Below are 57,671 nucleotides of genomic sequence, written 5' to 3'. Positions count from 1 at the left end.
GTCAGAAGCTAAGAATGAAGAAGTATTTGGCCCCTGTGCCAACAAAAACTGGCACGGCCATAATTTTGAATTAATCGTTACAATAAAAGGTATTCCTGATCCTGAAACAGGATTTGTTTTTGATTTAAAGGAATTAGGCAAACTGATTAAAAAGGAAATTATAGATAAGGTTGATCACAAAAACCTCAATATGGATGTAGATTTCATGACAGGTAAATTAGCCAGTTGTGAAAACTTAGTGATGGAATTTTGGAAAATTTTAGACCCAAAAATTAAATCCGCTTCTTCTAGTGCCCAATTACATAAAATCCATTTGGTAGAAACCAATAAAAACTCGGTTGAATATTACGGAGAAATATAAATGAAGTATTTTATACTAGCAGGTGAAAAATCGGGCGATTTACATGGTTCCAAACTCATTAAGGAGCTATTATTGCTTGATCCTACTGCTAGCATACAAGCTTGGGGAGGTGATGATATGCAGGATGCCGGAGCAGAAGTTCTCATACATCATAAAGAGCTTGCTATCATGGGGTTATTGGGTGTATTACAGAACATTCAACGACTTAAAGGCTTATTCCAAAAATTTAAATATCAAATTCAAGCATTTCAACCCGACACTGTCATCTTCATTGATTACGGTGGATTTAACTTAAAGGCAGCTAGAATTGCCAAATTACAAGGATTTCATACCCAATTTTACATTGCTCCCAAAGTATGGGCTTGGAATAAAGGCCGCGTAGATGTAATCAAAAAATGGATCGATCAATTGTATGTGATTTTCCCCTTTGAAAAAACGCTATTTGAAGAACATGGAATTTCTACTCATTATGTGGGTAACCCTTTGAAAGATTCCATTGATGAATTTCAGCCAAATCCCCAATTTGTCGAACACAACTCCATCCAACAACCTTGTATTTCGCTGTTAGCAGGTAGTCGAAAGCAAGAAATATATGCAGCTTTGCCAGTTTTTCAAGACTTAAAGCTTCAATTCCCCAATTTACACTTTTATGTCGCTGGACTTAAAGAATGGAAATCGATTTATGAGGCCTATGATTTGGATATCATTTATGACGATACCTACAATTTGCTTCATGTATCACAAGTTGCCATTGTTACCTCTGGAACGGCGACATTAGAAACTGCTTTATTCAAAATACCACAAATTGTCGTGTATAAGACAGACTGGCTATTTTATTCATTAGCCAAACTATTGATTAAAATAAAATTCATATCCTTAGTCAATATCATTTTAGGAAAAGAAGCTGTTCCTGAAATGATACAATCAAAATTCACAGCATCTCATATTTCGCTTAAGCTCAAGCAATTAATGGATTCAAATTCAGCCAGCAAGCAAAAACAATTGAAAGCTTATGATGAATTATTTCACATCATTGGACCTGCAGGAGCATCAAAAAAAACGGCTAAGATGATATATGATTATACTCTAGCCTTTCAAGCTAAATAATTCTTTATCCAAGATTTTTTTGTCCCTGGGATAGAAGCATAATAACTCGCAATGACTTTCTTATCCACTTCAAAATCTCCACTGGGATAAAATGGCTCATTGATGTGAACCCACTTATTCACATAATCAAATCCAACCATGATGATGGGGATGTTTGCCTGAACAGCAATATGATAAAATCCTGTTTTTAATTCTTGCACATCTTTACGTGTGCCTTCTGGTGCCAGAGCAGCATGAAAATGTTTATTTGCTTGATAAATATCGACAATGGCACTAACCAAATTTTGATTCTTTGATCGGTCAACTGGGTAACCTCCCAACCAACGAAACAACCATCCAAAAACACCTTTAAAAAGTTCTTGTTTACCCCAAAAATAGATTTTCAAATCGAGTAAAGAACGTACACCTAATCCAATAGGGAAATCAACCCAAGTGGCGTGAGGACACACTATCACTATACTTTTAGGAATATCTCGTGGAATTTTTCCTTTCATTTCCCAACCCATTCCTTTAAAGAATAGGTCGAACAATGCAGATTTTATGAGCATAATTGCAATAAATAGGAGTCAATTTGATTTAAAGAACACGAAGGATCAATGAGCACTCCATTAATGCCTACTCGTTTTGCTGATTCAATATTATGAAAATTATCATCAAAAAAAACAATATTTTCCGGTTTTAACGATAAATCTTGAATTACATGATAATAAATATTCACATCTGGCTTAATCAATCCTAGATTAAAGGAAAAATATGTTTTCTGAAACAAGGCAAATAGACTCTCCCCTTGCGGCCCTAATGGCACTTGTGTGAATTTTTTGGCATGAATGGCGCTGGTATTACTTAACAAATAGATGGAGAATTGTTTGGATAAATTTTCAAGCCATTCATATACTCCCGGATGAAAATCCAATAAAAGAGCTAAAAATGCCTGATCAAATTGTTCATCAGTACAATTCAAAGCTAAATTTGCTCGAAGAAATTCTCTAAACTCTTCATCACTTTGTAATCCACTTTCATATGCTGACCAAAGCGAATGAATATGCGTTAACTCTTTTACTTCTTGACTAGAATATTGATCGGATAAATTAGAAAAAGCTTGATACGTTTTATCTAAATCGATGGGTAATAAAACATTACCTAAATCAAAAAGAAGTGAAGGTTTAGACGTAGACATAGCCTTTACTCAACGACAACACCCATTTTACCGTACTTATCTATACGTGCGTCAATTCGAGCACGACTATCCATAGCACAAAGCTTTTTCAATTCTTCTTTGATAACGGATTTCATTTTAGCGGCAGCAGCATCTGGATCTAAATGCGCACCTCCTAATGGCTCAGGAATAATCCCATCAATTAAGCCATTTTGCTCCATATCATTTGCTGTCAATTTCAATGCTTCCGCAGCTTGCTCCTTATAATTCCAAGATCTCCATAAAATAGAAGAACAAGATTCAGGAGAAATTACCGAATACCAGGTATTTTCCATCATTAAGACGCGATCTCCAACCGCAATACCTAATGCACCACCTGATGCTCCTTCACCGATAATAATGCAAATAACAGGTACTTTCAACATGAACATATCACGAATATTCCTTGCTATGGCCTCACCTTGTCCCCTTTCTTCTGCTTCTAAGCCTGGAAATGCACCTGGAGTATCAATTAAACAAACAACGGGCTTATTGAATTTCTCCGCCATTTTCATCAAACGCAAAGCCTTCCGATAACCTTCAGGATTAGGCATTCCAAAATTCCGATATTGTCTTTGCTTGGTATTACGGCCTTTTTGTTGGCCAATGAACATGACAGAAAATTCGCCATCTATATTCCCAAATCCACCCACCATGGCTTTATCATCTGCTACCGAACGATCACCATGAATCTCGATGAACTCTTCACATATTTTTTCAATATAATCAAACGTATAAGGACGATCGGGATGTCGAGATAACTGAACCCTTTGCCAGCGAGTTAAATTAAAAAATGTCTCTTTTTTCAATTCTAGAATTTTTTCTGTCAATGATTGTACAGTAGCTGTAACATCGACATTATTTTCAATTGCTAATTTGCGCATTTCTATCAACTTATCCTCTAATTCAGCAATTGGCTTTTCAAATTCTAATAATGTTCTCATAGTAGATGTTAATTTCAATTGTAAAATTATCAATTAAAGAATGAAAGTTTGATTCTTTTCGGGCAAAATAACATCTTGATATCCCAAATTTGTTAACTCTTCTTTGAATTCTACCATACTTTCTTCTTCCCCGTGTGATAGAAACACTTTTTTAAGCGTCGTTGGACTTTGAACTTTCATAAAATCCAATAAACCTATTTTATCGGCATGCCCTGAAAACACATCAATTTTACGTATTTGGGCGTGAACTTTATATTCTCGATCTCGTACTTGTATATGGTCCGTTCCGGCTAATAATTGTCTGCCCAAGGTGCCTTCCGCTGCGTAACCAATCAATAAAATAGTACAATAAGTATTAGAAATATTATCAGCAATATGAGTTTCTACTCTACCACCTGAAATCATTCCTGAAGAAGAAATAATGATACAGGGTTCATGGTAATTTTTTATTGCTCTGCTTTCTTTCTCCGTTTGTAAAAACTTCAAGTTATCAAAGTCGAATAATTCATCATATTCAGCTTGAAATTCCCTTGCTTCTTGATTTAAATAAGAGGAATATTTGGTATAAATTCGAGTAGAACTTTTTCCCATAGGACTATCCGTGAACACACGTATAGCAGGGAAATGATCTTCTTCAATCAAGCGATTCAAGGTATACAAAACGGCTTGGGTTCTACCTACTGAAAAAGCGGGGATAATCAATCTACCCGGTTTATCGATGCAAGTAGCCTTAATGATATCTCCTAAAGCTTTCTTAGTACTTTCTTTGTCTTCATGGATACGATTACCATAAGTAGATTCACAAACCAAATAATCGCATGCTGGCATGGTTTGAGGATCAATGTGCAATGGGTAATTTTTCCTACCCACATCTCCACTAAAACCTAAGGTTTTCTTAACTCCGTTTTCGGTAATGCTTAAATGAACATGAGCAGCACCCAATAAGTGACCAGCTGGAATAAAAGTAATTTCTAAATTTTCTGTAGCCCTGAATTTTTTACTAAAAGGAATGGTTATAAAATGATTGACAGAATGTTCTACATCCTTTTGTAAATACAAATCCCCTTTACGTAAAAGACGATCCATTTGTTTATGTTTTTTTCGACTTTCACCTTGAGCGGCTTTTAATTTTCTCAAATGCAAATTAGCGGAGTCCATTAAGAGTAATTCTGCTAATTCTGCTGTAGGAGGTGTACAAAGTACTTGACCTTCATATCCTTCACGATACAGCATGGGAATATTACCCGAATGATCAATATGTGCATGGGTAAGAATGACTAAATTAATCAAGGAGGCATCAAATGGGAAAAATGCTTTACTCTCATAAGGCTCATCAAAATCGATCTCACGCTCCATATCCGTACCACAATCAATCAAAATCTTAAAGCCATCTTCCAATTCTAGCAAGTACATACTTCCTGTCACTTGTTTGGCCGCACCTAAAAATTGTAGCTTCATATAATCAAATAAATAGGGGCTCAAAGAGCCCCTGATACACCACAAAAATACAGCTTTTTCGTGAAATAGAAATGCCTATTTCACTTGCTTAGCAAAATCAGCTTGCATTTTATCCAAAACATCTTTACTTAATTGTTTATCAGCAATCACCGTTCTATATCTAAACGTTACAGATTCACCCTTTTTCAAAGTTAAATTACGTTCATCCTTACCATTACTGAATACTTTTGCTCCTAATGGATTTACGGCAAATAAACCATATCCTCTCGCATGCCAGTAACTTGGATAGCTAACGTTAGCTGGGTGATCTAAAATAGCAATGTTGATTGGATGATTATCCAATACACCTTTCAAGTTCATCCATTTAGCACGGGTACTCCAAACTTTCTCACCTGTAATTCCTTCACTGCTTTCATAATCGCCACTTACTCCCGTATTATCCAAAACAGGAACTTTTGTCTCCACTCCATGAGCGTCTGTAAAAATATCCGGTTTATTCGAAGGGATTTCTAATTGACGAGCCAAACGAATCGCAAACATCCCATCTTTTACATCTTTAAAAAGAACTGTTTCAGCTAAAGCTGTCAAGGTTGTAATTCGATCAATTACCCGAACATCCGTGGTTCCCGAAAAAGCATAGCTTGTCTTTTCAGCTAATACCTTCGCTCCTTTCCCATCACGATCAATCCAGGTAGCAGAAACAGTTAATTCTCCTTTTTCTTTACCTCCCTTCATGTTCAAAACTTGTTCATGAACAATGGTACCAAATTTATGGCTCTTCATTCCATCAGAAATGTTATTGGAATTATTCCAATAATCAAAGCCATTTACATCCTCATAGTTTAACCACATCCCCACATGATGAGGGTGGTCGGTACGTTCTCCAGGACGAATAGCTACTGGATAGCCACGTGTAATGGTGCTCCCTTGAGCACTCAAAATAGGGTAAAGAACTGCCTTTTTTAAGATGGCTTCACCTGGAAAATAATATGAAGTAAAATATTTGCCTCCAACTAAGACATCTATTTTCTTTTCGGCATCATTTTTCTTAAAGCTAACCGATTGATTTTGAGCACTTACCTGTAAGGCAATACAAGTTGATAAGATTAAAAATAATTTTTTCATAAAAATAAGTTTAAAGTAAAATTCCGAGAATGACTCCTCGGAATTTCACAAAATAACAAAATCAAATTGACATTAATAGCCTCCGTTTTGAGGGAATCCGGTAGAAGTACCATCTGCCCGATCAATTTGTAGCTGAGGAATTGGTCTTAATACATGGTGAGCTTTGATAAATGGAGCCGCTTGAGGATTAAACTTCTTCACACGGTCAATCAAATTCCCCCAACGAGCTAAATCTAACCAGCGAGATTGTTCTCCTAATAATTCACGCTCACGTTCTTCCATGACAAAATCAAGGGTTAAATCGTCTGCCTTAACCATCATTTCGTTTTCTTTACCTGGCCAAGCAGCACGACGACGAATCATATTGTAATTTGCAGCAGCATCAGCTTTAAGTCCAGAAAAATACTGAGCTTCTGCTAACATTAAATAGGTATCTGCTAATCTAAAAGCAATAAAGTCACGTCCTCCTTCAAATTGAGTACGGTCTACACGACCTCCGTCAAAATGCTTGTTGATGGCAGGGAAAATACGCTCATCATAACGAGATGGAACTAAAACTTGATATTTCTTTTTTGCTCTTTCAGCTTCAGACATTTCATAACCGGGTAAGAAAATAGCTGTATCACCTAAAGCAAATGTGACCGACTTCTTAGTTAAGTCAAAACTAGTATTGTAGGTACCTGGCTTATTCGATAAATAAGTATCCTTAAACGTTTTCTTGTAACGACTGTCATTTTCGCGATTATTGAAAACCACATCTAAGGTATAATTAGTAGGCTTATAACGTTTAAATGGACGACCATTTTCCGTATCCCGCTGCATACCCGGTAATACGTCATATTCCATACCAAAAAATACGTGAGCATTATTACCACCGGCATTCGTTAATGGATCACGCGTATATTGAATTGACCAAATAACTTCATTGTTCATTTCATTACCTTGCTTGTGCACATCAGCGAAATTAGGCAATAAAGTAAGTCCATAGTTCGCAATCACATTTTTGAAATTTACAATGGCTTTGGCATAGTCATCACTTGCTTTGGCTGTGGAAGTAGCTTTTGTTAAATAAACTCTTCCCAATAAATGTTCTGCTGCTGCGCGAGTAGCTCTGCCATATTCTGCAGATCTTGATTTATTTTCCAAATCAGGAATTGCCTCATTCAAATCCTTAATAATTTGAGCATATTGCTCAGCTACCGTGCTACGTTTTACGACTTTGGTTGGAGCTAAGGTTTCTGTTAAACGAAGATCTACACCACCAAACAATTGAGTAAAAATGAAATAATGATGAGCACGAATAAACTTAGCTTCAGCTATACGTTGTTTTTTAACAGACTCTGTTAAACCAGTCACAGCAACCGAACGTTCAATAATAGCATTACACGTATTTATCCCTTGGTAAAAATCACCCCATACTTCTGCCAATAAACCATTTCTAGTATCGAAATCCGTTGTATAGGTATTCATGAATTTCCAGCTACCATCTGCCCCATTGGTGTAGGTATCTGTACCAAAAATAGTCAAATTCATACCGCGCTCTGTTCCATACCATGAGCGCATGGTAGAATAAGCAGCACTCGTAGCATCGTTCAATCCTTTTGCTGTATTGATATAATCATTACCAATACGTGAAACGACATTTTCTGTTAGCAAATCATTGCAAGATTGTAAACCTAAACCTAAAGTTCCAATCAATCCTAAATTTGCTAAAAAACTTATTTTTTTAAATAATTTAAAGCTTTTCATATCTATCAATATTTGAAATAATAGTTAAAATTTAAGATTTACGCCAAAAGTAAGGATACTCGTTGCAGGTGAAATGTTCGTGTTTACTTCACCACCTCCAACACCTTGCTCTCCATCTACGTAAGTTTCAGGGTCAATTCCTTTGTATTTCTGACGATACTCTGCCAAAATCAAAGGCTGTTGAATACTCGCATACACACGGATGCCTTCCATCTTCCATTTTTTAGCCACTGCGTCAGGAATATTGTAACCAATATTGATGTTTCTAATCTTAAAGAATGAACCTTCAAAATAAGTTAAAGAGCTTCCATTTTTAGGAAATTCTTGCGTTACAACGGGTTGAGGAAACTCATTGGTTGGATTATTTGGAGTCCAATAGTTCAAAGATAAGTTGTTATAACGACCAGCTAATTGATTCACGTTATCATGAAAACGACTGCGAATCATTTGTCCTACACGAGCAAAAACAAAGAATGATAAATCAAAACCCTTGTATGAAAATCTATTGGTTAAACCAGCTGTAAAGGAAGGTACTGCCGATCCTAAAATTTGACGGTCATCTGCATTTATTTTTCCATCATTATTATAGTCTTGAACCTTAATTTGACCTACCTTATCACCATATTTAGCTGCTTCATCTTTTTCGGATGTTTGCCAAATACCTATTTTCTTATAATCAAAGAAAACACTTAAAGGCTGTCCTATAAATCTACCAGCTCCAATATCATCTACTTTTCCATTTGCTAATTCAATAATAGATTCTCTATTTCTGTTGAAAATCAAATCCGTTGTCCAATTAAAGCCTCCTTTATCAACATTGACAGAAGATAAGGTCAATTCAAGACCCGAATTTTGAGTCTCGCCAATGTTCGTGGTAAAACCTCCAAATCCAATGGAAGTTGGTAATGGTTGAGGTGCTAATAAATTCGTAGTATTAGTTACATAATATTCAGCCGTACCTGAAATTCTTCCACGTAAGAAACTAAAATCTAAACCAATGTTTTTAGTTGTGGAAGTTTCCCAACGTAAATCTGGGTTACCAATGGTATTGGGACGGTAACCATAGGCTGCAGCATTATCCCAAGCATAGGCTGTTCTTCCAAGTAAAGCTTGTGTTTGGTAAGGATTAATGGCTTGGTTACCAATCGCACCCCAACTAGCACGTAATTTTAACTGATCGATAGCTGTAATGTCTTTAATAAATGGTTCCTCTGACATATTCCAACCAATGGCTACAGATGGGAATAAACCAAACTTGGTATTAGCTCCAAATCGAGAAGATCCATCCGCTCTCAAAGTAGCTGTTATTAAATATTTCTCTTTATAGTCGTAATTCAAACGCCCCATGTAAGAAAGTAAAGTCCATTCAATTAAATCTGTATTGGCGCCTGTTATCTGGCTAGCATCACCTAAACGATGATAGGATTCAGATTCAGCAGGGATACCGTTAACAGAAATAGACGTTCTTTCATCACGATCACGCTGAATAGACTGCAAACCTGTAAAATTGACGTTATGTACATCTTTAAATTTACGGTTATAAGTAATAACGTTTTCTAATGTCCAATTGAACAAAAATTGCTCACTGATAGCACCATTGGCATTCCCTCCACGGTTGTTGTTTGTGAATGCTCCAATAAATCGACCAGTGCGACCAATCGTTAAATCTGGTCCAAAATTCACACGATATTTTAAACCTTTAGCAATATTCCATTCTCCATATAAGCTATTAAATGTTCTAAAACGCTTATTTTCATCAATGTTTGCACCTGGAACAATTTCGGCAAATGGATTTGTTCTTAATCCATCATTCGTTGGAAGAAACACTAAATTTCCATTTGCATCATAAGGTTCTCCCAATGGATTCTCTTGCATAGCTCCACCTAAAACATTTAGGTTTTCACCGTTGCGCATGCTGTTAACCACTAAAGTTGATAATCCAACTTTGATCTTATTGTTTATTTGATGATCCAAGTTTACACGGAAAGTGTAACGAGTAAAATCTTGCATCTTAACTACACCAATATCGTTAAAGTAATTAGCAGAAATATTGAAAGTAGTCTTATCGGAACCTCCAGATACTGAAACTTGATGGCTTTGAATAGCACCTGCACGCAACATCCCGCCTACATAATCCGTGCTTCTACCAGTAGCTATACTTGTTAATTCTCTTGGCTCAAATATTTTTGCATCATCAGCAGCTGTAGCCGCACCAAGAGGATATTGTCCTACTGCACGTCGAGACTCTCTTTTGTATTCAGCAAACTCAGCACCATTCATTACTTGGATTGTACCTAATTGCTGATTAACTCCATAATAAGAATCCACTGATACCACAGTTTTTCCTACTTTACCTCTTTTGGTACTAATAATAACCACACCATTAGCTCCTCTAGAACCATAAATGGCTGTAGCTGATGCATCTTTCAATACTTCCATGGAGGTAATATCAGATGGGTTGATATCATCGATACCTCCAGATAATGGAATGCCATCCACTACATATAATGGATCGTTTGAAGCATTGAAGGATCTTCTACCACGAATACGAATTTGTGGACCTGCTCCCGGCTTAGAACCTGGCTGAACTACGTCAACACCCGCAGCTCTACCTTGTAAGGCTTGACGCGCATTGGTTACAGGTAATTCAGAAATCTCTTTTGCTCCTACCGAGGAAATAGCACCTGTCATTTGACTCTTTTTCTGAGTACCATAACCAACTACTACCACTTCACTTAAACTAGTATTGTCTGCTAATAATTTGACATCAATCTGACTTTTTGACCCAACAGTAATTTCTTGGGGCAAATATCCAACTGAAGTAATCAATAATACAGACGAATTAGAAGCTGAAATTTTAAAATTTCCATTTACATCTGATGATGTACCTGTCTTGGTTCCTTTTAACAAAACCGAAACCCCAGGAATCCCCGATCCATCTTCAGCAGAAATAATTTTTCCACTGATGGAACGCTCCTGAGCAAATAATTGAATTCCTAAAAAAACAAATATCATGCTTAATAGGAACTTTGAAAGTAATTTTTTTCTCATTTGTTCTAAAATAATAAGTTAATAAGAATGCAAAGTATTTTGTATTCTACTCCATAATGCCTTGCTCTCATCAGGAGTTAGCTGGACCTTAGGGTTTATCAATTTTCTAGGTTGGTTCCAGGTATTACTAGAAAATCTTACTAAAAATTTACTAATGCGATCACGCATGAAGCGTTTTAAGTTTCTTTGTTCCTTTCCATTTTTATGTATCATTTAAAGTTTTTTTTGTACAATTACTATGTAAAGCAATACGCACAAACTTTTTACTCATTTTCCATCAAAATGCTACATTTTCAAAGACCATCAGATCTTTCATCTGACGTAAAGCTCCAAAAATCAAATTATAGACCGATTGAGGATTGATTTTCATGGATTGACTAATCTGATCCGTATCCATATTGTGGTAAAATTTCAAAGAAATGGCCTCTCTTTGTCTCTTACTTAATTTTAACAAACATTGCGACAATTGTTTATTGGTAGATAATTCATCTTCCATTCGGATCATCATAAATTCTTGGCTGTAATCACGATCTGCCGACTCTAAATAATAATTAGCATGATGCTGTGCATTTTTTAATTGACCATCTAAATGACGTACCAATTTGCGTTTAATGGAAGCCATCAAATAAAATTTGACACTGGTGGTTGGACCTAGATTCGCATGATTACGCCATAGTTCCACAAACAAATCATGCAAACAATCTTTGATTAATTCCTTATCACTAGTAATCCCCATGGAATAGGAATATAATGGCTGTACAAAATGCTGATAAAGGCAAGTAAAAGCCTGATGGTTTCCATTTCTGAATTGGTCCCAAACTTCCACTTCATTGATGCTTTGTTTCATTGGTATTCTGATTAATAGGACTTTTGTAAGTAGTTCGATTATTTTACTCCATATTTACTATCGAGTGAAACCAATATAGATATACCAATTATAATAATTCAATGAAAATCTTTAATTTTTTTCCGTAAACGTTTACGTAAACGTTTACAATTTTTGAGTCATCGAGAAAAATGAAAATTGAGTCAAAAAATAGTCTAATTAATATTTCTCCGAAAAAAAATACCATAAACTAAAAATTGACTATTTTTAAGTTTTCCAACAAAAATGAATCAACAAATTAAAAAATTAAACACCTTGGATGCCTCTATGCTGGTCATGGGATCCATGATCGGATCAGGTATTTTCTTGGTAAGTTCTGAAGTAGCTAGACAAATATCTAGTCCTTATATGTGGCTGGCAACCTGGATACTTACGAGTTTTTTAACGATTACAGGAGCCTATGCCTATGGTAAGCTCTCCACCCTATTTCCTCAAACAGGTGGCCAATATATTTACTTAAAGGAAGCCTATTCACCCATGACGGGGTTCTTATTTGGCTGGACTACTTTTCTGGTTATTCAAACGGGTACCATCGCTGCGGTAGCAGTGGCATTCGCTAAGTATACTGGATTTTTATTCCCGACTTGGATCAATGAAGATGCTATTTTATTTAATTACATCAATAGCCAACAACTTTTAGCCGCTGCATTAATTGCACTACTAACCTATTTTAATTTAAAAGGAATATCCTTTGCCTCATTCATTCAAAACCTGTTCACTTTTACCAAAATTGGAGCCATCATTGTATTAATCCTGATTGGATTCTATGTTGGTTTTCAAAATGATTGGTTACATTTTAATGACTTTTTCAGAGAAGTAAAAACCTATGATACTCCCACTCAACAGTTAATTCCTATAGATACCTTCACATTAGCTAGTTTATTTGGTGTAGCGATGATTGGACCTCTATTTTCCTCCTCAGCTTGGAATAATGTCACATTTGCAAGTCAAGATTTTGAAGATCCGAAAAAAACCATTGCTAAAGGTTTAGTCTATGGTTCAGCCTTGGTATGTTTATTGTATATCTTAACTAATATTGCCTATTTAGGTATATTGCCCTTAGATGGTAATCCAGAGGGCTCTACTGCCTACGAACGCGGTATCATGTTTGCCAGTCAAGATAGACTAGGATCGGCTGCATTGCAAAGTGTATTTGGTACCATTGGTGCCACCTTAATGGCTGTTTTTATCATGATTTCCACGTTTGGTTGCAATAATGGAATCATTCTTGCTGGTGGTCGACTTTTTGAAGCAATGGCTCAAGACAAATTATTCTTTTCCAAAGCAGCTTATCTGAACAAAAATGGCGCACCAGCATATTCCCTAATCATACAAGGTATTTGGGCCATCCTTTTATGTTTCTCTGGAGGGTACGGAACTTTATTGGATTTTACTGTTTTTGCCATCTTACTTTTCTACTTCCTTACGGTCATGTCCTTATATAAGGAAAAGATATCCAAAGGATTATTAAGTAAAACAAACAAACTCGTATTTGCAGTTTACTTACTCATCCTGGTAGCCATATCAGCTAATTTATTATATGTTAAGACGCTTTCTTCGACCATTGGACTTGGTCTAGTGATTTCAGGCGTACCTTTTTATTATTTAATGAAAAGAAATCAAAGTAAGGACTGACTTTTAAACCATTTGATTAAACTTTCAAACCAATCATCACCTGTAGTTTTGTTATTCAACCCAAAACCATGGCCGCCTTTGGCATATACATGTAAATCACAGGAAATATTAAGGTCACTCAATTTTTCTACATATAATAATGAATTTTTAATGGGCACTGCTTTATCATCTGCCGCATGAACTAAAAATGCAGGGGGAGTTTGAGTACTTACTTGTTCTTCATTGGAAAATAAATGCAAATCATCTTCTGACATGGCTGGACCGATTAAATTCTTAGCCGAGCCTTGATGTCCAAAAGAACGAAAACTAATCACAGGGTACAACAGTATTTGAAAGTCTGGACGCAAATTAGCCCCATCATTGATTCCTGTATAATCTTTAGTAAAATGTGTTGCTACACTGGCCGCTAAATGTCCACCAGCTGAAAAGCCCATAATACCAATCTTCTTAGGGTCAATTCCCCATTCTGCAGCATGCTGACGCGTCACACGAATAGCTTGCTGAGCATCTTGCAAAGGTGCAATTCGTTTATCCACTTGTCTTTTAACATCTGGTAATCGATAAAATAGTACTAAAGCATGGATTCCCTTTTCATTGAATTTTTTAGCTATATCAGATCCTTCATGAGAGGAAGCTAAAATACCATACCCGCCACCTGGGCAAACGATTACACAGGGTTTATTTGCCCCTGAACCTGCTGAATAAAATTGATAAGTGGGTATTGTAACTTTTGCAATGCGGGAAATACCATTGGTTACAGCCACGTTTTGTTCGTTTGGACCATCAATGAAATTGGGTATTGCTCCTGAATAAAGAGCTTGGGGACCTTGAGCCATTAGACAAAATGAAAGGTTTACAAAAAACAAAAGAGTCAATACGATTTTTTTCATGACTTAATAACAGGTTTAGTTTTATTGCTTGTAATTAAAACGACTGCCAATAGTATGAAAAAACTAGCAAATAATAAAATTGGATGTAACTCTTCATCTAAAACCAAATTACCTAAAATGAGGGCCACTATCGGGTTAACATAGGTAAAAGTTGCTACTAAAGTTGCATCACACTCTTTAGATAGATATCCAAACAATGAAAAGCCTGCCATAGAACCAATTAATGTCAAATAGGCAAAAAACGACCATGCCGACATAGGTACTGCATCAAAATGCAATAATGCTAAATCGCCTTTAATAGAACTAATGAATATCAGTGGAATACTACCTGAAATCATTTGAATGGCACAAACTTGTGTAAAATGATAGGTATTAGCTTTGGTCGATTGTACTCTAAATACAGCAATATTCCATGCTATAACTGCACCTAGCAAAAGTAAGATTCCCGAAAAGAATTCATCTTCTTTGCCAGGAATGGATAGACCTTTTTGTGAACTCATCAGTAAAATGCCAACCAATCCTAAAAATGTAGCTACTATTTTCTTAATGCTTGGTTTTATTCCTTCTAGCCAAAAGAATATCACCAAAATTAATGGCCCCAAAGCCATAAAAACGGCAGAAAAACCAGATGGAACAATAGCACTGGCTATAGCGAGTGAGGCATTATTTACAGTAATAAATAGTAAACCTGCCATGATGTGAACACGCAAATGTTTCATGGGCATTTTAACCCAATACCCTCCTAAAATGGACCATGTTAATAACAATAGTCCTGCCGTAATATTTCTTCCGTAGGAAATAAACAGTGGAGGGAAATAGGCTACCAAAATTCGAACACTTAAAAATGTGGAACCCCATATCAGATAAAGTAAACCCAATGCAATCAAGTTTGGTATACTTAATGAACCCTTTTTTAACATTTTATAGTAATAAATCTGGTCTACGTTCTTGTGTACGCTTGACTGACTGTTCATGTCTCCAAGCATCAATTTTCTTTTCATGCCCTGATAGCAATACCTCAGGTACATTCATACCTTGGAAACTTGCAGGTCGAGTATACACTGGTGGAGCCAATAATCCGTCTTGGAACGAGTCCGTTAGGGCTGAACTTTCATCACCTATGGCACCAGGAATCAATCGAATGATAGCATCGGCACAAACTGCTGCAGCTATTTCCCCTCCAGATAATACATAATCACCAATGGAAATTTCACGGGTGACGTATTTTTCTCGAATTCTTTCGTCAATGCCTTTATAGTGCCCACAAATGAATAAAAGATTCTCAGACAAACTCAATTGATTAGCTAAACCTTGTTGGAAAGTTTGTCCATCAGGTGTCAAAAAAATAATTTCTTGATAGGTTCTTTCGGCCATTAAAAAATCTAAACAAGTAGAAAGAGGCTCTACCGCAATCACCATCCCTGCTCCGCCTCCAAATGGATAATCATCTACTTGTCTAAATTTCTTGGAAGAATAATCATGCAAATCGTGTAAATGTATAGAAACTAAACCTGCTTGACTAGCTCTTTTACAAATCGAATGTTCAAAGAAGCTCTGCATCAAGGCTGGAACTACCGAAATGATATCAATTCGCATCATCTAAATATACTTCTAAAAGGCCTTCGGGTAAAATACTATGAATTACTTGATTCTTCTTGTCGACTTTAGGTATAATTTCATCCATCAAAGGAATTAATACTTCCTTTGTTTGATAAGTCATAACCAATACATCTTGCGCTCCAGTGGAATATACTTCTTTGACAGTTCCTAAAGCACCATGATTTTTATCGATTACTTGATATCCCACAATTTCATGGTAATAAAATTGATTATCCTTCAATTTGGGCAGCAAGGAGACTGGTAAAAACAACTTAATTCCTACTAATTCTTTGGCAGCATCTAAGGTATCAATCCCCTCCAAACACATTAAATTAAGGTTGGACCTAATCTGCAAGTCTGTAATGAAATAAGGAACCATTTCGTTTCCTAATTGTAAGAATACAGCATCTAAATCCTCGTATTCTTCTGGATCATCTACGTCCAAATACACATGGAAAGCCCCTTTGATACCATGAGGTTTAGAAAGCGTCCCTAATTCAAAATATTCTGTTGCTGCCATTGGTACAAAAAAAAATCATACAAATCTGATTATCAAATTTGTATGATTTTAAATGAATTTAAAAATTATTCGGCTGCAGGAGCTTCTGCTTCTGGAGCAGCTTCTTCGCTTGTTGGTGCTTCATCAGCCGCAGGAGCAACTTCTTCGATTACTGCTGCTTCTTCAACCGCAGGAGCCGCTTCTTCGCTTGCTGGTGCTTCTTCAGCCGCAGGAGCAGCTTCTTCGCTTGCTGGTGCTTCATCAGCCGCAGGAGTCTCTTCTACAGCTACTTCAGCTACAACAGTTTCTTCTACTTCTTCCGCAACATCATCATCACTTTCATTAATAGCATCTACTACACTAGCTACTAATGCCTCATCTTCCACTTTGTTTTTTGCTGCAATAACTTCAGCACGAGCGGCAGAAACCTTAGCCTCAGCTGCTAAACGAGTAGCCTTAGACTTATCTTTAGAATCTTGGATGTTGGTAGAATTAGTTTGAATCTTAGTCTCTTTCTCAGCTTTCCAAACTTCAAATTTAGCATCTGCTTGTTCTTGTGTAATAGCACCTTTAATCACACCTACTTGTAAGTGCTTCTTGTATAAAATACCACGGTAAGACAAAATAGCTTTTGCTGTATCCGTCGGTTGAGCTCCATTCATTACCCATTTAAGTGCTTGTGCATCGTTCAAGACGATAGTAGCAGGATTTGAATTTGGGTTATACGTACCTATTTTCTCAATAAAACGACCGTCGCGAGGTGCACGAGCATCTGCTACAACTAAGTCAAAAATTGCCAATTTCTTGCGTCCACGACGCGCTAGTCTGATTTTAACAGCCATTATTTGTTGGGTTATGAGGGATCTCGTCCCTCGAGTTTATAAAAATGTTTGCGAAATTAACGATTTTGGATAGAATTTCCAAGTAAAAGAAATAGAGAAAATAAATCTATAAGCCGAATTCTGTAAGCTGTAAAGCCTTCTTATCATTTATCTTGGATGAATATCACTATTCACCTCTAGCAATCTACCCGCTGGCATCGGACGAGCAACCCTTTTGTCTTTCGACAGCCAACCTATTTGATCTTGCAACGCGTGAGGTTTACCTATGCCTATTCTGTCACCAAAATAGCGGTGAGCTCTTACCTCGCCTTTTCACCCTTACCCCAAAAGGCGGTTATTTTCTGTGGCACTATCTGTCAGATTACGAATAATCTTCCTTCCCGTTAGGAAGCACGATGCTCTATGTTGTTCGGACTTTCCTCTTTAAAAAAGCGATAAGACGATTTATTTTCTCTGGCGCAAAGGTAGTATTTATTTCCTTATCAACCATTTACCCTGAATTTTGCCCACCACATTCAAGACCTCCTGATTCCATTGTAAACTATCCAAACGAATATGCATATCAGAATCTATCATGCCACTATTCATCCACTTAGAGCGATCTATAAACAGCATAGGGTCAATATTAAATTGATTTAAATTCCTTTCTAGTCTTCGAACAACTTGTGTCTTAAATAAATTTGATGGAAAACTCAAGCCCGATAACTCCTTGGATACCAAACGAATACTCAATCTATTATCTTCTAATAAAACAGGAATAAAATCAAAACTAAAAGAACTAGCCTTGCCCTTGTATCCCAAAATAGTACAATGTATCCATCTGGTATCTGTTGTTTGTAAAGTCAAAGTTAAATTAGCTTGCATGGTCCAAATTCTCATCTGGGATTCTACTAAAGATCTCAAATACTCCCAACTTAATTGGACAGAAAATGGAGCTCCTGAATCCACGAATGAAGGTACATTTGAGATTAATTTGATTGAATTTTTCTGAAGTACTCGATTGTCAAATACATTCGTAAATACTAAAGAAGAATTGGCAAAAACTGTACCCCTGACACTTGTTGAACCAAAAACCAATTTTTCTAAAGCGATTTGACTAAGTGTAGGATGCAGGACAAAATCAGCAACTGGCATACTATGTATGGCCTTATTTAACATCTTTTCCAAGTTGGACACTTGAAGCGTTTGGTTGATTTGGGTTGTTAACTGATTAATTAATTGTTCCTGCTTGCTAGCTAAGAGTCTGTCTATTACAGAAGAAACATTTACCCCAAATCCAGCTACGCGTAAACTGGGTTTTTCTTTCCATTGATAGGAATACTTAATTTGTTGAATAGATAATGAACTAACGGGCTTCGTAATAACATCAGCCTGTAAACTAACATCCATTTGTCCATTCACTTTACCAGCAGAAAAACCCGATAAACTCGGCTCTGCAATAAAACTGATAGGTATTTTTACTTGAATGGAGCGATCATTATTACCTTGAATTTGAGCCTTATTTAGCATATTCACTTGCAGGGGAAAACCAACAATCGACGCATCAGACCCCGTTTGAAAGATGGTCTTTCCTGGCTGTAATTTCATCCATTTTTGCAATGTATCATAACTAAATTCAAAGTCTACTTGCGTAAAACTTGGTGATAATTGTCCGAATTTTTCTTGATATACCGCTGGTTTCGAGGGCAATAAAACATCTTTTCGGCAAGAAAATCCCAATAGAACTATTAATAAAATTAAAATGTACCTCATAGTTGATTTAATCTTTTCCGAATAATCCATTCAATCCCTAAAATTCCCAACATCAAAGCGCCAAAATACGGCCACTCCCAAAGACTTATTTCTTTCATGCTAACTTCACTTGAAGCCACTTTATTATCCAAAACCATTTTTTTGATTTCAGTGGATTCTATTATATCAACACCTTCTCGATGGCTTAAAACTTGTAATGCGATATTATTTCGACCAAGCAATTTTTCCGGGTTAGAGTCTAAAACATAAAATTCTCCTGTAAATTCAACTTCTTTACCTTGGTAATTTAACTTGACTTGATATTGATATTTCCCTGGCTTTTTCGGCTTGAAATCAACCATCTGATGTGCTTCACTCAAAATACGATCAAATTGATTATTGGAATGAGCACTTGAAATTTTCCAATGAACTAGTATATTTTTTTTATTTATTAAGTCTGCGTTTAATTGCCTCATTTCAAATAGAACATCCTCTCCCATTGAAACCTGCGATTTCGCTAATTCAATAGAAACCAAATCATCCGCTTGTCTTAAAAAACTAATTTTAAACATTTCATGCAAACTCGAATCTAACAAACGAAATGAGCCCGAATTTTTCATTTCAGCCATTTGTTCTTTCCAAAGTGATGTATTTGAGCTGAATAGACTAGTTCTTTGATCTGATGATTTCATCCAAATACTAGGAAAATAGTTTCCAAGCTTAGTAAATTCTTCAAATTGAGGCCAATCCTTCTTTATTTCACTTGGAATATTCAAAAACCAGACAGATTTATCTTTTGGAAATTCCTTGGATAATAATCCATAAAACAAGTAATTGTCGGAATTTGGTAAAGTCCTAAAGTCAGAACCAAAATTCCAGTGTATTTTGATTTTAGCATCTTCTGCCACACGATTAATAACTCCCAAATTGGGATTGGGTGCTATGGCAAAGGCTTCAACCTTTGCCTGAAACTCTTGTATTATCCAAGTGAATCCTTGACCCAAAGATGAATCATGTTCCATTTGAATTCGAATATTATGCTTGCCAATGTCCTTGGCCATTAACTCGATATCGACTTGTTGAAAATCTTTCCAAAATCCCCCTGGTGCTCTTATTGTTTGATGCAATTTACCATCCTTCAAAACCTGGATATTGGGTGATTTTTGTCCCAATTTAAGATTAGACCAAACCGAAATTGGAACATGAATACGCTCTCCAGGCACAGAAACCAATGTTTTTGTGGGGAAATTTAAGCCGATTTTTTGAGTGCTAATTTCCTTACCAAAGGGGATTATATGAATCTTAGGTCCGCGATGTATTGGACTTTCTAGTTCACTTAATTGTCCGTCCGTTACGAAAAACACATGGGACAAGTGGTAGTTTTTACTTTCCTTCCGAATCCATTCTTGTACTTTAGCCCAAGATGAAGCCTCCCCATGGGCTGTTATTTCATCCATGTTCTTCACCGCTTTATTTAAACCCAAGACTTTGAGTTCAATGGATGAAGTATTTAAAATTTTTACATCCTCTCCTACCAAATTGATAAATTCAGTATAAGACGCCTGATTCATGGATTGGGAATCATCCAAGATCAAAAGTATTTTGGAAGGAAGGTTAATCGACTCCTCCGTCACTATTTTCCATGGAATAAAACAAAGTACTATTCCTACCAGAAACAAACCTCGTAAAAATCCTTGTACACCGTAAATCAGTCGCTGAGTATGGTTCTTATTTTGAAACCAATAATATGCCAGTCCAATAAAAAAAGCTAAGCTCAATCCCACCCAAAGGGGAACTGAGCTTAGCCATAAATTCAAGAGAATTGGATGCATTAGGTTAATAGGCCCCCATCAACTTGTAATACCTGACCAGTCACATAAGAAGAAAGTTCAGAACCCAAAAACAAACATACATTTGCCACTTCGTTTGCCTGTCCACCTCTTTTCAATGGAATAGCTTTAGTCCACTCTACTACCGTGGCCTCATTGAGCTCTCCCGTCATTTCTGTTTCAATAAAACCAGGGGCAATGGCGTTGCAGCGAATATTTCTTGATCCTAATTCTAAAGCTACCGATTTCGTAAATCCAATGATACCAGCTTTTGAAGCAGAATAATTCGCTTGTCCAGCATTTCCTTTGATACCTACTATTGACGTTAAATTAATGATGGAACCCGACTTTGCTTTCATCATTGGTTTGATGACTGCCTTAGTCAAATTGAAAACTGATTTCAGGTTTACCCGAATTACCTCGTCCCATTGTTCTTCACTCATGCGCATCAATAAACCATCACGTGTAATACCAGCATTGTTTATTAATACGTCAATGGAGCCAAAATCTTCCAAAACTGAATTAACTAATTCTTCTGATTCCGTATACTGAGACGCGTCAGAACGATATCCTTTGGCACGAATACCAAAAGCAGCTAATTCCTTTTCAAGAGCCTCTCCCTTCTCAACAGAAGATAAATAAGTAAAGGCCACATTAGCACCTGATTTAGCAAATGAAGTAGCAATCGCACGTCCAATCCCTCTAGATGCTCCTGTAACTAATACAACCTTGTTTTCAACTAATTTCATACAAATAATTTAATCTTTTTAATTGGTTTTTCTAGTGAGAACTATTTCTGTAGCCCCTTCCTCAAAATCTGCCTCGATAATCTCATTTTCCGCTAGAGGTCCTTTTAAAATCTCTTCAGCTAATGGATCCTCCAAGTATTTTTGAATGGCACGGTTCAAAGGTCTAGCTCCATATTGAGGATCATATCCCTTATCAGCAATATAATCCTTGGCTTTGTCCGTCAAAGTTACCGTATATCCTAAATTGCTCAAACGAGATTTCAATTTAATCAACATTAAATCGATGATTTGATGTAAATCTGCTCGTTCTAATGAATTAAACACAATGATATCATCCAAACGGTTAATAAATTCAGGCGCAAAAGCTTTCTTCAAAGCATTCTGTATCGTTGATTTAGCATGCTCCTCAACATTATCCATTCGGGATTTCGTTGAGAATCCAATTCCAGAACCAAAGTCTTTTAAATCACGAGCTCCAATATTGGAAGTCATGATTATGATCGTATTTCTAAAATCAACTCTTCGACCTAATCCATCAGTCAGGATACCATCATCCAACACTTGCAATAACAAGTTGAACACATCTGGATGTGCCTTTTCGATTTCATCTAACAGTACTACCGAATATGGCTTTCTTCGAATCTTCTCTGTTAATTGACCGCCTTCTTCATATCCAACATATCCCGGAGGCGCTCCAACTAAACGAGATACACTGAATTTCTCCATGTATTCACTCATATCGATTCGAACCAAAGCATCTTCTTTATCGAACAAGTAAGAAGCTAAGACCTTCGCCATTTCGGTTTTTCCGACACCCGTTGGTCCAAGAAAAATAAAGGAACCAATAGGTTTTTTAGGGTCTTTCAATCCCACACGAGTACGTTGAATGGCTTTTACCAATTTTTTAATGGCGTCTGCTTGACCAATGACATGCTTGGCCATTTCTTTCTCCATCAACAACAACTTTTCGCCTTCTTTAGCAGCAACACGATTAACAGGAATTCCTGTCATTTGAGCAATAACCTCAGCCACATGTTCCTCGGTAACGGTGAATTTCTGCTTTTTAGATTCTTCCTCCCAAATATTTTTGGCTTGCTCCAATTGATCGATTAATTTCTTTTCTCGATCCCGTAATTGAGCAGCTTCTTCGTATTTCTGAGATTTAACGACTTGATTTTTCTCTTTTTTAACAATCTCAATTTGAGATTCTAAAGCCACAATATCAGCAGGCACATTAATATTAGAAATGTGTACACGTGCACCCACCTCGTCCATCACATCAATGGCTTTGTCTGGCAAGAAACGATCTGAAACATATCGATCCGATAATTTCACAGCAGAAACAATGGATTCTGGCGTATAAATCACATGGTGATGCTCTTCGTACTTATCCTTAATGTTGTGTAAGATTTCAATAGTTTCATCAACAGTGGTTGCATCAACCATGACTGTTTGAAAACGACGAGCCAAGGCTCCATCTTTTTCAATGTATTGACGGTACTCATCTAACGTGGTTGCTCCAATAACCTGTATGTCACCTCTCGCAAGAGCTGGTTTAAACATATTAGAAGCATCCAATGAACCCGAAGCTCCACCAGCACCTACAATGGTATGTAATTCATCTATAAATAAAATAACATCAGTAGATTTTTCTAATTCATTCATCACCGCTTTCATTCGCTCCTCAAACTGACCACGGTATTTGGTGCCAGCCACTAAGGATGCTAAATCAAGCGTAACTACTCGTTTGCCAAATAAGACACGAGAAACTTTCTTTTGAATGATTCTAAGTGCTAAACCTTCTGCAATAGCCGTTTTACCTACGCCAGGCTCTCCAATTAAAATTGGGTTATTCTTCTTACGACGCGACAAGATTTGAGCAACACGCTCTATTTCTTTTTCTCGTCCAACGATGGGGTCTAACTTACCATTTTCGGCAATTTTTGTTAAATCTCGACCAAAATTATCTAGAACAGGTGTTTTACTTTTCTCTGTACTTTTTGTTCCAGACGAAGCTGAAGAACCTGAACCCGCTGACCCACCTGATCCAGATGAATACAAGCGGCTATCATCATCATTGTCGTCCGTATCTGAACTTGACTTAGGTGAGTTTTCTTGACCGGCACCATTTTGAAATTCTACCATTTCTTTGATTAAATCATAATAGACCTGGTATTTTTCTAAAATTTGAGTGGCCACATTATCCTCATCACGTAAAATCGCCATCAATAAATGGTCTGTACCTACTAAATTAGTTTTGAAATATTTCGCTTCTAAATAAGTCAAACGTAATACCTTTTCCGCTTGTTTGGTCAAAGGTATGTTCAACATATTTTGTTTATCAAAGGATGAACGACTGGTAGAAGCGGTCGAATGTTCGATGCTTTGCCTTAATTGGTCTAAGGAAACACCTGACTTTAACAATAAATCAATACCTGGACCTTCTCCATCACGAATCATTCCTAGCATTAGGTGCTCTGTCCCAATGTAATCATGTCCTAAACGTAAGGCCTCTTCTCTAGATAGAGAAATTACTTCTTTCACTTTATTTGAAAACTTAGCCTCCATATAATTTATTTTTATGCCGAGAACAAGAACTCTGTCCTATTTGTTCAATTTTTGTTCAATTGATTTAAAATCAAATTAGCATCCCTGCCTTGGTTCATTAACAAATCCAACATGGATAAGTTTGGTTGAAATACATTTCCAAAACATTGGGGATATACCAATTTCTTATAAACGTTTCTATCTCGCCAATCTTGCTTAGCTTGGATATGATTCCAAAATACATCTTTATCTTCTATTTCAAACGATTCAGATAAAGAATAATTCATTTTTCTCCCTAATATTCGACTGAACAATTCAATGAATTCAATATTTAAATCTACTAAAAAATTTAATTTTTTCGCAAAAATAGAACGGATATATGGCTCAAAATATTCGAAATAAGGTGCTTTTCCGTATGCAGCCTGAATAGCTCCTTGATGAATCCTAAGCCAATTTTGTCCATAGTCAATGCGTACATCTTTCATCAGCATTTTAGCTGCATGAATATGTTGAATAGGAACTGTTAATGTTTCAATTCCGTTAGCACCTAAAATCAGTGCTCGATTTCGATAGGTTTGCTTTAAGAAATGCTCGTAGACTTCGAATTGAACCTGCTCTTGGGAAAGAAGTAAAGTAAAATATTCTATACTGGGTAAATAATGGATCTCAATACGCATTCCCAAAAATTAATCGGATATTTGTAAAATTAATAGAATAAAGCCAATTAGTTCAGAATTCAAATGATGTTTTTCTTTAAGTTACTAGGACAATTACCCTTATTTATTCTTTATGGAATAGCCAATATCCTTAAATGGGTATTTTATGGTATAATTTCCTATCGAAAAAAGGTCATTTTGGGTAATTTAAGTCGTTCTTTTCCTGAGAAATCAGCAAAAGAAATTAAGCAAATAGCCTTCCAATTTTATGGATATTTAACAGATCAATTACTGGAGTTTTTTAAGGGTGTTTCTTTAACGGAAAATCAAGTCCTGGAACGCGTAGAGTTGAAAAATCAAGAGTTAGTTCAGAACTATATACAGAAAGGAATTCCAGTCATATTGGTAGCTGGACATCAGGGAAATTGGGAATGGGCTATACATCGTTTGGCTTTGACAAAAATCACCAATGACATTGTCTATCAAAAACTAAATAATCCCGATTTCAATGAGTTTAGTAAACAAGTTCGGCAAAGATTCGGGAATATTGTTTTAATGGAAAAAAGGGAGTCTGTTATTTTAACCCGAGACAGAAAAAAAATCCCAAGAGTTATATGTTTGGCTGCAGATCAGGCACCTCAAAAGCCTGAAACGGCTTATTGGACTACCTTTTTAAATCAAGAGACGGCATTTTTCACAGGCATGGAACGCTTTGCTAGAGAATATCAATATCCCGTGGTATTTGCGGAATTAATACGTAAAAAAAGAGGTCATTATTCGATGACTTATGAGCTATTGGCTGAACCAAGTTTTGATAATTTACCCCATGGTGAAATTATAGAGAGATTTGCACGAAGATTAGAAAAATCAATTGTCAAATTTCCTGAGCAATATTTATGGTCTCACCGTAGATGGAAACATAACAAACCGGAACATATTTCCATCAAATGGAATTAAAGAAAATCCGAACAGTCGCCTGCTCCTTCACGAATAACTTCTGTTTCATCATCTTGAAGATCAATTACACTGGAAGGTTGTAAACCTCCAAAATCACCATCCAATACTAGATCAACTTTATTTTGATACATGTCAAATATCAAACTTGGATCCGTGTAATCTTCAACCTCTAGTCCTTCTTGAGGCAATGTGGTCGTTAATAATGGATGTCCTAATGCCTTAACAATTTCTAGTATGGGTAAATAGTTTGGAATACGAATTCCAACCGTTTTCTTACCTTGAACTAAGACGGCTGGAACTTTGGAGCTCGCAGGTAAAACAAAGGTATAAGGTCCTGGCAAATAGCGCTTTAATGTTTTAAAGGCAAAATCACTTACTTTGGCAAAATTGGCAATAGAGCTTAAATCTGCGCAGATGAAAGAAAATCGATTTTTATTGGGTTTGATTTGCTTGATTTCACAAATACGAGCAATAGCCTGAGCGGATTGAATAGAACAACCCAAAGCATACATGGTATCTGTAGGATATATTATTACTCCGTTTTTATTCAAGACCTGCACCACTTGTTCAATAAGTGCTTGTGAATTATTCTTCTCGTAAATTTTAATCAATTGAGCTTCCATTTTTTAGTCGAGAAGGTGGATAAAAGAAATCATTCGGCTCTTGTTCATTATCCTCAATTTTCACTTGATCAATACTGGCATTGATTTCAAAACCGACCAACAAAATTAGCGCAAAAAAGTATAACCATACCATCAATGCAATAAGAGAACCAATGGAGCCATATACCTTATTGTAACTTGCAAAATTTACTAAATAATAAGAGAATATATTCGTAATGGAAATGGTTAAAATAGAGGCTGTAATGGAACCAGCATTGAAAAATTTCCAACGTTTATGAATGGCTGGTGCATAAAAATAAATAATGGAAATGGTCAAAAAGAATACAGAAAATATAACAAAATAGGTTAGTATTTTAATGAAGTAAAAAGTGAAGTCATAATTAATTAAGCCTTTATTGGCCAAACTATGAACAATTAAATTTCCCACAATAAATACTAAAAAAGCTGTAATAAGCACAAAGGTCAATAGGAAATTTAGAGCAACAGCAATTACTCTTTCTTTAATATAACCTCGATTTTCGTTGGTTTTGTAAGTCAAATTAAATGAACGTATTAAGGCCATAATACCACTCGTAGAAGCGTAAAGGGCTAAAATAAAACCAAATGACAAGACTCCTCCCCTTTTGTTTCTAACTAATTCAACAACCAGTTCGGACAAATCCTTCAACATACTTTTTGGAATTGATCCTTTCAAAAAACCAATCATCTTGACATCTAAGTTATCTATGGGCAAATAGGCCAACAATGAAAATAGAAATATGATGGCAGGAAAAAAGGCTAAAGTGAAATTATAAGCTACCGCAGCTGCACGAACGTCAATGTCAAATTGAAATATCTTTTGATATAGAATACTCAGAATTCTAGCTAAGACGTAATGCTCCTCTAGTTCTTTCCAAATTAATTTAAGTTCACGGAGTATACTTTTTCTCATATTAAAAATATGGCTTTAAAACCTCCAACAAATAATCAGGGGCCTTCACCATTTTTTGTCGTTTCATGTCCATGAAAACCAAGGTAGTTTTGCCTTCGTGGATTAATTCTTGCTTTGAATTCAATATTCGATAAGAAAATTGTATTCTAACCTGGGGTAAAGACAACAAGGTGCATTCAATGGTTAATAGTTCATCGTAATAAGCAGGAGCTAAAAATTTTGAATAATTCTCGTAAACAGGCAGACCTATTTGCTGTTCTTCTAAATCCTTGTAACTAACTCCTAAACTTCTCAAGGTTTCCACTCTAGCAATTTCATATAATCGAGCATAATTACCATAGTAAACATATCCCATTTGATCCGTATCGGCATAACAAACTCGATAAGTTACTGCATGACTAAACATAATTACTTAATTTTTAGAGTGTCTAAAGCATGTTGATATCTCCTAGCATTTTGCATATGCTCCTCATAACTGCTAGCGAAGGAATGGTACCCCGAAAAATCCTCTTTAGCACAAAAATACAAATAGGAATGCTTTTCTAGATTTAAAACACGATCGATTACTTGAGGTGAAGGAATGGAAATAGGACCCGGAGGAAGTCCCGTTAATCGATACGTATTATACGGAGAACTAATGGCCGTATATTTTCCAGTAACACGTTTAATGGTAAAATCTTTCCAAGCAAATACGATGGTTGGATCAGCTTGCAATGGCATACTTGTTTTTAAACGATTCCAATATACTCCTGCTATTCTAGATTGCTCATCTGATTTTTTACTTTCCCCTTCTACAATGGAAGCTAAAATTCCAGTTTCAGTTGGAGTTAAAGCTAATTTTTGAGCTTTTTCAATTCTTTCTGCCGTCCAAAACTTAGTATACTCTTTATTCATTTTGGACATGAAAGATTCAAAAGATGAAGTCCAAAGTATTTCGTAGGTATTGGGAATAAACATACAAGGGATTGTTTCCTTATTGAATCCAAATTGACTTACATATTCATTCGAATCTAAATGCTTGAATATAAAGGTCGAATCAAAGGACAATTGTTTGGACAATTTACCTGCTAAATCTTCTTTTAAACGAAAGGTATTGATGACCAAACGAATGGCATCTTGTCGGCCATTTCGCAACTTTCGAATAATTTCAAAATTACCGGATTCAGAATAAATCAAATACCGACCCGCTTTTACGCGTTCAGGGTAAGATAAAACCTTTGCTAAAAAACGGAAACTTAATTGATCTCTAACTAATTTATGTTTGTCTAAAGTATCCAAAACTGTTTGGTAGCTAGCACCTTTAGGAATTAATAATACAAAAGGTTTATCAACCTTTACATCAAAATTCGGTGTCTTGAATACCTGCCAAACATAGTAGGAAAACATAGCCGCTAAAAGCGAAAACACTAAAATAAATATCTTGAATTTTTTATTATCAATCATCTTAGGCTAGTTTAAAGGGTACATTAAATCGATTGGCTAAAGCTTGTAAATCAGCAACCACTGGCTCCAATAATGGAATTCCGTTGGCTTTACGCTCCACTTCTAATTCTCTTTCTGGATCACCTGGTATAATGACTTTCTTTCCTTCAACAGCTTGGGCTGAACGGAATCGCTGTATCCATTTATCCATATCTTGTCTAAATTCATCCGCAGGTCGAAAGGCATCAATGCGCATAGCGCCTAAAAAATGACCCGTACCAATACCAACAGTCTCACCTGCCGACATAAAACCTGCCGTAGCAAAAGGTGGAACCCAAGGTCCAAAATTGGCTCCAGATAATACACCTGATAAAATATCTACCATAGCGCCTAAAGCATATCCTTTATGTGAACCATGTTCTCTATCTCCGCCTAGTGGAAGTAATGCCCCACCATTTTTGATAGCAAATGCATCATTACAAGGATTCCCATCTGCATCTTGAACCCAACCGTCAGGAGTATTAAGTCCTTTCCTTTGTAATATTTCCAATTTACCATAAGCTACAGCAGTAGAAGCAAAATCCGCCACAAAGGGAGGTTCGGTTAATGCAGGAATTGCCATGGCCACTGGATTAGTTCCTAATAATTTCTCTCTAGAAAACGTGGGTGTGACCAAAGGAGCAGCATGGGTCATTGCCCAACCAATCATTTGATGCTCTAAAGCTTTCATGGCATGGTAACCAGCAATACCAAAGTGATTCGAATTACGAACAGCTATCCATCCTGTACCTGCCTTTTCTGCTTTTTCACAGGCAATTTCCATGGCATAAGGCGCTACCACCAAGCCAAGTCCTTTATCACCATCGATCACTGCGGTAGAAGGAGATTCATGAATAATTTTAATCTTAGGATTGGGATTAAGTCTACCATGATCAAATAAACGAACATAACCTGCCAAACGTGCTACACCGTGAGAATCTATTCCACGTGCATCCGCAGATACCAAAACTTCAGCGGCCAATTGTGCTTGATTTTCAGGTACTCCAATGGATTCGAAAACTGAAGCCACAAAATTTTGTAAGCGGGTAAAATCTGCTTGCATAGTCTAAAAACAAAGTACAAAGATAAAAATATTATGGGGGAATAAAACTTTTAACAGCTAGCCAACGTTCTTTTGCTATATTCGTTTCATCGAATTTTACTTCATCAAATTATGCAAACTAATGATCTTCTTGAATTAAGTCAGTCCTTCTGGTTTTGGTTCATACTTATTTTAATCGCCGTCATAATAAGAGACGTTTTCATTCAAAAAAACCACACCATCACACACAATTTTCCAGTAGTGGGGCATATTCGTTACTGGATTGAGCGGATTGGTCCAGAAATTCGACAATACATTGTAGCCAATAACCGGGAAGAGCTTCCATTTAACAGACAAGAGCGTTCATGGATTTACGCATCTTCTAAAAATGAAAATAATTTGCAAGGTTTTGGAAGTGATCAAGATTTCAATTCTCCTGGGTACATCTTTATAAAAAATGCCATGATGGGATATAATCCCCCCAAGGATCATCCATTTAGAACTAATCCTGGTGTTATTCCTGCGGCTAAAGTCATAGGAACCTATCATGAACGAAAAAGGCCATATCGCCCATATTCGGTAGTCAATATTTCAGGGATGAGCTATGGTTCATTATCTGCCAAAGCTGTGGAATCCTTAAATAAAGGAGCCTATTTAGCGGGATGTTTTCATAATACAGGAGAAGGCTCATTATCACCCTACCATCAAATGGGGGCTGATATTGTATTGAATATCGGAACGGCCTATTTTGGTGTTAGGGATTTAGATGGTAAATTCTCTATGGAAAAATTAGTCGAAAAGGTGCAAGCCAACCCAAGATTAAGAGCCATCGAACTGAAATTATCACAAGGAGCAAAACCAGGCAAAGGCGGAATGTTACCTGCCGCCAAGGTCAATAAAGAAATTGCGGATATTCGTCACATACCTATTGGAAAGGATGCCTTCTCCCCTGCTTTTCATTCTGAATTCTCCAATATCCCAGAAATGGTTGATTTCATTGAAAAAATGGCAGAGGCAACTGGATTGCCAGTTGGTATCAAATCAGCTATTGGAAAGCTAGAACAATGGGAAGAATTGGCTCTATATATGAAAAAAACAGGCAAAGGCCCTGATTTCATTACCATAGATGGTGGAGAGGGAGGAACAGGTGCTGCACCGCATGCCTTTGCTGACCACGTATCCATGCCATTTACTTTTGCTTTTGCCAAAGTGTATCAAATCTTTCAAAGACAAGAATTATCTCAACACATTTTTTTCATTGCCTCAGGAAAATTGGGATTTCCGGAAAAATCCTTGATGGCCTTTGCTATGGGTGCTGACTCTATTAATATAGCTCGAGAAGCTATGATGTCGATTGGCTGTATTCAAGCACAAAAATGCCATACCAATCATTGCCCAACAGGAATTGCTACTTCCAACAAGTGGTTGCAAGCCGGTATCGATGTGACCTTGAAGAGTGAGAGATATTATTTGTACCACTATACCCTAATTAAAGAAATTGGTGAAATTACACATGCTTGTGGCTATGAGCATCCATGTCAATTAACCATGGATGATATTGAATTCTCCATGGGTGATAATAACCGAACCATAGCCCTATCTAAATCTTTGGGCTACCATAAGGACCCTGTAAAATATGGTAGTTTCCATGATTTATTGGCTTGTTCTTATTTAGGTGGAGAAGGTGCAAGAAAACGATTGACATTTGCACCTAAGGTTTAGAAAGGTTTGGTTATCTTTGTACTATGTTATCCATATCCAATCTAAGTTTCTATTTCGGTAGTAGGGCATTATATGAAAATGCCAATTTGCACATCAAACCTAAAACCAAAATTGGTCTCATTGGGGCCAATGGTACAGGGAAGTCTACATTACTTCGCTTAATTTCTGGCGAATACTCCCCGGATGGAGGAAATATTTCCAAGTCAGGAGAATGTACCATCGGTTTTCTCAATCAAGATTTATTATCCTATCAAACAGATGATAGTATCTTGGAAGTAGCCATGCAGGCATTCGACAAGCAATTAGAGCTTCAACATAAAATTGATGCTGTCTTGCACAAGATGGAAACCAATTATGAAGATAAGGATATAGATGTTTTAGCGAATCTACAAGAGGAATTTGAACGTTTGGATGGATATACCATACAAGCCAAGACGGAGGAAATATTAGAAGGTTTAGGATTTAGTACACAAGATTTATCTAGACCTTTACGATTATTTTCTGGAGGATGGAGAATGCGGGTCATGTTGGCCAAATTATTACTACAAAAACCAGCTTTACTGTTGTTAGATGAGCCAACTAACCACTTGGACTTACCGTCCATTGAATGGGTAGAAAATTACATCCATGATTATGAGGGTTCCATTGTTGTGGTCTCTCACGATCGGTATTTCTTAGATAGAACCATAGACCACATTGCTGAGGTTTCCAATGCTAAAATCACTTTATATCCAGGTAATTTTTCCTTTTACATGGAAGAGAAAGCCTTAAGAAATGAAGTACAAAAAGGAGCTTTTGAAAATCAACAAGCCCAAATTCGACAGACAGAGCGATTTATAGAACGCTTTAAAGCGAAAGCATCTAAAGCCAAACAGGTTCAATCGCGTGTAAAAGCATTAGATAGAATTGATATTATTGATGATGTCATTGATGAAAAAGCAAAAGTTAATTTCAAATTTAATTTTGGTACACAACCTGGCCGATTCATCCTCTTTTTGGAACAAATTTCCAAAGCATATGGAGAAAAAATCATCTTAAAGAACACCTCGGCAACGATAAATCGTGGAGATAAAATTGCCTTAATTGGTGCGAATGGTAAGGGTAAATCAACCTTATTGAGAGTTATTTCGGGAACGGAGAAAATTGAAGGAGAAAGAAGATTAGGCCATAATGTGATTGAATCCTTTTTTGCTCAGCATCAGTTAGAAAGCTTACAAGTTGAAAATTCACTCTTAGATGAATTAAAATCCACTGGAACAGCAAAAACTGAAATGGAATTACGAAGTATCCTAGGATGTTTCTTATTTTCAGGTGAAGAAGTATTCAAAAAGATTAAAGTGCTCTCAGGAGGTGAAAAATCACGTGTAGCCTTAGCAAAAGTCTTGATTTCTCAGGCTAACTTCTTGTTATTGGATGAGCCGACCAACCACTTAGACATGCAGTCAGTGAATATTTTGATTCAAGCATTGCAGCAATACGAAGGCAGTTATGTGGTTGTTTCTCACGATAGGTTCTTTGTTTCTCAAATTGCTAACAAAATTTGGTACTTGGAGGATTATGAAATCAAAGAATATCCGGGCACATTTGAAGAATTCGAAACTTGGCAAGAAACTAGAAAATCAGAATTGCCTAGTGGAAATAAAAAGGTAACGGAAAAACCAAAACCTGAAATTGAGAAAACGATTGCACCTACTATTCCAGTCATAAATAATGCCAAACAGATTGAAAAATTGGAGGCTAAAATCATGGAACTGGAAAACAAAAAGGATGAAATTGAGTCAAAAATGTCTGAATTAGCCCAAAGTAATCAATTTCAAGAAATGAAAACTTGGGAAGTTAAATTAAAATCACTGTCGGAAGAATTAAGTGTCGTGATGAATGAATGGGAAACCCTAATTGCCTAACATGAAGAAAATCCATGGTTTGATCTTCCTATTTTTATTGATGAATTTCTCCATTTTAGGACAGATCATGAATAAGAAATTCAAAAACGAAGTTCAAACCATTATTTTAAGTCGATCCGAAGAAAAAACCATCATTACCGATAATCCAGTAATGGACCTTGCTACACAAGGTAATTATCAAATTTGCTTTGATGATTTGGTGATGAAAAACCTGACATATCACGTTCGAGTTATTCATTGTCAGGCTGATTGGAAACCGTCTAATTTATCTGAAATTGAGTATTTACAAGATTTTAATGACGTTCCTATTCGATCCCCTAAAAACTCCTTTGGCACCAAAATCCCCTATTTACATTATCAAATAGAACTACCTAAAGTACGAATCAGTGGCAATTATATAGCCATGGTCTATGCACAAAGAAATAAACGGGATACCGTATTTACTAAACGCTTTTCCGTTTATGAAAATGCCATCACTGTGGCCGCAAAAATTTCCTTTGCGAGGCCTAATCATCTCCGCAATACGCATCAAGCAATTGATTTAACATTGATTTATCCCAATCAACTCATGTTAAATTCAGACGAAGCAATACAGGTCATTCTAAGAAAAAATTACCAGACTAAAAATTGGTTGGATAAAATTCCAAGGGCACAAATTAATGGACAAGAAAGAAAAATCACCTTTCCTTTCTATGATAATGAAAATGTGATTCCTGGCGGGAATGAATTCAGGTTAATCAATTTATCTAGTACCCAACAAAAAATGACTTTTGTAGAGAGTATCCGTCAATCCAATGCCTTTACAGAAATGAGTACACAACTAGAAGTACCTCAAGGGAATTATTCCTATGTCCAAAGGCCTGATTTTGATGGTTCTTTTGTGATTGACCATTATGAAAATGGTAATTCTAGTGTATCATCAGATTATATCTGGTGTATTTTCCAATTGAAAATGGAGGAATTGGCTAATGAACAAATTTATGTGGTTGGCGCTTTTAATCAATTTGAAAAAAGCCCAGATAATCTCATGGAATACGATGCTTCCAAACAGATGTATACGAAGAGAATTCGCTTAAAACAGGGAATTTATAACTACCAGTTTGTAAGTAATAAACCTAATAATATGTTAGAAGGAAATTACTCACAAACTGAAAATACCTATGAGGTACTAGTCTACTTTAGAAAACCAGGCGATCGCCATGATTCTTTATTGGGATACAATAAATTACTATATCCTTAAACATTGAATCTAAAGTGCATGATATCTCCATCTTGCACGACATATTCTTTGCCTTCTACACTCATCTTTCCTGCTTCTTTACAAGCAAGTTCTGTTTTTAATGCCTCATAATCAGATAATTTAATTACTTCTGCACGAATAAAGCCTTTTTCAAAGTCGGTATGTATCACACCTGCTGCCTGAGGAGCTTTCCACCCTTTTTGGATTGTCCATGCACGAACTTCTTGTACACCAGCAGTGAAATAGGTAATCAAATTCAATAAATAATAAGAACTACGAATCAACTTACTTAGGCCGGATTCTGTAAGGCCATATTCACCCAAAAACATAGCTCTTTCATCCAAATCTTCGATTTCAGCTATTTGGGCTTCCAAAGCAGCACAGACCACGATTACTTCAGCATTTTCGGCTTGTACATTGGATCTTAATTGATCTACATATTCATTACCTCCTTGAGCTAGAGCTGACTCATCCACATTAGCCACATAAATAACGGGCTTATCTGTTAGCAAATATAAATCTCCAATAGCTGCAGCTCTTAATTCAGTATCCATATCCAAAGTACGAGCAGATTTCCCAGCTTCTAAGGTAGCTTTAAACTGCTGTAAGGCCGCCAATTCTTGTCTAGCCTTGGCATCACCAGCTTTTGCTGCTCTTTCTGTTTTAGAAATCTTCTTATCTACTGATTCTAAATCTTTCAACTGCAATTCCATATCAATGATTTCTTTATCACTAACAGGATTGACACGACCTTCTACGTGTACAATATTTTCATCGACAAAACAACGAACCACATGAATGATCGCATCCACTTCACGGATATTAGCTAAAAACTTATTTCCTAAACCAGCTCCTTGAGATGCACCTTTCACTAATCCTGCAATATCCGTAAATTCAATGACCGTAGGTAAAACGCGTTGAGGCTTAACTAGAGCTTCCAAAATGGATAAACGTTCATCAGGTACTGTCACAATACCCACGTTGGGTTCAATCGTACAAAAAGGGTAATTGGCTGCTTCTGCTTTATTAGAAGAAATAGCACTAAATAAAGTTGACTTACCTACATTGGGTAAACCAACAATTCCACACGTTAATCCCATAGCTTATATAAAATGAAGCGCAAAAATACGCTTAAAAATTAAAAAAGCCCCTGTTTGTACAGCGGCTTTTTAATAAATATCAAGTAAATTTTTATTCCCACTTTAAATCTGAGCCACCAAACTCATCCTCATCACGGTTAAATTGTGTAAAATCAACATCTGGCATTAATTCCGTCTTCACATGGTCTACTGCTTCTTTCAATCCATCCATGAATTTATCAAAATCCTCCTTGTAAAGGAACATTTTGTGCTTTTCATACACAAATCCATCTTCTTTCTGGTGACGGCGACTTTCTGTTATTGTAATGTAATAATCTTGTGAACGAGTTGATTTAACATCAAAAAAATAAGTTCTTTTACCCGCACGAATTCTTTTTGAAAACAATTCTTCTCTGTCTCTTTCTTCCACTTTAAATAAGTATTTAAGTTTTACAATGCGTAAATCTACTATTTATTCTCAATCACTCAAAAAATATATAGGAAATTTACTATCAAAAAATGAGTAATTTTTGTACAAAAGTTAGATAATCTTAAATTATAGGTATAAAAATTGCACAATAAGCAGGTAATTTGATAAGTTGCATCATGACTTCGTTTAGGATCATACTTTTTACCCTAATCTACCACTTCATTTTCCAAGTCCAGGCACAAAATCTGGGAGATGAAAGTTATGGTATAGCATCCTATTATTCTAGTAGTTTTTATTCTAATAAAACGGCCAATCAAGAGCTCTTGAATAGAAAAGAATATACAGCGGCTCATCGAATATATCCCTTTAATACGTTAGTAGAAGTGACCAATTTAAATAACAAAAAATCGGTCATCGTTCGTATTAATGACCGAGGTCCTTATAAATCGGGTCGCATCATCGATCTAACCGAAATAGGTGCCAAACAACTAAATATTCGTAAAATAGGTTTAACCAAGGTACGTTTAAAGATCATAGGATTTGAAAATGAACAAATGCTTATCCCATATCAGCATTTAGAAATGGAAACAGGTCCCAAATTCAGTACTAAATATTACCAGAAGACAAGACTTAAATACAAAAAAAAGTACCGCCTAAAAAGACATATTCGCCACCGCTCCTACTTAGTTAAAGGTAAAAAGAAAGGTACTGTGAATAAGAAACGTAAAAAGAAAATTAGTTATGCTAAGAAAAGTAGCAGAAGAACAAGCAAATAATTCCTTGTCCATCCTAGCAGAAGAAATCAGCCAAGAGCTATATCATGGAAAACATCGGAGTGCCTTTCATGGGTATTCCTCTGAATTTAAAGAATATAAAGCTTATCAAACAGGTGATAATTTAAAACAAGTAGACTGGAAGTTATACGGGCGAACAGATAAGCTATTTACCAAGCACTTTCATGATGAATCAAATATCAGTGCTTACTTTTTCATTGACTTATCTTCCTCTATGTTTTTCCCAAGGGAAAATCTTGAAAAAATCAATAAATCTATCCAAATCATCTCTGTTTTATGTAAGATTTTACAAAAGCAAAGAGACAAATTTGGAATTTTAGGGATTTCCAATGAACTACTTTGGGAAAGTCCATTATCCAATACCAAAGGGCATTTACATGAAATTTATACGCAGCTAGAAGATTTGGTACAAAGGGAATCTTTGGAAAAAATCAGTCAACTCCCTATTATTTTATCTAATAAGGTAGCTGCGATTGGACAAAGAAAGATTGTTTTCATATTAACTGACCTACTTTTCAGCGATCAAGACTATGCTCTATTTTTACAGAGTCTTTCCGAAATAAAAGCGAATAAAAATAGTATTAAAATCCTTCACGTTTGGGATCAAAGTGAAAGACAACAAGATTCAGCACCGGGTAGTATATTACAATACAAAGATATTGAGACGAATCAAGTTCTTTCTTTACCTATTGAAGAGTGGAATCTATTACAAGTAAAACAACAAAGTGTCTTTATTGACCAGCGAATCAATCCACTACTTAGCAAAGGCTACCACTATCATTCTTTGTGTGTGAATGACAGCCTTTTTGAGCTTATTCGACAAATTATTTAATACCTAGCTCTTTTTGACGGTTTTCATAAAATGTGATAAAATCTTGGATTTTATCCGTTGGAATTTTCTTCCCAATTATTCGCTTATTTTTATCCAATATGTAGATGATTGGAGTTGAATAAATATCAAATGTGTGAAGAAAATCCGTAAAGTATTCCTCTTTACCTGTCTTAGCATTCAGATGTATATCCACTCCATTATAGATGGATTCCATTTTATACTCTTTGATAAAATCGGTCCATTGTTGTTTATTTCGAGCAATGGAAGTGGCCAAAACGGAAATTTTCTTAGATTTAAAATAGTTCGTTTGAGCCATTAATTTAGGCGTTTCTTCTTTACAGTGGCTGCAATCTGGATCATAGAAATACACCAAAGTATATTCTCCTGGAATGGAGGATGTTGTTAATCGTTTACCTGATGGATCAATTAAATAAAGCTCAGGAATCCGCTTGCCAATTAATAATGGTTTTAAAACTTTGATTCGATCTCTCATTTGGCGAACGGTGGTCGTATCCCATAAAGCGGCTTCACCTACATAGTATTTTTCACCCATGTGGGCGAATGCGGCATCAGTACCTACAATGTTGGAGGTCTCATACGTACTAGAAATCTTATAAATGACGTATCGTCTAACATCCCTATTTTTAATCTTTGTCAACAGAATATCAGCATCTTTAATGATGGAATCAGGCTGTTGAACCACTAAATCTTCAAAATACTTTTCTACTTTTTTCTGTAAAAACGGGGTACGAATGAAGCGTTCATCGTTAAGATCAAGGTTATCAAAGAAATGTTTTTTGTAATATGTAAACTGATATTGGAAAAACTCGGTACTATCTTTTGACGTACTAATTTTCTTTTTGAAAGGAGGTATTTCAGGCTCAAATGTGGCTTTCACTAATTTAGAGACAAACAATTGCTTATTTTTATCGAACCACGATTGTTGATACTGACTGATTTCTTTTCGAATAATTGAAATTTGAGAAGGATCTTTTTTTTCCATTTCCAATTTCCTCAAATCAACATATCTTTTACCCATTTCTTTTTGAAAGCTGAAAAATGCTTCGTTTTCAAGGGTGTTTTGAAATTTCATATGATTAATTGGATCCAATGTGTCCGTTTCAAAGGAGAAATTGGTATTACCAATGATGACATCGAGGTATTTATTTTTGGAAAAGCTAATCAAATACAGACCTTTAGGTAATTCTTCTTTTCCTTGAAATACAAAATTCCCTTGTGCATCTGCTTGTGCTGTATCTTTAATCACTTGCTGAGTTGAACCAAAATAATGGGCTAAATAGATTTCTCCATGGGTAATTCCATGAATCTTACCTTTAATTAAATAACCTGCAAGAGTTGTGGCTGGGGTGTTTGTCTTTTTTACTTGGGCTATTGAGCCAAATACGCTTAGCATGATGCTACATGCCAAAAAAAATACTTTCATATATTTAATTAAATTTACAGACTAACGAATCTAAAATTACAATGTTTTTCATACTATCTAAAATATTAGACATCTTACTTTCTCCAACAATTTGGATAATAGCACCTTTGATCATAGCCTTTTGGTTAAAAAATGTTAAACAGATCAAAAAGGCCATATTATGCTCCATTTTCCTATTATTACTTGTAACGAATGGAGCTATTTGTAACTTTTTCCTTCAAGCTTGGGAAATTGATCCCACAGACATTGCCAAGGGGAAATCATATACTTGGGGAGTCCTATTGACAGGTGGAATGATCAAATATACTGATACCCATCCAGAGCGTATCGCTACTGGTGAAGCAGTTGATCGAATGATTCAAACCTTTCATTTGTACCAACAAGGGGCAATCAAAAAAATACTGATTACTGGAGGAGAAACAAGCATTCCTCATATGATGATAGACAAATCCAATGAATCAATCAATGTAAAAAGATTACTTATAAAAATGGGTGTTCCCTCACATGATATATTTGTAGAGAATAAGGCTAGAAATACTTATGAAAATGCCTTGTATTCAAGTCGAATGTTAAAAAACTACATAAAAAATGATACTGTTGTGGTAATTACTTCTGCCATGCACCTAAGACGTTCAATTCTTTGCTTTGAAAAACAAGGATTTAAAGTAAGGCCATATTCTGCTGATATACTAAAAAAGGAAACCCCTGGGGGCTTCCTTTCATATTTTAAACCTAGCGAAAAAAGCTCACAAATTAACTTTCAATTGATTCGTGAAGTTGTAGGTATTGTAGTTTACAAAATCCAGGGTTATATCTAGGTTGACAAGATTTCTACCATACGAATCAAATCTTCCGAAACGGGTTTCTTTTTGGTAATAGTATCATGGAATGGCGTATAAACCAATTGGTTATTCACCACACCAGCCATTACATTCTTTTCTCCACGTAAAAGTCCTTCCAAAGCACCTAGACCTAATCTACTGGCTAAAATACGGTCAGCTGCTGTGGGAACACCACCACGTTGTATATGTCCTAAAGTTGTCACACGAATATCTAATTCGATTTTCATTTGATCTTTAATCTTCTGAGCCACTTTTTGTGCATTCCCTTCTTCATCTCCTTCGGCAACAATCACAATGGAAGAAGATTTGGCTTTAGAAAAGCCTTTTTGCAATGTTTCCATGACCTCACTCACTGGAGTTAAATTTTCTGGAATCATGACGGCTTCTGCACCACCTGCAATAGCGCATTGAATGGCTATATATCCAGAATCACGCCCCATTACTTCAATAAAAAACACGCGATCATGTGAATCTGCAGTATCTCTAATTTTATCGATAGCATCTAATGCTGTATTAACAGCTGTATCATAACCGATGGTATAATCAGTTCCGTACAAATCGTTGTCGATGGTACCAGGAGCACCTACGCAAGGGATTTTAAATTCATTATAAAATATTTCAGCACCTGTAAACGTACCATTTCCACCAATCGCTACTAAACCTTCAATTCCTTTGGCCTGCAATTGATCATACGCTTTTTTACGTCCTTCTGTGGTTAAAAATTCTTTTGACCGAGCTGATTTTAGGATGGTTCCTCCTCTTTGAATAATGTTACTAACCGATTGTGAATTCAATGGAATAATATCTCCATTAATCATACCATTATATCCCCTCACAATGCCATAAACCTCTACTCCATGATAAGCGGCACCTCGTACAATGGCACGAATACAAGAATTCATTCCTGGGGCATCTCCTCCTGATGTATATACTGCTATTTTCTTCATCAAATGTTGTTTTACTAATAAAATGATAAAAACAATCCTAACCTGGATAAATTTTCACTGTTAGTTACAAATTTAAGCTTTAAAATGGCTCTCCAAAACACTTAAATTTATTTTTTCGATAAAATTCAAATATAAATTAGCCTTAGTAAATTGCACCTTCAAAAAATATGTCAATTATGTCTCAAAAATCGAATGACTTTCTTTACGAATATTTAAATAATGCCTCTCCTACTGGTTTCGAGATGTCGGGACAAAAAATTTGGTTGGATTATTTGAAACCTTACTTAGATGAAAAAATTATCGATATATACGGAACTGCTGTGGCCGTTATCAATCCTGGAAAACCATATTCAGTCGTTATAGAGGCTCATGCCGATGAGATTTCCTGGTTTGTTAACTACATCGATGAGAATGGATACTTGTTTTTACGTAGAAATGGAGGCTCCGATGCCTTGATTGCTCCATCCATGCGTGCCAATATTCATACCAAGGATAAAGTAATCAAAGGGGTATTTGGTTGGCCTGCTATACACGTTCGTGATACCACAAAAGATAAGGCTCCTACAGTTAGCGATATCTTCATTGATTGCGGTGCATCTACTAAGAAAGAGGTGGAAGAAATGGGCATACATGTAGGTACAGTAGTAACTTTTGAGGATGGCCTCATGGAATTGAATGAAAAATATTTGGTTGGTCGTGCTCTAGACAATCGCATTGGTGGATATATGATAGCTCAGGTAGCCAAGCGATTAAAAGATAATAACATTGAATTGCCCTTTACCTTGTATGTGGTAAATGCCGTACAAGAAGAAATTGGATTAAGGGGTGCCGAAATGATTGTGAAGCGTTTAAAACCCGATTTAGCCATCATTACAGACGTTACGCATGATACGCAATCACCGATGTATAATAAGAAGACTCAAGGTGATATGGCATGCGGAAAAGGACCTGTGATTTGTTATGGTCCTGCGGTTCAAAATAATGTAAGAGATTTCATTATTGACATCGCCAATGAAAATAAAATTGAATTCCAAAGACAAGCTGTTTCTAGATCCACAGGTACCGATACCGATTCATTTGCTTATGCTACGGAAGGTGTAGCTTCAGCATTAATTTCCTTACCATTAAAGTATATGCATACTACCGTAGAAATGATCGCCAAATCCGATATGGAATCGGTGATTGATCTAATTTACGCTTGTTTACTGAAGGTAAAAGGAAATGAAGATTTTAGATACTTTAGTTAGTTATTAGTTATAAGTTATTAGGGATTAGATTTTAGGCCATTTATCACTTAACAACTAATACCTAATCCCTAATAACTATCTCAGGTATCGCTCAAAAAACTCATACGTTCTCAGCATCTGATCCAAACGCTGGCGGTTATTACCTGCACGAGTAATTTCATGGGTAGCACCTGGGTGACGAACATATTCAACATCACGACCCATCACTTTCAAACTCTTATACAACATTTCTGATTGAATTACCCCCGTTCTCAGATCCTGTTCTCCGTGAAATATAATCAATGGGGTTCGGATGTTCTGCACATAAGTTAAAGGTGATTCTTTATCTAAAATAGTCCTTGCTTGTTTTTCCCAAGGATATCCTCCAAAATAATTTGGAACTAATCGCCATGCATTTCCTTCTCCAAAAAAGGTTGATAGCTCGTATACCCCTCGTTGAGAACAAGCCGCTTTAAATCGATTGGTATGCCCTAACATGTAAGAAACCAGGTAACCTGCATAGGATCCGCCTGTAACAGCTAATTTTGAAGTATCTGCCCAACCTTCCGAAATGCTTAAATCTAATGCTTGCATCACATCGGACATAGGCCCTTGGCCCCAATCTTTCACATTAGCTCCCATAAACTCCGTACCATATCCACCACTTCCTCGTGGATTGGAATATACTATACCGTATCCTTTGGATGCAAAATATTGAAATTCATGCCACATTCTAGCTTCGCCAGTTCCCCACATGGCTGTAGGACCACCATGAATTTCTAACAATAATGGATACTTTTTATTCAATTGGAAATTACTGGGTTTCATGGCCCAGTAATCGATAATCAAACCTTTATTATTCTTGAATGTCTTTTTGCTAGCTAAACTAATGACTTTGTCTTTTAGCCAAACCGTGTTAAACGCAGTCAAGGCATTATCGCTTGGATTGGATTTAGACGAAAAATATAATTCTGATGGGTTCGAAATTTTAGTTTTAGCATAAATAAATTGTCCATCTTTCTGATCAAAACCAAGCACGCCTTCATCCGATGAGCTTAAAGACTTCAATTTTCCTTGGGCAATATCGTATTCAAAAAGAGGAACACCTCCATGATCTTGCGCACTAAAGTATAAAGTGGTTTCATCTTTTGACCATGACCATTGAGTGATAATTCGATCCAAAGGGAGGATTTTTTGGTAATAGACTCCTGGGTTCAAGGCTATGATTTTGGCAACTGGACTAGGAATTCCACCTACTTTTAGTTCAAAGAAAGCCAAATACTTCCCATTGGGTGAAACTGAAATATTGGAATAGCGATAGCCAGGTTTTTCAACTAAAGTTTGAAAAGTATTCGCCACAGCATCATAAATCGCAATGGTATTATCCAAAACCTTATCAGGATGTCTTAACGTATCAGCCGGCAAACATACAACAAAGCTTTTGCCCATTGTCAGCTCTTTCATTTCATCTATCCTTCTAAAAGGATTCGCGAGTAATTCAGGATTCGTATTACCTAAAACAGAGGTTTTAAAGAATGCAGGAACGGACATTTCACCACTTGTGGTACTTTCTTCTTGAAAGTCGAGCTGGTTAATAACTTTCGCTTTTTTATCTTTTTCATTTTGAAATAAATAAGCTCTTATTTCCTCGATATTCCCATCTGGATTTGCCTTGATGGACTTCTTTTGAAAGCTTGTCCAATCATAACCTGGTTTTTCAAGTGTCCATGAAGGAATCCAAGAACGCTTATTATACAACGTGTCAACCAAGAATTCCTTAACTGAAAGTTCCGAACTAAAAAAGATACTAGAGCCATCCTTTGACCATTCAGGAGCAGAAACTCCGTAAGGAATTGATGTAATGGGATAAGCCTCTCCTCCTCTCAAAGGCAATATGAATAGCTGAGGTTTATCAGCTGAAAGCCTAACAAAGCTAATATACTGACCATCAGGACTCCATGAGGCAGAAGAAACCGACAATTTACCAGAAGTCAAAGCACGAGATTCCTTGCTGGACAAATCGCCCAAATACAAATGATTTTGGTAAACAAATTCACCTTTTTTATCAGGATCTTCCACGATGGATTTAAGCAAATAAATGTACATTTTGCCATCGGGTGAAAATTGTGGCTGAGAAACCGTTTTAATCTTCAGCAAATCAGTTAATTCTATATTTTTCGTTTGTGCCAAAACGGTAAAACAGCTAAAAAATAGCATAATAAACGTTAATAATTTTTTCATATTTGTTGATTTAATAATATAATCCATTCATTTTTAATTCTTCAATTGCCTGTACTTCATGTGCTTTTAATGCAACTAATTCTGGTATTTCCGTCAAATGTTCTACACCTATATAAAACTTGGAGAAATTGGATAAAATAACATCAAATATCAATTTTACTCGAGTAATATGATAAGATGAAGTAATAATTACTAACGAGTTAATAGGATATATTTCTAATACCAATTTGCTTTTTACAGCATCTTCGACGGTATTGGAAGATAATGCTACCGGTAAAAATGCATGTTCTGGAACTCCTTTAGTCATTAACTCCTCTTTCAATAAAGTTGAATGGGGCCATGGACTTGTATTAAAATGTGCACCAAATCCCCCTGTACATAAAATGGGTCTGGCTTTTTTTTGATACTCTTCCCAACAATAATTAACGCGATCCACGGCAATAGCACCTAATTGACCATCGGGAGAATTGGGAGAACCTAATACCAACAATACTTCTTGAAAGTTCATAAAAAAAGGTCTCCAAAATGGAGACCTAAATTTATTAAATAATGTGGCAATTAAAGCAATTTTAAAATTTCTTCACCGATGGCATCAGTCCCTAAAATCATGGATGAATCAGTGGTTTTATCGGCGATATCACGAGTACGGAAACCCTTCTTCAAAACTTGATCGATTGCTGAAATAATAGCTTCTGATTCTTCTTTCATACCAAAGGAAATATCCAATAATAAAGCAGCGGATAGAACAGATGCCATTGGATTAGCTAATCCTTTTCCAGTGATATCATGAGCTGAACCGTGAATTGGCTCATAAACCCCAGTACCATCACCAATAGACGCTGAAGCTAGCATTCCCATAGAACCTGCGATTTGAGAAGCTTCATCCGTCAAGATATCACCAAACAAATTAGCTGTTACTACTACATCGAAACGAGTTGGCTCTTTGATTAAAATCATGGCCGTAGCATCCACAAATTGGTATTCTACTTCTATATCTGGATACTCTAAAGCTAATTTTTGAATTTCTTCTCTCCATAAACGAGAAGATTCCAATACATTCGCTTTATCTACAGATACTAATTTTTTACGACGAGTTCTAGCGGCATCAAAAGCTTTACGACCAATTCGTTGAACTTCATAGCGACTATATTCAGCTACGTCATAGGCGGTATCACCATTATTTTTACGACCTTTCTCTCCAAAATAGATGTCGCCCGTTAATTCACGAAAAAATAAAATATCAGCACCTTTTAGGATTTCAGGTTTAATACTAGAGGCACCTAAAAGTTCATCAAATAATTTAATTGGGCGTAGATTGGCGTATAAGCCCAATTCCTTACGCATTTTTAATAATCCTTGCTCTGGACGCACCTTAGCAGATGGATCATTGTCGTATTTTGGATGACCTACTGCTCCAAATAAAACGGCATCCGAATTTCTCATTTTTTCCAATGATTCAGCAGGAAGTGGATCTCCGGTAGCTTCAATAGCTACGTGACCAATTAATGCTTCATCATAAGTAAACTCATGATTAAATCGTGCTGCAATTTTGTCTAAAACCTTTTTACCTACAGCGGTTACTTCTTGTCCAATTCCATCACCTGGAACAATTAAAATATGCTTCTTAGCCATTTGTATTATTGTATGTTACTAAATCAAATTCAACATTTTTTGAGTTGCCTTAATGGCAGAAACCGTTTGATCACAATCTAATCCACGGGTAATTAACTCTTTTCCTTGATGAGACCAAGTTATAATGGTTTCACAAAGTGCATCAGAATCGCCTCCTGGCGGAATCCTAACTGCATAATCCTTCAATTGAGGCAATTTCTTACCATTCTTTTGGAATATAATTTCTAATGCATTCACAAAAGCATCGTACTGACCATCCCCTTGCGCATGTTCTTCATAGACTTTTCCGTCGATGGAGATTTTCAAGGTTACCGAAGGGCGTAATTCTTTACTATGTGTTAACACATAATTCAGAACTTGAACCCGCTCTTCGATGGTCGAGCTATCCAAAACATCCGAAATGATGTAAGGTAAGTCATTCGGTGTTACAACTTCTTTGCGATCTCCTAATTCAATAATACGCTGGGTCACTTTCTTCAAATCTTCATCTGAAAGTTGGATACCCAATTGCAACAAATTATTCTCAATATTGGCTTTACCACTGGTTTTCCCCAGAGCATATTTACGCTCACGACCGAATCGTTCGGGCATTAAATCATTGTGATATAAATTATTCTTTTTATCACCATCTGCGTGAATTCCAGCGGTTTGAGTAAAAACGTTTTCTCCTACAACTGGTTTATTGGCAGGAATCCGGAAACCAGAAAAAGTCTCCACCAATTTACTAACGGAATACAATGATTTCTCCTCAACCGAAACTTCTACCTCTTTTTGATAATCATTAATCACCGCTATTACACTAGCTAAAGGTGCATTACCTGCTCTTTCTCCCATGCCGTTCACTGTTAGATGCAATCCATGAACTCCATTTCTAACCGCTTCTAATGCATTGGCTGTTCCTAAATCATAATCATTGTGCGCATGAAAGTCAAAATGAACATGAGGGTACCGTTTAACTAATTCAGAAATAAAGGATGCTACTTCAGATGGAATTAAAATGCCTAAGGTATCAGGCAACAAAATACGATCAACAGGTAATTGGCTCAAAAAATCAAGATATGAAATCACATAATCTTTTGAATTACGCATTCCATTTGACCAATCTTCAAGATAGACATTTACTTTTAAGCCTTTGGAAATGGCAAGTCGGATAGTCGCTTCAACTTCACTAAAATGCTGTTCTGGTGTCTTTTTTAATTGAAAAGTCAAATGATTTAAAGACCCTTTGGTCAATAAGTTCATCACTTTGGCACCGGCATCTAACATCCATTTGACAGATGTTCCACCATCCACAAAAGTCAATACTTCCACTTTATCCAAAAGACCATTTTTACTGGCCCATTCTGTGATTTTTTTCACAGCTTGAAATTCACCTTCCGACACACGTGCCGAGGCAATCTCAATGCGATCAACTTTTAATTCAGTCAATAGCAATTGAGCTATGGTTAATTTTTCACTGGCAGAAAAGGATACCCCACTGGTTTGTTCACCATCGCGAAGGGTGGTATCCATGATTTCAATATGACGTTTCAAGGAATTATCGATTGGAAGCAAAGGATACGATTTCGTCTTTCATAGCTTGTAAATAATCTATGTCGTCAAAACCATTTAATAAATTATGTTTTTTATAGCCGTTGATATCAAAATTTTCAGAAGCTCCGGTAGAAACAATGCTGATACGTTGTTCTTCTAAATTCACTTCAAATTCTGCCTTGGGGTCCTTTTCAATTGCTTCAAAAATGAGATGCAAAAACTCTGGACTTACTTGTACAGGTAAGATTCCTACGTTAATGGCATTTCCACGAAAAATATCAGCAAAGAAAGAAGAAACCACACATCTAAATCCATAATCATAAATCGCCCAAGCTGCATGCTCACGACTACTCCCTGAACCAAAATTCTTCCCTCCTACCAAGATCTTTCCTTGGTAAGTAGGATTGTTCAATACGAAATCAGCCTTGGGTTGATCATTTTTATCGTATCTCCAATCTCTAAATAAATTATCTCCAAATCCTTTACGCTCCGTTGCTTTTAAGAAACGAGCTGGGATGATTTGATCTGTATCTACGTTCTCAATAGGTAATGGAACGGCAGAACTTTTTAATACACTAAAACTATCGTAAGCCATAATGGTCTAATTTAAACAACTTATAAAAACTCTCTTGGGTCAGTAACCAAACCGGTTACTGCAGCCGCAGCAGCGACTAATGGACTAGCCAATAAGGTACGAGAACCTGGTCCTTGACGTCCTTCAAAATTACGGTTGGAAGTACTAACAGCATATTTTCCAGCTGGGATTTTATCATCATTCATCGCTAAACAAGCCGAACAACCTGGTTGACGCAATTCAAATCCTGCTTCAGTTAGGATTTCAAAAATACCTTCGTCCTTAATCTGTTTTTCAACAATATGTGAACCCGGTACAACCCAGGCCGTAACATGTTCTGCTTTTTTGCGACCTTTTACAATAGAAGCAAAGGCTCTGAAATCCTCAATACGACCATTCGTGCAAGAACCAATAAACACATAGTCTACTTTCTTCCCGATCATGGCATCATCTTCGGCAAATCCCATATAATCTAAGGATTTTTCATAGGTGGCTACACCACCTTCTAAATCCGTAGCTTTGGGAATGTGCTTAGAAATGCCCATACCCATTCCAGGATTAGTTCCATAGGTAATCATAGGTTCAATATCAGTTGCATTGAAATTGATCACTTGATCAAAAACAGCGCCATCATCCGTTTTTAATGTTTTCCAATAAGCCAATTGTTTTTCCCAATCAACACCCTTAGGCGCTAATTCACGGCCATCAATGTAGTCAAACGTTGTTTGGTCTGGAGCAATCATTCCACCACGAGCACCCATTTCAATAGAAAGGTTACAAACGGTCATTCTACCTTCCATGGACATATTTCTAAATACATCTCCTGCATATTCTACAAAATATCCCGTAGCGCCTGAAGTAGATAATTTAGATATAATGTATAAAGCCACGTCTTTGGGAGTCACACCTTTTCCTAAAGTTCCATTGACATTGATGATCATTTTCTTAGGTTTAGGCTGCATGATGCATTGTGATGAAAGCACCATTTCAACTTCTGAAGTACCAATACCAAAAGCAATAGCACCAAAAGCACCATGAGTAGAAGTATGGGAATCTCCGCAAACAATGGTCATTCCAGGTAATGTAATACCATTTTCAGGTCCTACTACGTGAACAATACCATTTTTGGGATTTCCTAAACCCCAATGTGAAATACCATATTTGCTTGTATTTTTCTCTAACTGCAACAACTGATTAGCAGATAAAGGATCCTCAACTGGCAAATGCTGATTAATCGTTGGTGTATTATGATCTGCTGTGGCAAAAGTTCTTTCTGGAAATAATACACCAGTACCTCGTGTCTCTAAACCTAAAAATGCAACAGGACTGGTTACTTCATGAATGAAGTGACGATCAATAAAAAAAACGTCTGGACCATCTTCGATCTTACGAACGACATGAGAGTCCCAAACTTTATCAAAAAGGGTGCTGGGAGTTTTGCTCATTATAATAGAATTAAATAAATACCTAAATCAAGCTACAAAAATGCTACTTTTTTCAGGAAATTCAAAGGTTTAATTGCTCAAAAGCAGAGATTTGCCATATAAAATTTGGCGATAAGGGGACTATAAAGAGGCTCTCGAAATAAGACAGAAAGGATTTTCGATGTGTACCTTAGAATTTGTTTTAATGATTTCCGCTGCTGTTCTTCCCAATTGAGCAAAATCTGTGGACATCGTACTGATACCTTTAAACAACAACCTTTTTAATGGTGTTTCATTATAGGATATCAAACCAACATCTTCCCCAAGAATTAATTCCTTCTCCAATACCTTTTCCAATAACATAATTAAGTCGTCCTCCATTACATTGATGTAGGCTTCACCCACAGCAGGTGTTATGGCACTAGCCGAAGATACAATTTCCATATCAAAGGCGAAATCACGGCAAAAATTAGTAAAACCCGTAACAATTTCTTGAGGATAATATGATGTATTTGGGAAAATCATTTTCAAAACATGGTATTTACTTAAATCATCTTTAGCTTGGATTAAAGCAGAGTAAATATCTTTTTCAAAATTTTCATACACGGCTCCAAAATTTCCCTGTATACCTGGTATTAATTTATCCAATAAAATCAATTTCTCTTTGGGTAATTGATTAATCAATTCTTTCGCACTCTGCTCCCCTTCCATAAAGTGAGGAATAATCACAATATGAGAATAATCACGATCTCTCGATTGAATAATCTTTTTAAATAGGTTGAAATCATTATTGTAGATATAAAAATCTATCGTGGCATTTTCGCCCATGGCTTCCACAAAGGAATCATATACCAATTTCTTGTGGCCGCTTAACTTATTGAACAACAAAAAAATACGAAAATCAACAGGTAGCTTATCTATTTTAATAAAAAATCCTTTTCCTCTGACAGAATCAATTACTCCTTTGGATTTCAAATAGTTATAACCCTTCTCTACAGTAATGCGAGAGATATAGTATTCAAAACTAACTTCATTAATCGATGGTAAACTTTCCCCTTTTTTAATCCGCTTATTGCGAATACCTTCTATGATGGAATTTGCAAGCTGCTGGTATTTAGGTGTCGATGAAAACTCATCGATATGGATAACATCAAGAATATTAGAATGACTCATTTATAAAGAATTACCGATACCTACAATGATAACAGAGACCAAAATTACAACAATTCCTGCCATTACTGTCCTTAATGTTTGTTTTGAAACACCTTTCCATTCTTTGAAATACAGACCCCAGAAATTCGATGTTAAAATAATGGTAGCCATGTGTAAAATCCAAGAACTAGCCCCATTGCCCAATTTACTTTCTCCCATTCCATAAAAGAAAAATTGAAGAAACCAGGTGGTACCTGCCACAGCTGCAAACGTATAATTTCTGCGTAATGGAGAATTGGTATTTAAGTAATCGCCAAATGACTTATTGCTATAATTTAAATACATGCACCAAATGAAATTCGTAGTAAATCCTCCCCAAAGTACAACGATGAAAATGACATTATTTTGGAATAAAGGATCACAACCTTTAACAATAGCTTCATTGGCCATTAATTTACCTGCTTCTATACCAAAATTAAAACAAGCACTCAATAAGCCTGAAATGGTAGCTACTATTAAGCCTTTGACTAAATTAAACTCTTTGATGCTTTCTTTTTTCTGCTCATCAGATAATTCGTTTTCCTTCATCATACCTGCTTTTCCGCACAGATATATACCGAAAATACACACCAAAATTCCCAACAATACAAGTCTACCGCCTGTGCTACTTGCTATTTGAGAAAAAGTAATACCTTCCATGCCTGAAAATTCACGGTAAATTGGCGGCACTAAGGCTCCAAAAATACTGCATAAACTCAAGGCGATGGACATACCCAATGACATTCCTAAATAACGCATGGCTAAACCAAAGGTTAAACCACCTATTCCCCATAATACACCAAATGCATAAGTCCAGAATAATGTACTAGAATTAGCTTGCTGAATAATTTGCATGAAATCAGGGATGGTCAAATAGGCTGCTACAAATGGTACCAATATCCATGAAAACACACCTCCTACAATCCAAGCACTTTCCCAAGACCAGACTTCAATCTTTCTATAAGGAATATAAAAACTACCTGAAGCAAAGCCTCCCAAGCTGTGAAACAACAAACCTAATAATGAACCCATTTGATCTATTTATTATTTATTTTTAATTCTTACCTAAAAAGCGAAATGTGAAACTATTCTAATCTCTAATCAATTAACATGACATCATACTTAGCCATTTAATCAATCATTTAAGGAATAATTCCTCAAATTTAGCTTGCTAATGTAACAGAAGAAATGATAAAAACAATTCAAGGCAGGCTAATGAAAGTACTATTTATTATTAAATTAAGCCTATGAAAAGTAAAATACCCCATCTTTCAGCCTTAGCATTATTGATTTTTCTCTTGGGCAGTTCTTTTTTAACAATACAATCCAATGAAGATTGGCCATCCTATTTAGGTGGTGCAGACCGTAATCATTATTCTACATTAAGTCAGATTACATTAGAAAATGTGCAACAATTAAAAGTAGCCTGGACCTATGCTAGTGGTGATTCTGGTCAAATTCAAGCTAATCCGATCATCATTAATGGAGTTTTATATGGTGTTAATGCCTCCGTTCAAGCCTTTGCTTTGAATGCCGCCACCGGAAAAGAAATTTGGCGATTTGGAGACCCATTAAAAAATTGGGCCAGTACAAGTCGGGGCGTTTCTTATTGGAGACATGAACAAGAAGCTAGAATTTTATACACAGCAGGGCCAAATTTATGGGCATTAGATGCTAAAACAGGAAAACCCATACCGTCATTTGGTCAAGGAGGCAAAATAGATTTACATACAGGATTACCTAAAATTGCCCAAAACAAATTTCTACTTTCCAATACTCCTGGTACCATCTATCAGGATTTAATCATCATGCCCTTACGGCTTTCTGAAGAAGAAGATGCTGCACCAGGTGATATTCGGGCCTTTGATGTTAGGACAGGTAAATTAGTTTGGACTTTTCATACGATTCCTTATCCTGGTGAATATGGATATGCCAGTTTCCCTAAAGATGCCTATAAAAACACCTATGTAGGAGCTGCCAATAATTGGGCAGGAATGGCGGTTGATGAAAAAAGAGGCATACTTTTTGTTCCTACTGGTTCGGCTGGATATGATTTCTGGGGAGGAAATAGACCAGGAGCTAACCTATTTGCCAATTGTTTGATAGCCTTGGATGCAAAAACAGGAAAGCGCCTATGGCATTTTCAAACTACTCACCACGATTTATGGGATAGGGATTTACCAGCACCTCCCAATTTAATCCGAGTAAAACATCAAGGAAAATACGTTGATGCTGTGGCGCAAATTACTAAGCAAGGTTTTGTGTTTCTATTCGACAGAACTACAGGAAAAGCACTTTTCCCCATCTTGGAAAAGAAAGTAGCTACAAAAGGATTAGCGGGTGAGAAACCTTGGCCTAGCCAACCATATCCTAGTAAACCTGCTCCTTATGCTCGACAGTCGTTTGAAATCAGCCATCTTGATGTAAGTCCATTCGCAGAAAACAAAGAAGAATTAAGTCAACAGCTGAAAAAATTCAACAAAGGCTTTTATGCTCCACCAAGTGAAGTGGGGACACTGATATTTCCAGGCTTTGATGGAGGAGGAGAATGGGGAGGAGCCGCAGCTGATCCTGTAAAGGGAATTTTATACGTAAATAGCAATGAGATGGCTTGGGTTCAAAAAATGGAAAATCAAGCGGAAAAGGAAAAACTAAAAATAAGCAACGCTAAAAGACTTTACCAAAACTATTGTCAAAACTGCCATGGAGCAGAATTACAAGGAAATAGTTTAAGTGGATATCCATCTTTAGTGGATATTTTTAAAAGAAGAGATAAAGCATTCGTCAAACAAATCATCCAACAAGGTAAAGGGATGATGCCAGGATTTACACAATTAAAAAATAATGAGATCGAATCCATTTTGTCGTTTTTAGGTAACGAAGATAAACAAGAAATTAGTAGTCAAAATTCGACAGGAAAAGCTAAAATCCCCTATCGAATGGCTGGTTACAATAAATTCTTAGATGCACAAGGTAGGCCTGGAATTAAACCACCATGGGGTACTTTAAATGCAATCGATATGAATACAGGAGAATATATATGGAAAATACCTTTAGGAGAAGATCTTGAATTAGCCAAAAAAGGAATCAAAAATACAGGGATAGAAAATTATGGAGGTCCATTAATTACAGCCAATGGATTACTATTCATAGCAGCTACCAAAGACGGGAAATTCATAGTTTTTGAATCAAAAACTGGTCAACTAATTTGGGAAACCCATTTACCAGCAGCTGGATTTGCCACGCCTTCTACCTATATGGCTGGAGGAAAGCAATATATCGTCATTGCATGTGGAGGAACCAAATTAGGAACACACAAAAACAATCAATATGTAGCTTTTGCACTCCCTTAATTTAAACAAATTCAACTTATATGTATCTATTCAAAAACTCATTTCGCCAATGTCCTAGAGGATCCAAGCGCTTGGCCAAAACCTGAAAATCTTTGAATTTGGGATATCTAGATTGCAATTTTTGTGGACTCATGGTAAATAATTTTCCCCAATGTGGTTTTACTTCAAATGACTCCAAAGCTGCTTCAATATCCGGTAATACAGTAAGCACATGTGGTGTATCAGGCTTCCAAGTAAAGTGAATGGCAATCATATCTTGTTGATATGCAGGACTTAACCATAATTCATCAGCTGCAATACTTCTAATTTCGCTTACAAATAAATAGGGTACAAAAATGGAATGAATCGCTTCAATGGCCATGATGGCTTGATAGGCATATTTCCTTGGCACAAAGTATTCTGATTGTAACTCAGCCCCATTACTAGGTGTAAAACCCATTTTAAAGTGCGGCAATCGTTCATACCAAGGTCCCGAAATTCCCATTTGTTCGGTACAATTGACTGGCGAATTAATTTTAATTGGATGCAAATGTGTGGTCGCAGCAGTGGCACCAAAATACTCCTTTACAGGATGAATATTCTTGGCATTCGATCTTTTCTTAATCCACAATTGATTGATGGTCTTATTTTCCCAATGGGTAAACATACTAACCGAATATCCTTCTTGATAAACTTCATCAAAATGGTCTTTCAATTGATTCATCGATAAATTTTCGAAGACAAATTGGCTTACTTCGAATGTTGGTTGAATGGCTAAGGCGATTTTGGTTACCATGCCTAAAGCACCAATATTGACAACGACGCCATTAAAATCAGGATGGCCTTGCTCCCAACGTTCCAAGGTTCCATCGGCTTTCATGATTTCAAGCCCGCGTACTGCCGAAGATAAATTACCATTTCTATCACCTGAACCGTGAGTGGCCGTTGCACATGCCCCAGCCACTGAAATATGTGGTAAGGAGGCCAAATTATGTAATGCAAAACCTTCTTGATCTAATAATAAACCAAGTGTTCCATACTTGATACCAGCTTCCACCCAAACCCACATCTTTTGACGATCTATAGTAATCAATTTATCCAATTTGGAGGTAGAAATCAGTGTATCAGTCGTATTAGCAATGGTATTAAACGAATGTTTAGATCCCAAGGCTTTAGGCTGTTTGGCCGCTAATACTTCTTTTCTTAATTCGTCAAGGTTGCTTGGGAATACGATTTTTTTAGCCGAGTAGGTCAAATTTCCAGCCCAATTAGTTTCTGAGACGGATGGAATATGAAATTGACTAGCCATAAAAAGAAGACTTGAATGCTGTATAAATTCTTGACGGTTCATTTTGGTAGAATTATACAAACCAATCTACAAAATATTTCAAGTATTCAGTTGTTAATTCAAACAAACGATAGGCCTTTTTAGCTATTTCATATGGTTTACATAAATAAAGGATTGAACATTTGGCTTGGCTCCTTTGAAGTCAATGAAATAGAAGTAAACCCCATCAGCAATTCGTCCATCACCTGATACAAATGATTCTTGCTTTGCAATCTCTCCTCCCCAATCATTTTTATAATTGTCGGTTTCGTAAACAATATTACCCCAACGGTTAAAGATGCTTAAATGGTGGCTTGGCATGCTCATGATGCCAGGAATCACAAATTTATCGTTGACACCATCCCCATTTGGAGAGAATCCTTGCGTCATATAGGTCTCACATACATCTTTATCCTTACTATTCGGTATGCCATCATGATCACAATCCGGTAATGCACCATAGTTTAAATCCTCTTCTAATTTATCTGGAACACGATCTCCGTCATCATCGGGATCTAAATAATCTGGAATACCATTTTTATCTGTATCCAATGGATTTAAAGGATCAGAGCCTACCTCTTCCTTGTCGGTAATTCCATTATTATCCGAATCTATATCTCGGTAATCAGCTAATCCATCGCCATCAGTATCAGCTGGTCTATTTGGATTTAATCCAGCCTCTATTCTATCTGGAATTCCATCTCCATCCGAATCCAAGTCGCGGAAATCAAAAACTCCATCCTTATCGGTATCCAATGGTTTATTTGGGTCAAAACCTACTTCCACTGTGTCTGGAATGATATCTCCATCCGAATCTCGGTCAATATAATCTGGTAAGCCGTCTTTATCTGTATCTAGGGGTAATTGGGGACTATCACCTGCCTCTATTTTATCCCAAATGGTATCATTATCTGAATCAAGATCGAGGTAATTGGCTTTTCCATCTTGATCCGTATCCAAAGGAATCATAGGGTCTATTCCTGCTTCCTTACTATCTGGAATTCCATCATTGTCTGAATCGGTATCGTGGTAATCTGTCGTATTATCTCCATCAAAATCTTGAGGTTTTAATGGATTTGAACCCGCTTCTATGAAATCTGGAATTCCATCACCGTCAGAATCTGTATCGCGGTAATCCGGTATTTTATCACCATCAAAATCCTGAGGTATTAATGGATTTGAACCCGCTTCCATGAAATCTGGTAGACCATCATTATCCGAATCTGAATCTCTAAAGTCGAATATTTTATCCTGATCTGAATCCCTAGGCTTGTTACCATCTTCACTAGCTTCAATTTTATCTGGTATTCTATCTGCGTCGCTATCAAGATCAAGATAATCGGGAGTTCCATCTAGATCGGTGTCAGTTAACACTTGTAGAATGAATCCAGCTTCTAACTCATCTGGTATGGTATCACCATCAGAATCAAGATCGAGATAATCAGCAATCGAATCCTGATCACTATCAACAGGATTGTTTCCATCTTTACCCGTTTCTGTTTTATCATATATACCATCATTGTCACTATCAATATCTCGATAATCTGAAGTTCCATCTAGATCACTATCCAATGGTAAACTAGGCTTAGTTCCTGCCTCGATTCGATCAGGAATAGAATCCCCATCCGAATCTGTATCTTCGAAGTCTTTCAAGCCATCCCCATCCGTATCCCATGGTTTAGTGCAATCTCCTACTTCAACGATATCTAAAATTCCATCTTCGTCTGAATCTGTATCACGGAAGTTGGCCAATTTATCTTGATCCCAATCTGCTCCACCTTCTACTCCATCACGGATGCAGTCATTGTCTGAATCTAAGTCCAAGAAGTCGGGTGATCCATCCTTGTCCGAATCAATTACCACTTTGTATTCTCCACGATCATCCCATCCGTTGTCATTGTCATCGTTGGAATTAGTACATTCTCTACACTTATCTTTGCCTTCCCAAGCATCTGGTATACCATCGCCATCCGAATCATCATCTAAGTAATTTGGAATGCGGTCTCCATCATTATCTGTATCTCGCTCATCGCTATCTCCTAACCAATCTCCATCCGAATCTTTATCTCGATAGTTTGGTCTTCCGTCTT

The 57,671-nt window shown here is 36.5% G+C and carries 49 protein-coding genes and 1 other RNA gene (1 of these 50 running past the window's edge); 12 read left to right on the top strand and 38 right to left on the bottom strand.

Annotated features, from left to right (window positions below):
* Both U0R11_RS04650 and lpxB read left to right on the top strand, forming a co-directional pair.
* A protein-coding gene (locus tag U0R11_RS04650) for a 6-pyruvoyl trahydropterin synthase family protein (protein WP_166374127.1) crosses the window boundary here: on the top strand, positions 1-361 show its 3' portion. The gene continues 62 nt to the left of window position 1, outside the view; 361 of the gene's 423 nt are visible here — the last part of the coding sequence; its start codon lies off the left edge, out of view; its stop codon occupies positions 359-361.
* A complete protein-coding gene (gene lpxB / locus U0R11_RS04645) occupies positions 362-1,468 on the top strand; it encodes a lipid-A-disaccharide synthase (RefSeq protein WP_406750122.1) in 1,107 nt (368 codons plus the stop codon).
* Here lpxB and U0R11_RS04640 read toward each other — a convergent pair.
* The 8 genes from U0R11_RS04640 to U0R11_RS04605 form a co-directional block, all read right to left on the bottom strand.
* Complete coding sequence (locus U0R11_RS04640; protein ID WP_406750120.1) at positions 1,456-2,016, bottom strand: 1-acyl-sn-glycerol-3-phosphate acyltransferase; 561 nt, start codon at positions 2,014-2,016, stop codon at positions 1,456-1,458. The two genes, lpxB and U0R11_RS04640, sit on opposite strands and share 13 nt — an antisense overlap.
* The gene (locus U0R11_RS04635) at positions 2,007-2,645 is read right to left on the bottom strand and encodes an HAD family hydrolase (RefSeq protein WP_406750118.1); all 639 of its coding nucleotides are present in this window, start codon (positions 2,643-2,645) and stop codon (positions 2,007-2,009) included. Before U0R11_RS04635 ends, U0R11_RS04640 begins: the two co-directional genes overlap by 10 nt.
* A 5-nt stretch (positions 2,646-2,650) precedes the next feature.
* Positions 2,651-3,607: an acetyl-CoA carboxylase carboxyltransferase subunit alpha gene (locus U0R11_RS04630; protein ID WP_406750116.1), complete on the bottom strand. Its 957-nt coding sequence runs from the start codon at positions 3,605-3,607 to the stop codon at positions 2,651-2,653.
* Positions 3,608-3,640: 33 nt separating this feature from the next.
* Positions 3,641-5,065: an MBL fold metallo-hydrolase RNA specificity domain-containing protein gene (locus U0R11_RS04625; RefSeq protein ID WP_406750115.1), complete on the bottom strand. Its 1,425-nt coding sequence runs from the start codon at positions 5,063-5,065 to the stop codon at positions 3,641-3,643.
* Between the two features lie 75 nt (positions 5,066-5,140).
* The gene (locus tag U0R11_RS04620) at positions 5,141-6,190 is read right to left on the bottom strand and encodes a DUF6807 domain-containing protein (protein WP_406750113.1); all 1,050 of its coding nucleotides are present in this window, start codon (positions 6,188-6,190) and stop codon (positions 5,141-5,143) included.
* A gap of 72 nt (positions 6,191-6,262) precedes the next feature.
* Positions 6,263-7,939 carry a RagB/SusD family nutrient uptake outer membrane protein gene (locus U0R11_RS04615; RefSeq protein ID WP_406750111.1) on the bottom strand — a complete coding sequence of 559 codons (1,677 nt, stop codon included), beginning with the start codon at positions 7,937-7,939 and terminating at the stop codon, positions 6,263-6,265.
* A 24-nt stretch (positions 7,940-7,963) separates the two neighbouring features.
* Entirely contained in the window at positions 7,964-10,954 is a 2,991-nt protein-coding gene (locus tag U0R11_RS04610; RefSeq protein WP_406750110.1) for a SusC/RagA family TonB-linked outer membrane protein, read from the bottom strand.
* Positions 10,955-11,267: 313 nt separating this feature from the next.
* Positions 11,268-11,837 (bottom strand): RNA polymerase sigma factor, encoded by a 570-nt coding sequence (locus U0R11_RS04605; RefSeq protein ID WP_406750108.1) that lies wholly within the window; start codon positions 11,835-11,837, stop codon positions 11,268-11,270.
* Between the two features lie 264 nt (positions 11,838-12,101).
* On the opposite strand from U0R11_RS04605, the gene U0R11_RS04600 reads away from it, so the two are divergent.
* A complete protein-coding gene (locus U0R11_RS04600; protein ID WP_406750106.1) occupies positions 12,102-13,511 on the top strand; it encodes an APC family permease in 1,410 nt (469 codons plus the stop codon).
* Here the strand turns inward: U0R11_RS04600 and U0R11_RS04595 are convergent.
* From U0R11_RS04595 to U0R11_RS04545, 11 genes are all read right to left on the bottom strand, one after another.
* Complete coding sequence (locus tag U0R11_RS04595; RefSeq protein ID WP_406750105.1) at positions 13,496-14,401, bottom strand: alpha/beta hydrolase; 906 nt, start codon at positions 14,399-14,401, stop codon at positions 13,496-13,498. The two genes, U0R11_RS04600 and U0R11_RS04595, sit on opposite strands and share 16 nt — an antisense overlap.
* Positions 14,398-15,375: an EamA family transporter gene (locus tag U0R11_RS04590; protein WP_406750103.1), complete on the bottom strand. Its 978-nt coding sequence runs from the start codon at positions 15,373-15,375 to the stop codon at positions 14,398-14,400. Before U0R11_RS04590 ends, U0R11_RS04595 begins: the two co-directional genes overlap by 4 nt.
* Complete coding sequence (trmD, locus tag U0R11_RS04585) at positions 15,323-15,997, bottom strand: tRNA (guanosine(37)-N1)-methyltransferase TrmD (protein ID WP_406750576.1); 675 nt, start codon at positions 15,995-15,997, stop codon at positions 15,323-15,325. Before trmD ends, U0R11_RS04590 begins: the two co-directional genes overlap by 53 nt.
* The gene (gene rimM, locus U0R11_RS04580) at positions 15,987-16,520 is read right to left on the bottom strand and encodes a ribosome maturation factor RimM (protein WP_406750102.1); all 534 of its coding nucleotides are present in this window, start codon (positions 16,518-16,520) and stop codon (positions 15,987-15,989) included. Before rimM ends, trmD begins: the two co-directional genes overlap by 11 nt.
* Before the next feature lie 65 nt (positions 16,521-16,585).
* Positions 16,586-17,341: a 30S ribosomal protein S16 gene (locus U0R11_RS04575; RefSeq protein ID WP_406750100.1), complete on the bottom strand. Its 756-nt coding sequence runs from the start codon at positions 17,339-17,341 to the stop codon at positions 16,586-16,588.
* A 93-nt stretch (positions 17,342-17,434) separates the two neighbouring features.
* Positions 17,435-17,792: RNase P RNA component class A (gene rnpB / locus U0R11_RS04570), an RNA gene on the bottom strand.
* A 20-nt stretch (positions 17,793-17,812) separates the two neighbouring features.
* Positions 17,813-19,093 (bottom strand): DUF4403 family protein, encoded by a 1,281-nt coding sequence (locus U0R11_RS04565; protein ID WP_406750098.1) that lies wholly within the window; start codon positions 19,091-19,093, stop codon positions 17,813-17,815.
* Entirely contained in the window at positions 19,090-20,904 is a 1,815-nt protein-coding gene (locus tag U0R11_RS04560) for a hypothetical protein (protein ID WP_406750097.1), read from the bottom strand. Before U0R11_RS04560 ends, U0R11_RS04565 begins: the two co-directional genes overlap by 4 nt.
* Positions 20,904-21,650, bottom strand: coding sequence for a 3-oxoacyl-[acyl-carrier-protein] reductase (gene fabG / locus U0R11_RS04555; protein ID WP_406750095.1), 747 nt, complete (start codon positions 21,648-21,650; stop codon positions 20,904-20,906). Before fabG ends, U0R11_RS04560 begins: the two co-directional genes overlap by 1 nt.
* 18 nt (positions 21,651-21,668) lie before the next feature.
* On the bottom strand, positions 21,669-24,218 hold the full coding sequence (locus U0R11_RS04550) for an ATP-dependent Clp protease ATP-binding subunit (protein ID WP_406750093.1): 2,550 nt from the start codon (positions 24,216-24,218) through the stop codon (positions 21,669-21,671).
* A gap of 44 nt (positions 24,219-24,262) precedes the next feature.
* Positions 24,263-24,874, bottom strand: coding sequence for a WbqC family protein (locus tag U0R11_RS04545; RefSeq protein WP_406750092.1), 612 nt, complete (start codon positions 24,872-24,874; stop codon positions 24,263-24,265).
* Between the two features lie 66 nt (positions 24,875-24,940).
* Here U0R11_RS04545 and U0R11_RS04540 point away from each other — a divergent pair, with 66 nt between their 5' ends.
* Positions 24,941-25,810: a lysophospholipid acyltransferase family protein gene (locus tag U0R11_RS04540; protein ID WP_406750090.1), complete on the top strand. Its 870-nt coding sequence runs from the start codon at positions 24,941-24,943 to the stop codon at positions 25,808-25,810.
* On the opposite strand, the gene U0R11_RS04535 is transcribed toward U0R11_RS04540, so the two are convergent.
* The 5 genes from U0R11_RS04535 to U0R11_RS04515 are packed head-to-tail and all read right to left on the bottom strand — an operon-like array spanning position 25,807 to position 29,888.
* A complete protein-coding gene (locus U0R11_RS04535; RefSeq protein ID WP_406750088.1) occupies positions 25,807-26,433 on the bottom strand; it encodes an L-threonylcarbamoyladenylate synthase in 627 nt (208 codons plus the stop codon). The two genes, U0R11_RS04540 and U0R11_RS04535, sit on opposite strands and share 4 nt — an antisense overlap.
* The gene (locus U0R11_RS04530) at positions 26,414-27,364 is read right to left on the bottom strand and encodes a YihY/virulence factor BrkB family protein (protein WP_166374148.1); all 951 of its coding nucleotides are present in this window, start codon (positions 27,362-27,364) and stop codon (positions 26,414-26,416) included. Before U0R11_RS04530 ends, U0R11_RS04535 begins: the two co-directional genes overlap by 20 nt.
* A 1-nt stretch (position 27,365) precedes the next feature.
* Positions 27,366-27,770 carry an acyl-CoA thioesterase gene (locus U0R11_RS04525; protein ID WP_406750086.1) on the bottom strand — a complete coding sequence of 135 codons (405 nt, stop codon included), beginning with the start codon at positions 27,768-27,770 and terminating at the stop codon, positions 27,366-27,368.
* Positions 27,771-27,772: 2 nt separating this feature from the next.
* The gene (mltG, locus tag U0R11_RS04520; protein ID WP_406750084.1) at positions 27,773-28,807 is read right to left on the bottom strand and encodes an endolytic transglycosylase MltG; all 1,035 of its coding nucleotides are present in this window, start codon (positions 28,805-28,807) and stop codon (positions 27,773-27,775) included.
* Position 28,808: 1 nt separating this feature from the next.
* Positions 28,809-29,888: an Ldh family oxidoreductase gene (locus tag U0R11_RS04515; RefSeq protein WP_406750082.1), complete on the bottom strand. Its 1,080-nt coding sequence runs from the start codon at positions 29,886-29,888 to the stop codon at positions 28,809-28,811.
* Between the two features lie 111 nt (positions 29,889-29,999).
* Here U0R11_RS04515 and U0R11_RS04510 point away from each other — a divergent pair, with 111 nt between their 5' ends.
* Genes U0R11_RS04510 through U0R11_RS04500 form a run of 3 tightly spaced genes read left to right on the top strand, consistent with a single transcriptional unit; the run spans position 30,000 to position 34,733 of the window.
* Positions 30,000-31,589 carry an FMN-binding glutamate synthase family protein gene (locus tag U0R11_RS04510; protein ID WP_406750080.1) on the top strand — a complete coding sequence of 530 codons (1,590 nt, stop codon included), beginning with the start codon at positions 30,000-30,002 and terminating at the stop codon, positions 31,587-31,589.
* Between the two features lie 23 nt (positions 31,590-31,612).
* Positions 31,613-33,493 carry an ABC-F family ATP-binding cassette domain-containing protein gene (locus tag U0R11_RS04505; protein ID WP_406750078.1) on the top strand — a complete coding sequence of 627 codons (1,881 nt, stop codon included), beginning with the start codon at positions 31,613-31,615 and terminating at the stop codon, positions 33,491-33,493.
* A gap of 1 nt (position 33,494) precedes the next feature.
* Entirely contained in the window at positions 33,495-34,733 is a 1,239-nt protein-coding gene (locus tag U0R11_RS04500) for a type IX secretion system plug protein (RefSeq protein WP_406750076.1), read from the top strand.
* On the opposite strand, the gene ychF is transcribed toward U0R11_RS04500, so the two are convergent.
* Positions 34,730-35,833: a redox-regulated ATPase YchF gene (ychF, locus tag U0R11_RS04495; protein WP_406750074.1), complete on the bottom strand. Its 1,104-nt coding sequence runs from the start codon at positions 35,831-35,833 to the stop codon at positions 34,730-34,732. The genes U0R11_RS04500 and ychF overlap by 4 nt on opposite strands.
* 91 nt (positions 35,834-35,924) lie before the next feature.
* Positions 35,925-36,242 (bottom strand): DUF3276 family protein, encoded by a 318-nt coding sequence (locus U0R11_RS04490; RefSeq protein WP_109322876.1) that lies wholly within the window; start codon positions 36,240-36,242, stop codon positions 35,925-35,927.
* A gap of 176 nt (positions 36,243-36,418) precedes the next feature.
* Between U0R11_RS04490 and U0R11_RS04485 the strand changes: the two genes are divergently transcribed.
* Both U0R11_RS04485 and U0R11_RS04480 read left to right on the top strand, forming a co-directional pair.
* The gene (locus U0R11_RS04485) at positions 36,419-37,018 is read left to right on the top strand and encodes a septal ring lytic transglycosylase RlpA family protein (RefSeq protein ID WP_406750072.1); all 600 of its coding nucleotides are present in this window, start codon (positions 36,419-36,421) and stop codon (positions 37,016-37,018) included.
* A complete protein-coding gene (locus U0R11_RS04480) occupies positions 36,984-37,868 on the top strand; it encodes a DUF58 domain-containing protein (RefSeq protein WP_406750071.1) in 885 nt (294 codons plus the stop codon). The genes U0R11_RS04485 and U0R11_RS04480 overlap by 35 nt, the downstream gene beginning before the upstream one ends.
* Here U0R11_RS04480 and U0R11_RS04475 read toward each other — a convergent pair.
* Positions 37,861-39,312: a DUF4369 domain-containing protein gene (locus tag U0R11_RS04475; RefSeq protein ID WP_406750069.1), complete on the bottom strand. Its 1,452-nt coding sequence runs from the start codon at positions 39,310-39,312 to the stop codon at positions 37,861-37,863. The genes U0R11_RS04480 and U0R11_RS04475 overlap by 8 nt on opposite strands.
* A gap of 41 nt (positions 39,313-39,353) precedes the next feature.
* On the opposite strand from U0R11_RS04475, the gene U0R11_RS04470 reads away from it, so the two are divergent.
* Positions 39,354-40,130 carry a YdcF family protein gene (locus U0R11_RS04470; protein WP_406750067.1) on the top strand — a complete coding sequence of 259 codons (777 nt, stop codon included), beginning with the start codon at positions 39,354-39,356 and terminating at the stop codon, positions 40,128-40,130.
* On the opposite strand, the gene pfkA is transcribed toward U0R11_RS04470, so the two are convergent.
* On the bottom strand, positions 40,127-41,101 hold the full coding sequence (pfkA, locus tag U0R11_RS04465) for a 6-phosphofructokinase (RefSeq protein ID WP_166374160.1): 975 nt from the start codon (positions 41,099-41,101) through the stop codon (positions 40,127-40,129). The genes U0R11_RS04470 and pfkA overlap by 4 nt on opposite strands.
* Positions 41,102-41,277: 176 nt before the next feature.
* Between pfkA and U0R11_RS04460 the strand changes: the two genes are divergently transcribed.
* Positions 41,278-42,348, top strand: a complete 1,071-nt coding sequence (locus U0R11_RS04460) for a M42 family metallopeptidase (RefSeq protein WP_406750065.1) — start codon at positions 41,278-41,280, stop codon at positions 42,346-42,348.
* Positions 42,349-42,423: 75 nt separating this feature from the next.
* Here the strand turns inward: U0R11_RS04460 and U0R11_RS04455 are convergent, their stop codons facing one another.
* The 8 genes from U0R11_RS04455 to rhaT form a co-directional block, all read right to left on the bottom strand.
* Complete coding sequence (locus U0R11_RS04455) at positions 42,424-44,568, bottom strand: S9 family peptidase (protein ID WP_406750063.1); 2,145 nt, start codon at positions 44,566-44,568, stop codon at positions 42,424-42,426.
* Positions 44,569-44,578: 10 nt separating this feature from the next.
* The gene (locus U0R11_RS04450; RefSeq protein WP_406750061.1) at positions 44,579-45,076 is read right to left on the bottom strand and encodes a YdcF family protein; all 498 of its coding nucleotides are present in this window, start codon (positions 45,074-45,076) and stop codon (positions 44,579-44,581) included.
* A gap of 50 nt (positions 45,077-45,126) precedes the next feature.
* Positions 45,127-46,200, bottom strand: a complete 1,074-nt coding sequence (gene leuB, locus U0R11_RS04445; RefSeq protein ID WP_406750059.1) for a 3-isopropylmalate dehydrogenase — start codon at positions 46,198-46,200, stop codon at positions 45,127-45,129.
* A gap of 18 nt (positions 46,201-46,218) precedes the next feature.
* On the bottom strand, positions 46,219-47,712 hold the full coding sequence (locus U0R11_RS04440) for an alpha-isopropylmalate synthase regulatory domain-containing protein (RefSeq protein ID WP_406750574.1): 1,494 nt from the start codon (positions 47,710-47,712) through the stop codon (positions 46,219-46,221).
* Positions 47,713-47,737: 25 nt separating this feature from the next.
* Complete coding sequence (leuD, locus tag U0R11_RS04435) at positions 47,738-48,328, bottom strand: 3-isopropylmalate dehydratase small subunit (RefSeq protein ID WP_406750057.1); 591 nt, start codon at positions 48,326-48,328, stop codon at positions 47,738-47,740.
* A gap of 20 nt (positions 48,329-48,348) precedes the next feature.
* Positions 48,349-49,752: a 3-isopropylmalate dehydratase large subunit gene (gene leuC, locus U0R11_RS04430; protein WP_406750055.1), complete on the bottom strand. Its 1,404-nt coding sequence runs from the start codon at positions 49,750-49,752 to the stop codon at positions 48,349-48,351.
* A gap of 120 nt (positions 49,753-49,872) precedes the next feature.
* Positions 49,873-50,904 carry a GntR family transcriptional regulator gene (locus tag U0R11_RS04425; RefSeq protein WP_166374167.1) on the bottom strand — a complete coding sequence of 344 codons (1,032 nt, stop codon included), beginning with the start codon at positions 50,902-50,904 and terminating at the stop codon, positions 49,873-49,875.
* The gene (rhaT, locus tag U0R11_RS04420) at positions 50,905-51,954 is read right to left on the bottom strand and encodes an L-rhamnose/proton symporter RhaT (protein WP_406750053.1); all 1,050 of its coding nucleotides are present in this window, start codon (positions 51,952-51,954) and stop codon (positions 50,905-50,907) included. It lies immediately after the preceding gene.
* A 215-nt stretch (positions 51,955-52,169) separates the two neighbouring features.
* Here rhaT and U0R11_RS04415 point away from each other — a divergent pair, with 215 nt between their 5' ends.
* Positions 52,170-54,275 (top strand): outer membrane protein assembly factor BamB family protein, encoded by a 2,106-nt coding sequence (locus tag U0R11_RS04415; RefSeq protein ID WP_406750051.1) that lies wholly within the window; start codon positions 52,170-52,172, stop codon positions 54,273-54,275.
* A gap of 16 nt (positions 54,276-54,291) precedes the next feature.
* Here the strand turns inward: U0R11_RS04415 and U0R11_RS04410 are convergent, their stop codons facing one another.
* The gene (locus U0R11_RS04410; RefSeq protein ID WP_406750049.1) at positions 54,292-55,605 is read right to left on the bottom strand and encodes an FAD-binding protein; all 1,314 of its coding nucleotides are present in this window, start codon (positions 55,603-55,605) and stop codon (positions 54,292-54,294) included.
* 81 nt (positions 55,606-55,686) lie between these two features.
* The coding region (locus tag U0R11_RS04405) for a T9SS type B sorting domain-containing protein (protein ID WP_406750048.1) at positions 55,687-57,671 on the bottom strand (1,985 nt) is incomplete at its 5' end.

This window comes from Aquirufa salirivi, assembly GCF_045310485.1.
GTDB classification, from domain to species: Bacteria; Bacteroidota; Bacteroidia; order Cytophagales; family Spirosomataceae; genus Aquirufa; species Aquirufa salirivi.
The sequence above is the reverse complement of the archived record's forward strand: the minus strand, read 5'-3'. Positions and strand labels throughout refer to the sequence as shown.

Coding starts and splice junctions, on each gene's coding strand:
- U0R11_RS04500 (WP_406750076.1), top strand. CDS start 33,495: ATGAAGAAAATCCATGGTTTGATCTTCCTATTTTTATTGATGAATTTC.
- U0R11_RS04550 (WP_406750093.1), bottom strand. CDS start 24,218: ATGGAGGCTAAGTTTTCAAATAAAGTGAAAGAAGTAATTTCTCTATCT.
- U0R11_RS04620 (WP_406750113.1), bottom strand. CDS start 6,190: ATGAAAAAATTATTTTTAATCTTATCAACTTGTATTGCCTTACAGGTA.
- U0R11_RS04450 (WP_406750061.1), bottom strand. CDS start 45,076: ATGAACTTTCAAGAAGTATTGTTGGTATTAGGTTCTCCCAATTCTCCC.
- U0R11_RS04610 (WP_406750110.1), bottom strand. CDS start 10,954: ATGATATTTGTTTTTTTAGGAATTCAATTATTTGCTCAGGAGCGTTCC.
- U0R11_RS04625 (WP_406750115.1), bottom strand. CDS start 5,065: ATGAAGCTACAATTTTTAGGTGCGGCCAAACAAGTGACAGGAAGTATG.
- U0R11_RS04470 (WP_406750067.1), top strand. CDS start 39,354: ATGTTTTTCATACTATCTAAAATATTAGACATCTTACTTTCTCCAACA.
- U0R11_RS04615 (WP_406750111.1), bottom strand. CDS start 7,939: ATGAAAAGCTTTAAATTATTTAAAAAAATAAGTTTTTTAGCAAATTTA.
- U0R11_RS04515 (WP_406750082.1), bottom strand. CDS start 29,888: ATGCAAGCAGATTTTACCCGCTTACAAAATTTTGTGGCTTCAGTTTTC.
- U0R11_RS04630 (WP_406750116.1), bottom strand. CDS start 3,607: ATGAGAACATTATTAGAATTTGAAAAGCCAATTGCTGAATTAGAGGAT.
- fabG (WP_406750095.1), bottom strand. CDS start 21,650: ATGAAATTAGTTGAAAACAAGGTTGTATTAGTTACAGGAGCATCTAGA.
- U0R11_RS04535 (WP_406750088.1), bottom strand. CDS start 26,433: ATGGAAGCTCAATTGATTAAAATTTACGAGAAGAATAATTCACAAGCA.
- U0R11_RS04475 (WP_406750069.1), bottom strand. CDS start 39,312: ATGAAAGTATTTTTTTTGGCATGTAGCATCATGCTAAGCGTATTTGGC.
- U0R11_RS04455 (WP_406750063.1), bottom strand. CDS start 44,568: ATGAAAAAATTATTAACGTTTATTATGCTATTTTTTAGCTGTTTTACC.
- U0R11_RS04635 (WP_406750118.1), bottom strand. CDS start 2,645: ATGTCTACGTCTAAACCTTCACTTCTTTTTGATTTAGGTAATGTTTTA.
- U0R11_RS04540 (WP_406750090.1), top strand. CDS start 24,941: ATGTTTTTCTTTAAGTTACTAGGACAATTACCCTTATTTATTCTTTAT.
- U0R11_RS04640 (WP_406750120.1), bottom strand. CDS start 2,016: ATGCTCATAAAATCTGCATTGTTCGACCTATTCTTTAAAGGAATGGGT.
- U0R11_RS04575 (WP_406750100.1), bottom strand. CDS start 17,341: ATGGCTGTTAAAATCAGACTAGCGCGTCGTGGACGCAAGAAATTGGCA.
- U0R11_RS04600 (WP_406750106.1), top strand. CDS start 12,102: ATGAATCAACAAATTAAAAAATTAAACACCTTGGATGCCTCTATGCTG.
- U0R11_RS04560 (WP_406750097.1), bottom strand. CDS start 20,904: ATGCATCCAATTCTCTTGAATTTATGGCTAAGCTCAGTTCCCCTTTGG.
- rimM (WP_406750102.1), bottom strand. CDS start 16,520: ATGGCAGCAACAGAATATTTTGAATTAGGGACGCTTTCTAAACCTCAT.
- U0R11_RS04415 (WP_406750051.1), top strand. CDS start 52,170: ATGAAAAGTAAAATACCCCATCTTTCAGCCTTAGCATTATTGATTTTT.
- trmD (WP_406750576.1), bottom strand. CDS start 15,997: ATGCGAATTGATATCATTTCGGTAGTTCCAGCCTTGATGCAGAGCTTC.
- U0R11_RS04505 (WP_406750078.1), top strand. CDS start 31,613: ATGTTATCCATATCCAATCTAAGTTTCTATTTCGGTAGTAGGGCATTA.
- U0R11_RS04530 (WP_166374148.1), bottom strand. CDS start 27,364: ATGAGAAAAAGTATACTCCGTGAACTTAAATTAATTTGGAAAGAACTA.
- U0R11_RS04410 (WP_406750049.1), bottom strand. CDS start 55,605: ATGAACCGTCAAGAATTTATACAGCATTCAAGTCTTCTTTTTATGGCT.
- rhaT (WP_406750053.1), bottom strand. CDS start 51,954: ATGGGTTCATTATTAGGTTTGTTGTTTCACAGCTTGGGAGGCTTTGCT.
- mltG (WP_406750084.1), bottom strand. CDS start 28,807: ATGATTGATAATAAAAAATTCAAGATATTTATTTTAGTGTTTTCGCTT.
- U0R11_RS04525 (WP_406750086.1), bottom strand. CDS start 27,770: ATGTTTAGTCATGCAGTAACTTATCGAGTTTGTTATGCCGATACGGAT.
- pfkA (WP_166374160.1), bottom strand. CDS start 41,101: ATGAAGAAAATAGCAGTATATACATCAGGAGGAGATGCCCCAGGAATG.
- U0R11_RS04440 (WP_406750574.1), bottom strand. CDS start 47,712: ATGGATACCACCCTTCGCGATGGTGAACAAACCAGTGGGGTATCCTTT.
- U0R11_RS04510 (WP_406750080.1), top strand. CDS start 30,000: ATGCAAACTAATGATCTTCTTGAATTAAGTCAGTCCTTCTGGTTTTGG.
- U0R11_RS04485 (WP_406750072.1), top strand. CDS start 36,419: ATGACTTCGTTTAGGATCATACTTTTTACCCTAATCTACCACTTCATT.
- lpxB (WP_406750122.1), top strand. CDS start 362: ATGAAGTATTTTATACTAGCAGGTGAAAAATCGGGCGATTTACATGGT.
- U0R11_RS04460 (WP_406750065.1), top strand. CDS start 41,278: ATGTCTCAAAAATCGAATGACTTTCTTTACGAATATTTAAATAATGCC.
- U0R11_RS04590 (WP_406750103.1), bottom strand. CDS start 15,375: ATGAACAGTCAGTCAAGCGTACACAAGAACGTAGACCAGATTTATTAC.
- leuB (WP_406750059.1), bottom strand. CDS start 46,200: ATGGCTAAGAAGCATATTTTAATTGTTCCAGGTGATGGAATTGGACAA.
- ychF (WP_406750074.1), bottom strand. CDS start 35,833: ATGGGATTAACGTGTGGAATTGTTGGTTTACCCAATGTAGGTAAGTCA.
- U0R11_RS04595 (WP_406750105.1), bottom strand. CDS start 14,401: ATGAAAAAAATCGTATTGACTCTTTTGTTTTTTGTAAACCTTTCATTT.
- U0R11_RS04545 (WP_406750092.1), bottom strand. CDS start 24,874: ATGCGTATTGAGATCCATTATTTACCCAGTATAGAATATTTTACTTTA.
- U0R11_RS04425 (WP_166374167.1), bottom strand. CDS start 50,904: ATGAGTCATTCTAATATTCTTGATGTTATCCATATCGATGAGTTTTCA.
- leuC (WP_406750055.1), bottom strand. CDS start 49,752: ATGAGCAAAACTCCCAGCACCCTTTTTGATAAAGTTTGGGACTCTCAT.
- U0R11_RS04480 (WP_406750071.1), top strand. CDS start 36,984: ATGCTAAGAAAAGTAGCAGAAGAACAAGCAAATAATTCCTTGTCCATC.
- U0R11_RS04605 (WP_406750108.1), bottom strand. CDS start 11,837: ATGAAACAAAGCATCAATGAAGTGGAAGTTTGGGACCAATTCAGAAAT.
- U0R11_RS04565 (WP_406750098.1), bottom strand. CDS start 19,093: ATGAGGTACATTTTAATTTTATTAATAGTTCTATTGGGATTTTCTTGC.
- leuD (WP_406750057.1), bottom strand. CDS start 48,328: ATGGCTTACGATAGTTTTAGTGTATTAAAAAGTTCTGCCGTTCCATTA.